A 56,541-nucleotide genomic window follows, 5' to 3' on the forward strand; every position below is an offset into this window, starting at 1 on the left:
GACCGGGTCGCGGCGACCACGATCAAAACCAAAGGCACGAACCGGGGAGCCACGGTGCATCTGTGGTACTCCGGCAAACACCGCAGCTTCGGCGGCAACGTGCAGTTCCTGGCCACCGCCGACGGGTTCCCGCTCTGGGTTTCTGAGGTGCTGCCCGGCTCCCGCAATGATCTCTCCGCCGCCCGCGACCTGGGCATCACCGGCGCGTTGACCGCCGCCGCAGCCGAGGGCCTGCCGACGCTGGCGGACAAGGCCTACCACGCAGCCGGGATCGGCATCCGGACCCCGGTCAAGAAAACCGCAGGTCAACCGCTTCTCGGCCCCCGTCAGCGGGTTTACAACCTGCTGCAATCCCGGGCACGGGCCCTCGGCGAACGCGCCATGGCCATCCTCAAAACCCGCTGGTCAGCCCTGCACCGCATCAGCCTCTGCCCGAAACGCATCGGCGCGATCGTCCAAGCAGCACTCGTTCTGACCCATCACGAACACCAGGGGCGCTACTGAGAAAACCTCAATGTGGCCTTCGGTGCGTGTGACGCACCCAATGTGGCCTTCGGTGCGTCAGACGCAACCAAGGCCACATTGGGGCGCTCGGGTCAAGGAATGAGCAGCAGCTTGCCCGTCGTCCGGCGCCCCTGCAGGTCCTCGTGCGCCTTGCGGGCGTCGGCCAGCGGGTACTTGCCGCCGATGCGGACGGTCAGGTCGCCCGCGAGGACCGCGTCGAACAGCTCCTTCGAGCGCCAGTCGATCTCCTCGTGCGTGCGCGTGTAGTGCACTGACGTCGGGCGGGTCAGGTACAGCGAACCGCCCGAGTTGAGGCGCTGCGGGTCGATCGGCGGCACCGGGCCGCTGGACGCGCCGAACAACGCCAGCAGGCCGCGGACCTTGAGGCTGGCCAGGCTGCCGTCGACGGTGTCCTTGCCGACGCCGTCGTACACCACGTCGACGCCCTCGCCGTTCGTCAGCTCGCGGGTCACCTTGGTGAAGTCGTCGCGGTCGTAGCGGATCACCTCGTCCGCGCCGGCTTCGCGGGCGAGCTTCTCCTTCTCTTCGGTCGACACCGTGCCGATCACGCGGGCGCCGCGGGCCTTGGCCAGCTGGACCAGCAGCAGGCCGACACCGCCCGCGGCCGCGTGCACCAGCACGTCGTGGCCCGGCTTGACCTCGAACGTCGACGCGACCAGGTAGTGCGCGGTCATGCCCTGCAGCATGGTCGCGGCGGCGGTCTCCAGCGAGACGCCCTCGGGGACCTTGACCGCCACCGACGCCGGGACCAGCTTGCGCGCCGCGTAACTGCCGAGCGACCCCTGCCAGGCGACGCGGTCACCGGGCGCGAAGCCGGTGCCCTCGCCCGCCTCGACGACCGTGCCCGCGCCCTCGAGGCCGAGGACGAACGGCAGGTCGATGGGGTAGATGCCCTGCCGCTGGTAGGTGTCGATGTAGTTGACGCCGGCCGCGGCGACGTCGACCAGCAGTTCGCCGGCCTGCGGGGCCGCGACGTCCACTTCGGCCGCTTCGAGCACTTCCGGGCCGCCGGTCTTCGTCACCTGCACTGCGGTGGGCATGCGTCCTCCTCGGGTCGGGTTCTCCCGGTAGCAACTATGGCCGACGCCACGCTGTTCCGCGTTCCGGCTCTCCCTTGGTTATGGTTCGGTACGTGTCTGATTCCGAAGAGACTGTCCCGCCGACCAGCGCGCAGCTGGGCGCGGCCCGCAAGTTCGTGAAGGCGCACGGCAAGCCGTCCCGCGCGGTGGTCGAGAACATCGGCCGCGCGGGCGCGCGCGTCGTGCTGGTCGGCGCCGACGGCGCGCTCGGCGACGTGGTGGTGCCTTCGGTGGCGACCGGCGAGGCGCTGATCGAGGCGGTCGAGGACCTCTCACCGGCTGAGTGGGACGCCGAGACGGTCAAGCAGACGAAGATCGGCCCGGAGCACCGTCGCAAGATGGCGGGCCGGTGAGCCCCAGCGCGATCCTGGTCGGCTGCGCGGAGCTCCCCACGGGCGACGGCGACGACGACGCCGTGGTGCCGGCGTTGACCTCGCTGGGCTTCTCGGTGTCGTGGGCGGCGTGGGACTCGGGCGCCGACTTCTCCTCGGCCGACGCCGTGATCCTGCGGGCGACCTGGGACTACGCCGAGCGCCGGGCGGAGTTCCTTTCGTGGTGCGAGTCGGTGCCTTCCCTGTTCAACTCCGCGCCCGTGCTCCGCTGGAACACGGACAAATCGTACCTGGTCGAGCTGCTCGACGCGGGTGTCGCGGTGGTGCCCACTTCGCTCGTCGAGCCGGGTGAGGCGGCCCGGTTCCCGTCGTCGGACTTCGTGGTGAAGCCCTCGGTGGGCGCGGGTTCCCGCGGCGCGGCCCGGTTCGCGGCGGGCGCCGACGCATCGGCGCACGTTTCGGCGTTGCACGCCGACGGTCACACCGCGCTGATCCAGCCCTACCAGTCCAGTGTGGACGAATCCGGCGAGCTGGCCCTGGTGTACCTGGGCGGGATCTACTCGCACGCGTTCTCGAAGGGCGCGATGCTGGGCTCCACAATGGACGCATCGGGCTTGTACCTGTCGGAGAAGCTGGGTCCGGCCACGCCGCCCGCGGACGCGGTGGCGCTGGCGGAGGACGTCCTGGACGCGGCATCGGCGTTGCTGGGCATCCTGCGCGCGGAGCTGCTGTACGCCCGGGTGGACCTGGTCCGCGGCGCGGACGGCAAGCCGTTGCTGCTGGAGCTGGAGCTGGCGGAGCCATCGCTGGGCTTCCGCCAGACGGACGCCTCGGCGGCGCTCCGCTTCGCGTCGGCGGTGCGGCAGCAGTTGGCGTAGTCACCGCACGGCCGCCAGCGCGAGGGCGACGATGGCCCCGATCGTGGTCACGGCGATCGAGCCGGTGAGCAGGTAGAGCCCGCCGACCCCGCTGAGGCCGACCTTGATCGAGTCCCGCGGGCCGCGGGACTGTTTGCTTGTCCTTTCGTCGTTCACTGTGCTACCCCTTTATCGGTGTACTAGTACTCCCAGGCAATGGTGGCCGGTGGTGCGCGTGGCCGGGAATGATCTTTTGTTTCCGGACCGGTTTTTTCGTTGCCGGGAATTGTCGATCTTCGTCGCGGGGTAGCGGAGGGCGTCATGACGATCGGGATGGGCGGCGAACCGGAAGACGACGCGGCTGCGCCCGCGGAGGTCGAAGCCGCGCTGCGCTGGCTGGCCAGACGCAAAGACGGCGAGCCACTGCACTTCTTCCTCGACGCGATCGAAAACCCGGCGGGCGAACCGGCGGCCGTGCTGCGCTGCCTGGTGTCGCCGACGGCCTCGTTGGCGCCCGAGTTGCGCGCATACGCGGTGTGGGGCCTGCTGGTCGACGAGATCGGCGTGGCCGCGAATTCCCGCCGTCGCCACACCTTGATGGCGGCGTTCCGGATCCCGCCGGCGCCGGGCGGTACCGCGTGGAAAGCGACGCTGGGCGACCGCTTCCGGCAGTTGATGCTGCTGCCGGGCGTCTTCGGCGATCCGCCGCCGACCACTCCCACGCCGATGCACCAAGCCTGGAAGTTGTCGCTCGCGCCGCTGGCGGCCTCGCTGGGGGAGAAGCTGGCGGCCGGTCCGGACTGGCCGGCGTACATCAGCATCGGCCGGGCGGCGGCGGAAGTCGCCACCTGGCGTGCCCGGGCGGCGTCGCAAGGGGCGCAACCGGTGTTCATCGAGCGCATGCTGATCACCGCGGTGATGCACCGCCGGACGATCCGGCGCCGCATCACCGAGCGCGACATCATCGCCTGCGAGGACGGCGTCGACGGCTACGACACGCACGCGGCGATCGGCTGGGAGCACGATCCGGAGGACCTGCCGGTGACGGCCCTGTGGGGGTGCCGGGTGGTCGCTTCGCCCTGGGTGAACCGGGGCGACCCGATCCAAGCGCGTCTGCGCTTTCGCCGGACGCTGCGCAAGGGCGAGCGCTACACGTTCGTTTCCGAGGCGCTCGACGGGCAGCTCGACGAGGAACGCCGGTGGCTCAACGTCGATATCGACCATCACGGCATCGAGCCCGGCGGGCTGACGATCCAGCTGAGCTTCGACGCGAAGCACCTGCCCGAGGCGTGCTGGTGGTACGCGGAACAGCTCGAATTCGAGCGGACCCGGAAACCGCCGGACGGTGATCCGCACCTGATTCCGGTCGGGGACGGTTTCGTCCGGCACACCTTTGCCGATGGCTGCCATCCGCGGGAAAGTTACGGTATTGCCTTCAGGTGGAAATCCTCGTGACCGACGTGAGTCGCATCGGTCACGAGAGATCATTCCCGTCTTGGTTTTCTAGTTACCGGTGTTGCCGCCACCGCCGCCGCCCGCGAGGACGGTCGTGGTGGTGTCAGCCGGCTCCTGGCCGCTCGACGTGGTGGCGAGCCCTCCGATCACGGCGATGGTCAGAGCGACGGCGGCGATGATCCGCCGGAGTTTGCTGTGCTGTTTCACGAGTCTCCTTCGGTGATGGGAAGTTGGCTCACCGTAGGAGTAACCGGGCGCCACGATCGAGCGAGTCATCTCTCTTTCGTGGCGTCACAGGCAGATTATGCTTGTTCGCTTACCCGCTTGGCGGCCATGCGATCAGCCCGCGGCCACCGAACGTCGGTCGCCCATCCGAGTTGCTCGAAGGTCCGGATCACCCGCGCCGACACGTCCACCTGGCCCCGCAGCACCCCGTGCCGCGCACACGTCGGATCGGCGTGGTGCGAGTTGTGCCACGACTCGCCCATCGACAACAACGCCAGCGGCCAGAAGTTCGCCGCCTTGTCGCGGGAAGCGAACGGCCTTTCCCCGATCAGGTGACAAATCGAATTCACCGACCAGGACACGTGGTGCAGGAATGCGATCCGCACCAGTCCCGCCCAGAAGAACGCCGTCACCACGCCCCACCACGACCACGACAGCAACCCGCCCAGTAGCGCCGGCAGGGCCAGGCTCAACGTGATCCACAGCCAGAAGTACCGGTTCACCACCCGCAGGTCGCGGTCGGCCACCAGATCGGGCGCGAAGCGGTCGGCGTTGGTCACCTCGCGGGAGAACATCCACCCCATGTGCGCGTGCCAGAACCCGCGCAGCAACGCCGACGGGGACGTCCCGAACAGCCACGGCGAGTGCGGGTCGCCCTCCCGGTCCGCGAACGCGTGGTGCCGGCGGTGGCTCGCCACCCAGAAGATCACCGAGCCCTGGACCGCCATGCTCCCCGCGATCGCCAACGCCACGCGCAACGGCCGGGACGCCTTGAACGCCCCGTGCGTGAAGTAGCGGTGGTAACCGACCGTCACGCCGAGCGTCGCGAACACGTAGAACGCCGCCGCCAGCGCCAGGTCGATCCAGGTCATTCCCCAGCCCCACACCAGCGGGACCGCGATCAGGAGCGCCGCGAACGGCACCAGCAGGAACGTCTTCAGCACCAGCATCTCGCCGGTGCCGCGGCGGTGGGAGATGAGCGGCTTGGGCGCGGAGCGCGTCGTCATGGGCGCACCGTAACCGCACCGAGTTACGGTGGTGTGTTCAGGCGGTGGCGAGTTCCTTAGGGGCCGCCGTCAGGGAAACCACCGGGCCGCGGTCGCGGCTGCCGACCCACAGCGATGCCGTCGCGATGATCACCGCCATCGCGCCCAGGACGTGGAACGACACCATCGCCTCCGGTACGCCCAGCGCGTACTGCAGCGAACCGAGCCCGCCCTGCGCCACCGCGACCACCCAGACCACGGTGTAGCGCTGCCAGAGGCCCTTCGGCGCGCCGATGCGCATCAGCTGGAGGCCGAACACCGCCAGCAGCAGCAAGTAGAGCACCAGGAGACCGCCGTGGACCTGGGCGAGGGACTCGACCGGGGCGTCGAGGCGGTGGGTGTTGATGTCGCCGCTGTGCGGGCCGGCGCCGGTCACCGTCGTGCCCGCCGCGAGCACCAGCCACATCACCGCGGCCAGCGCCACCAGGATGCCCCGGCCGGACGCGGGCACCAGCGAACGCGCGGGTTCGTCGCCCTCGCGGAACGCGCGCAGCAGCAGGACCGCGAGCCACACCAGGGGAGTGGTGGCGAGGAAGTGGATCGCGACGGTCCACCACTCGAGCTTCGCGAGCACGGTCATCCCGCCGACGACGGCCTGCAGCACGACGCCGCCGGGCATCGTCCAGGCCAGCTTCACCAGGCGCTTGCGGGACGGGTGGTCGATCTGCACGCGCCACGCCGTGATGACCGCGATGGCCGCGACGGCGATGACGACGCCGGTCAGCAGCCGGTTGCCGAACTCGATCCACTGGTTGAGCGCGTCGATGCCGGAGTCGTGCTTGGGCACCAGGCTGCCGGCGACGCACTGCGGCCAGGTCGGGCAGCCGAGCCCGGACCCGGTGACGCGCACGATCGAGCCGGTGACGCCGATCAGCGCCTGCGCGACGACGGCGGCGATCCCGACGGCCCGCTGCACGGCGGCGGACGGAAACGGCAGGCGGGCGACGAGGCTGGTGAACGGCACGTGCTCGATGGTAGAACCGCGCGGAAACCGGGCTTTCGGCAGGTCCCGGCGCCCAGAAGAGGGGCGTGGGGCGCAAGGGACCTAGGTCACGCGAAGGCCGGGACTCAGGTGAGTTTCGTGGTGCGCGAGGCCACCGCGCCCGCGACGACCGCCCACACCGCCAGGACCAGCATCGGCCCGGGCGCGAACGCCCCGTCCACCAACGCGGACCGCATCCCCTCCGCCAGCGCCCCCGACGGCAGCAGCTCCACCACACGAGCCAACCCGGACGGCAGCGACGACGGCGCCAGCAGGATCCCCCCGGCCAGCAGCAACACGAACCACACGATGTTGGCCAGCGCCAGCACGGCTTCCGCACGCAAAGCGCCGCCCAAAAGGACGCCGAGCGCACCGAAAGCAAGAGTTCCCAGCACCAGCAGCAGGACCGCCGAGAACAGGCCCGAAAGAGACGGCGACCAGCCCAGGAACGCCGCCACCACGCCGATGATCACCGACTGCAGGACGACCACCACCAGCGCGGCGATGAGCCGGCCGGCCACGAGCAGCCACCGGGGCAATGCCGTCGCCGACAGGCGCTTCAGCACTCCGTAGCGCCGGTCGAAGCCCAGCGCGATCGCCTGGCCCGTGAACGCCGACGACATCACCGCCAGCGCCAGGATCCTCGGCGTGATCCAGTCCACTCGCGAAACCGAACCCAGCGAAGACGCGGGCAGGATGTCCAGCAGCGACAACCCGATCAGCAACGCCAGCGGGATCAGCAGGGTGAGCAGCACCTGCTCGCCGTGGCGCAACGTCAAGCTCGCCTCGACCCGCGCGTGCGTCCGGAGCATCCGGCCGAGGGAGCCGCGCCCGGGGGCCGGGGTGAAAGTGCCAGGAGCAAAAGTCACGCCCGCAGCTCCCGTCCGGTCAGCTCGAGGAAGACTTCTTCGAGCGTGCGCTTGCCGACCTGCAGCTCTTCCGGCAGGACGCCCTGCTGCGCGCACCACGCCGTGACCGTCGACACGACCTGCGGGTCGACCGACCCCACCACGACGTACGTGCCCGGTGCCGACTCGCGCACCGCGTAGCCCTCCGGCAGCGCCGCCGTCAGCAACGCCGTGTCCAGCCGCGTGCGGGCCTTGAAGCGCAGGCCCGCGTTGCCGCTCTCGTCCACCGTCAGCGACTGCGGCGCACCCGAGACGACGACCTTGCCGTGGTCCGCGATCACCACCGTGTCGGCCAGCGCCTCGGCTTCCTCCATCAGGTGCGTCGTGAGCAGCACCGAAACGCCGTCGCGGCGCAACGCCGCGAGCAGGTCCCACACCAGCCGGCGGGCCTGCGGGTCCATGCCCGCCGTCGGCTCGTCGAGGAACACCAGTTCGGGGCGCCCGACCAGGGCGCACGCCAGCGAAAGCCGCTGCTGCTGACCGCCGGAGAGGCGCTTGAACGGCGTCCGCCGGACGCTCGAAAGACCGAGCACGTCCAGCAGCCACGCCGGGTCCAGCGGGGACGCCGCGCAGGAGGCGACCAGGTTGAGCATCTCGTCGGCGCGGACGCCGGGGTAGGCGCCGCCGCCCTGGGGCATGATCCCGACGCGGGGGCGCAGCGCCGCCGACTCGCGGACCGGGTCGAGGCCGAGCACGCGCACCGAACCGGCGTCAGGCTTGAGGAAGCCTTCGCAGATCTCGACGGTGGTGGTCTTGCCGGCCCCGTTCGGACCGAGCAGGGCGAGCAGGCTGCCGCGCTCCATCCGCAGGTCGAGACCGTCGACCGCGCGGGTGGAGCCGTAGCTTTTGACCAGCCCGGTGATCTCGACGGCGGGGGCACTCACATCGGGTCACGATACGGGCTCGGCCCGCGCGGGCAGCCGCGGGGACGGCCTGGAGAGCAAGACGGGAGCGAGGCGCCGCACGATGAGCATGCCGCCGCCGCACACGACGATCGCCGCGACGTAGGCGAACGGCAGCACGTACGGGCGGCCGTCGAAGGTGCTGCCGGTCGGGGGCAGCAGGAACGGCAGGGCGGCGGACAGCACCGCCGCGGCCACCCGGAAGCGGGACGTCCCGGCCGCCGCGGCCAGCGGGATCACCGCCCACAGGACGTACCAGGGCTGCAGGTTGATCTGCAGGATCATCACCGCGCCGAGGGAGACGCCGAGGCCGATGATCGGCCGGTAGCGCCACTTGAAGCTGTCCCAGAGGAACTTCGCGGTGATCGCGACGGCGACGAGGTAGCCGAGCGCGCCGAGGATCGGGACCAGGCCGTTGGTGTGGTTGCCGAGGCCGAGCGCGATGCCGAGGACGCCGGAGAGGTTGGCGAGCTCGGCGGTGGGGGAGATCCAGGAGCGGACCAGGCCGGGGGTGTTGAACGTCGCGCCGACCCAGCCGAAGCCGAGCCCGGTGCCGAAGCACACGGCGACGAGGACCACGCCGAACCACGCCGCCATCGGAGCGCCCGCGTAGAAGAGGTCCTTGAGGCGGCCGTGCCAGCGCCGCGCGACCATCACGGCGAAGAACGGCAGCGCGAACACCGCGGGCAGCTTCACCGCGACGCCGAGGGTGATGATCGCCACGCCCAGGCCGATGTACAGCAGTTCCCCGCGCGCGAGCGGTGGTGGTGTGTCGCCCTTCACCCGGATCGGCAGCTTGCGGATGCCGACCTCGAGGCCGGCGAGCATCAAGCCGACGGCGAGCGCGTCGTTGTGGGCGCCCGCGACGAAGTGGAAGATCAGCAGCGGGTTCAGCGCGCCGAGCCACAGCGCCGTCGCGGGCTGGACGCCGAAACGGCGGGCCAGCCGGGGCAGCGCCCAGACGATGAGGACGACGCCGGCGAGCGCGAGCAGCCGCTGCAGCAGCACGCCGACGGCGATGCTGTTGCCGGCCAGCGGCGCCAGCCAGCCGCCGAGGCGCAGCACCAGGGGCCCGTACGGCGCCGGCGTCTCGCGCCACATGTTCGACACGCCCGCGGTGAACGGGTCGGCGACGCCGAGGGCCTGCGCCGGGCCGAGCACGTACGGGTCCATCCCGCGGTGCACGATCTCGCTCTGCGCGAGGTAGCTGTAGACGTCGCGGGAGAACAGCGGCGGGATGACCAGCAGCGGCAGCACCCACAGCGCGATGGTCCGGGCGAGCTGGCCCTGGGAGGCGAGCCGGGTGCGGTCGGGGCGGGCGAACTTGCCGAGCATCAGCCAGCTCAGCACCAGGATGCCCATCCCGGAGATGGCGATGGCGAGCGACACCGTCGGGATCCGGGTGAACAGCCGCAGCACCGGGATCTCCTGCACCGGGTTGATGACCGGGGCGGCGCCGGCACCGAGGGACCCGAGGGCGAGGAAGAGCGACCCGACCGTGCCGAAGCGGCGGACGACGTTCAGCCCGCGGCGCTCGTCCGCCTCCAGGGGCAGCGGCTCCAGCGGGCGGACGGGCGAAAGCGTGACGGGGTGGGCACTCCCGGTGTCCAGCTCCGCCACTTGCCGTTCCTGCTGAGCAGGATGTTCGCCCACAGCCACGCGTGCAGGGTATCGGTCCGCCCCGGAGTGAGTCGGGTCACTGCCGGAGACCCCGCCTTTGCGGGTCATCCGGAAATAAGACACACTTGTGTTGTGAAAAAGACGGAGGCGGGTGACCAGGCGGGCGGCGACATGCCCCGCGCCGCACACCCGCACGTCCCGTCGCAGGTCAGCGCCGAGGGCAAGACCCGGCACGAGGTCGCCCGGCTGCTCCTGGAACAGGGTCCCATGACCGCCGTCGTGGTCGCCGAGCAGCTCGGGATCAGCCCGACGGCCGTCCGCCGGCACCTCGACGCGCTGCTCGCCGACGGCGAGGCCGAGACCCGGGACGCGCCGCGCCGCGGACCCCGGGGCCGGGGGCGTCCGGCCAAGCTCTTCCTGCTCACCGAGCCCGGCCGCGCGCGGTTCGGGCACGCCTACGACGACCTGGCCGTGTCGGCCATCCGCTTCCTCGCCGAGCACGCCGGTGAAGACGCCGTCCGCACCTTCGCCGAGCGCCGCATCGAGAAGCTGGTCGGGCCGCACCGCTCGGCGATCACTGGGTCGAGTGATCCCGCGGCACGCGCCGAGGCCCTGGCGACCGCGTTGACCAGGGAGGGCTACGCTGCGTCGACCCGTCAGGTCGGTGCCCCGGCACCCGGTCAGAACGTGGGCGCACAGCTTTGCCAGCACCACTGCCCGGTCGCCCACGTGGCCGCGGAGTTCCCGCAGCTCTGCGAGGCCGAGACCGAGGCGTTCGCGCAGCTGCTGGGCACCCACGTCCAGCGGCTGGCGACCATCGCGCGCGGTGACTCCGCGTGCACCACCCACGTTCCCGTTCCGGCGGGTAACAACCCGGCCCATCCCGAGCCGGGAAGCACGGTGCCCCCTGGGCGCACAGCACGGATCCCGAATGGAGGGAAACCCGCATGACTGCCGCTGCCGAGCAGCGCACTCCCACCACCGCGCCACTGAGCCAGGAAGAGACCATCGAGTCCCTTGGCAAGTACGCGTTCGGCTGGGCCGACTCCGACGAGGCGGGCGCCAGCGCCCGTCGCGGGCTGAACGAAGATGTCGTCACCGACATCTCCGGGAAGAAGTCCGAGCCGGAGTGGATGCGCGAAGCGCGACTGAAGGCGCTCAAGCTCTTCGAGAAGAAGCCCATGCCCAACTGGGGGGCCGACCTCTCCGGGATCGACTTCGAGAACATCAAGTACTTCGTGCGGTCCACGGAGAAGCAGGCCACCTCCTGGGAGGACCTGCCCGAGGACATCAAGAACACGTACGACAAGCTCGGCATCCCCGAGGCGGAGAAGCAGCGCCTCGTCGCCGGTGTCGCCGCGCAGTACGAGTCCGAGGTCGTCTACCACCAGATCCGCGAGGACCTGGAGGAGCAGGGCGTCCTGTTCCTGGACACCGACTCCGCGCTCAAGGAGCACCCGGAGCTGTTCCAGGAGTACTTCGGCTCGGTCATCCCGGCCGGCGACAACAAGTTCTCCGCGCTGAACACGGCGGTGTGGTCCGGCGGCTCGTTCATCTACGTGCCGAAGGGCGTGCACGTCGAGATCCCGCTGCAGGCCTACTTCCGGATCAACACGGAGAACATGGGCCAGTTCGAGCGCACCCTGATCATCGTCGACGAAGGTGCGTACGTGCACTACGTCGAGGGCTGCACGGCGCCGATCTACCAGTCCGACTCGCTGCACTCGGCGGTCGTGGAGATCATCGTCAAGAAGGGCGCCCGCTGCCGCTACACGACCATCCAGAACTGGTCGAACAACGTCTACAACCTGGTCACCAAGCGCGCCAAGTGCGAAGAGGGCGCGACCATGGAATGGATCGACGGCAACATCGGTTCCAAGGTGACGATGAAGTACCCGTCGGTGTTCCTCATGGGCGAGCACGCCAAGGGCGAGGTCCTGTCGGTCGCGTTCGCGGGCGAGGGCCAGCACCAGGACGCGGGCGCCAAGATGGAACACCTCGCGCCGCACACCTCCTCGACCATCGTGTCGAAGTCGGTGGCGCGCGGCGGCGGCCGCACCTCGTACCGCGGCCTGGTCCGCGTCGCGAAGCGCGCGCACCACTCGCGCTCCAGCGTCGTCTGCGACGCGCTGCTCGTCGACACCATCTCGCGCTCGGACACGTACCCGTACGTGGACATCCGCAACGACGAGGTGTCGATGGGCCACGAGGCCACGGTGTCCAAGGTCAGCGAAGACCAGCTGTTCTACCTGATGTCGCGCGGTCTCGACGAGGCCGAGGCGATGGCGATGATCGTGCGCGGCTTCGTGGAGCCGATCGCCCGTGAGCTGCCGATGGAGTACGCGCTCGAGCTGAACCGCCTGATCGAGCTCCAGATGGAAGGGTCCGTCGGCTAGTCATGTCGGTTACCGAGAACAACGTTTCCGAAGCTCTTCGCGAGGGGGCGGTCATCCCGGCCGCCTCCCGCGCGGAGCGCTTCACCTCCTACGACGTCGAGGCCTTCGAGGTCCCCGGCGGTCGTGAGGAGAACTGGCGCTTCACGCCGATGAAGCGCCTTCGCGGCCTGCACGACGGCAGCGCGACCGCCACCGGCGAGATCACGCTCGACGCCGAGGCCGCGCCCGAGCTGAAGATCGAGTCGGTCGGCCGGGACGACGAGCGGCTGGGTGCCGCCGGCGTGCCGAGCGACCGGATCGCCGCGCAGGCGTACTCGGCGTTCACCAAGGCCACCGTCGTGACGGTGCCCAAGGAGACGAAGGCGTCGAAGCCGTCCGTGCTGCGGATCCACGGCCCGGGCGAGGGCCAGGTCGCCTACGGGCACCTGCAGGTCCGCGCCGAGGCGTTCGCCGAAGCCGTGATCGTGCTCGACCACGTCGGCTCCGGCACCTACGCCGGCAACGTCGAGTTCGTCATCGGCGACGGCGCCAAGGTCACCGTGGTCAGCGTCCAGGACTGGGCCGACGACGCCGTGCACGTCTCCGAGCAGCACCTGAAGCTGGGCCGCGACGCCGCGCTGCGGCACACCGTGATCACCCTGGGCGGCGACCTGGTCCGCGTCTCGCCGACGGCGACCTTCGCCGACAAGGGCGGCGACGTCGAGATGCTCGGCGTCTACTTCGCGGACCAGGGCCAGCACCAGGAGCACCGCCTCTTCGTCGACCACGCGGTCCCGAACTGCAAGTCGCGCGTGATGTACAAGGGCGCGCTGCAGGGCGACGACGCCCACGCGGTCTGGATCGGCGACGTCCTGATCCGCGCCGCGGCCGAGGCCACCGACACCTACGAGCTCAACCGCAACCTGGTGCTGACGCCGGGTGCGCGCGCGGACTCGGTGCCGAACCTCGAGATCGAGACCGGCGAGATCGAAGGCGCCGGCCACGCGAGCGCGACGGGAAGGTTCGACGACGAGCAGTTGTTCTACCTCCAGTCGCGCGGGATCGCCGAAGAAGCCGCGCGGCGCCTGGTCGTGCGCGGGTTCTTCCACGAGATCCTGGTGAAGATCGACGTCCCCGAGGTGCGCGAGCGCCTCGAAGCCGCGATCGAGGCCGAACTCGAAGCCGTTGGCGCCTGACGCCGTCCACCACAGACTTTAGGAAACGAAGAATGGCTACCCTGGAAATCAAGGACCTCCACGCCTCGGTCACGACCGACGAAGGCGCCAAGGAGATCCTCAAGGGCGTCAACCTGACCATCAAGTCGGGCGAGACGCACGCGATCATGGGCCCGAACGGCTCGGGCAAGTCCACGCTGTCCTACGCGATCGCCGGGCACCCGAAGTACCAGGTGACCTCCGGAGAGGTGCTCCTCGACGGCGAGAACGTCCTCGAGATGAGCGTCGACGAGCGCGCCCGCGCGGGCCTGTTCCTCGCGATGCAGTACCCGGTCGAGGTCCCCGGCGTCTCCATGTCCAACTTCCTCCGCACCGCGGCCACCGCGGTCCGTGGCGAGGCCCCCAAGCTGCGCCACTGGGTCAAGGAGGTCAAGGAGGAGATGGGCAAGCTCGAGATCTCGCAGGAGTTCGCCGAGCGCTCGGTCAACGAGGGCTTCTCCGGCGGCGAGAAGAAGCGCCACGAGATCCTGCAGCTGGCGCTGCTCAAGCCGAAGTTCGCCATCCTCGACGAGACCGACTCCGGTCTGGACGTCGACGCCCTGCGCGTCGTGTCCGAGGGCGTCAACGCGTACAAGGCTTCGAGCGAGGTCGGCGTCATGCTGATCACGCACTACACCCGGATCCTGCGGCACATCACGCCGGACTTCGTGCACGTCTTCGCCGGCGGCAAGATCGTCGAGTCGGGCGGCAAGGAGCTGGCCGACGAGCTGGAAGAGAACGGGTACGTCAAGTACGTCGGCAAGCCCGAGCCGGCCGCGCTCTGACTTCCGCCAGTACACACCGAGAATGAGAGGAGTCGGCCCGATGACCACCACCTCGGCCAGCTCTTTGCCACTGGACGTGGCGGCCCTGAGGGCCGACTTCCCCATCCTGTCGCGCACCGTCCGCGACGGGAAACCCTTGGTGTACCTGGACTCCGGAGCGACGTCGCAACGGCCGCAACAGGTGTTCGACGCCGAACGCGACTACGTGTTCACCTCGAACGCCGCCGTGCACCGCGGCGCGCACCAGTTGTCGGAAGAGGCCACCGACGCTTACGAGTCGGCTCGGGCGAAGATCGCCGAGTTCGTCGGTGCCGACCCCGAAGAGCTGGTGTTCACCAAGAACGCGACCGAGGGCATCAACCTCGTCGCGTACTCGTTCAGCAACGCCGCCACCGCGGGCCCGGAAGCCGCGCGCTTCGTCGTGGGTCCGGGTGACGAGATCGTCATCACCGAGATGGAGCACCACGCGAACCTCGTGCCGTGGCAGCAGCTCTGCCAGCGCACCGGGGCGACGCTGAAGTGGTTCAAGGTGACTCCCGAGGGCCGCCTGGACCTGTCCGATGTGGACGAGCTGATCACCTCGAAGACCAAGGTCGTCGCGTTCGCGCACCAGTCGAACGTGCTCGGTACGGTCAACCCCGTCTCGCTGCTCGTCGAGAAGGCCCAGGCCGTCGGTGCGCTGACCGTGCTCGACGCCTGCCAGTCGGTGCCGCACTTCCCGGTGGACTTCCACGCCCTCGGTGTCGACTTCGCGGTGTTCTCCGGGCACAAGATGCTCGGCCCGTCCGGCATCGGTGTCCTCTACGGCCGCACCGAGCTGCTCGAAGCGATGCCGCCGTTCCTCACCGGCGGGTCGATGATCGAGATGGTCCGCATGGAGGGCTCGACCTTCGCGCCGCCGCCGCAGCGGTTCGAGGCCGGCGTCCCGATGACGTCGCAGGCCATCGGCCTCGGCGCGGCCGTCGACTACCTCTCGGCCATCGGCATGGACCGGATCGCGGCGCACGAGAAGGAACTCGCCGCCGCCGCGCTGGAAGGCATCGGCGCGATCCCGGGTGTCCGGATCATCGGTCCGACGGACCTGGCGGACCGCGGCGCGACCGTGTCGTTCGTGATCGACGGCGTGCACCCGCACGACGCCGGCCAGGTGCTCGACAGTCTCGGCATCGCCGTGCGCGTCGGCCACCACTGCGCGTGGCCGCTGCACCGGGCCTGCGACGCCCAGGCGACCGTGCGCGCGTCGTTCTACCTCTACAACACGCTGTCCGAAGTGGACGCCCTGGTGGCCGGGGTGCGCGAGGCGCAGAAGTTCTTCGGGGTGGCCCAGTGAACCTGGAGAGCATGTACCAGGAGATCATCCTGGACCACTACAAGAACCCGCACGGGCGCGGCCTGCGCGACCCGTTCGACGCCGAGTCGTTCCAGGTCAACCCGACCTGCGGCGACGAGGTGACGCTGCGGGTCAAGGTCGACGACGGCAAGGTCGCCGACGTCTCCTACGACGGCCAGGGCTGCTCGATCAGCCAGGCCTCGACGTCGGTCTTGACGGACCTCGTCGTCGGCCACACGATCGAGGAGGCGTTCACCACCATGGACGCCTTCGTGGAACTGATGCAGGGCAAGGGAAAGGTCGAGCCGGACGAGGACGTGCTGGAGGACGGGGTCGCCTTCGCGGGCGTCGCCAAGTACCCCGCCCGCGTGAAGTGCGCCCTCCTCGGCTGGATGGCTTTCAAGGACGCCGTCGCCCGGACGACCACTGGAGCTGAAAAGGCATGACCGAAGACACCGCGACCGACGCTCGCGAGGGCCGGACCGCCGCCGACCTCGACGCCGAGACCACCGCGAAGCAGGACCTCGACCTCGCCAAGATCGAAGACGTCGAGGAAGCCATGCGCGACGTCGTCGACCCCGAGCTCGGCATCAACGTCGTCGACCTCGGCCTCGTCTACGACATCCGCGTCGAGCCGGACAACACGGCGACCCTCGACATGACGCTGACGTCCGCGGCCTGCCCGCTGACCGACGTCATCGAGGACCAGACGAACGCCGCGCTGACGTCGGGCGGCCTGGTCAAGGACTTCCGGATCAACTGGGTCTGGATGCCGCCGTGGGGCCCGGAGAAGATCACCGAGGACGGCCGCGAGCAGCTGCGCGCCCTCGGCTTCACCGTCTGACCTTCCGCACGTCGAGCGGGCCACCTTCCGAGGTGGCCCGCTTTGTGTATCTGGGCTCAGAAGAACTGAGCCCAGATACCTGCCTCCGGATGCCATGCGGAGAATGACTCATCCAAGACGTTGGCGCGACAGCTGAGAATCAGATCCAGGTCCGGTTCGCCGGTACCGTCGTCGTTCGCGAACGTCATCGAGAACGAAGGACGCTGAACTCCGGCGGCAAGGTTGAGGATTGGCCCCGGGAAATCGAATGTTCCAGCTGGGCTGACATAGAACTCAAAGTAGTGTCGTCTCGTCCAGTACTCCTCGGAAACGTCCAGGGTTACCGTCCGTGCGCCGGATCGGGAAGGCGACTTGTTGTAGGTTTGCATTGCTTTGGGTGGGCGGCTGATGTGTAGTGAAATAAGTTTGAATGCCGAGATGGAGACGACGTTGCCGAAGTGGACGTCCTTGGTGATATGGTGCCCTTCTGGAATGGAGTTAATGTGCATCATTCCGGACTTGTGGTGAGATGCTTTCCAGTTCTGCAGAGGGAGCGATTCGAGATTTTCGGGTACGGTGATCTCGAATTTCGAGAAGTCAGTTGAACGGATCCAGTCTGTAGCGTGACCTGGAGAGCCGGGTCCCCAATAGAGATCAGAGTTTCGGACTGAGAACCAGGCGATCAAGCAAAGTTCACCCGTTCGAGTGTTGCGAAACAGAACCCTGATCTTACGCTCTTTGTTCACCCTCTCATTGTCGCTCTCTTCGCAAGTCGTTATGTGGTAAGGGTCGTCCAGTGACTTTCTGTGCGGCGTGCCAGGCCAGCGCGTACGCCACGAGTGCGGCCAGGAACCCGCTGCCGGCCCCGGTGACCGCCAGATAGGTCGCGTTGCCGACGACGCCCGCGCGGGTCATCGGGTCGTGGTGGGCCAGGAACGGCAGCACCTGCACCAGGACGCCGATCAGTGCGCCGGCCGCCAGGAACACCGCGACGGCCTTGCGGTGGCGGGCACCGGGCGGGACCTCCCGAACCGGCGCCGTGCGGTACCAGCGCACGAGCCACCACGTGAGGACCGCGGCGCCGGCGATCGTGCTGACCAGCTGGATCAGCCGGCCGACGTCGACCCCGGTGACCAGCGGAACCCGCAGGAACGGGAAGCCGCCGCTCTCGTGGGTGAACGCGTCCCAGCCGACGTGCGTGGCGGCACCGAGCACCAGGGACACGGCGATCCACTCCGGCCGCCGCCAGTTGAAGCCGCGGGGGAGCCGCGCGGCCAGCCGCGTCGGCGCCAGCGCCAGCAGCGGCCGCTTCAGCAGGACGTGGAACACCGCCAGCAGGACGAGCGCGAGCAGCGGGTCGAGCCACAGGACCGACGCGAATTCGTGCGTCTTCGTCAGGCCGATCCCCGGCAGCCGCGGCACGAACCAGAAGACGTCCGGCGCCACCGACCCGGCGACGAGTGCGGACGGCACCAGCGGGCGTCTCGCCAGCGGGAGCACGGCGGCCGGATGACTCAGCGTGAACGGCACGGAGCTAGTATCCCGGGGTGGTCGTGCGCTCGATCGTCCTGTTCCTCGCGGCGGCCGTGTGCGAAATCGGCGGCGCGTGGCTGGTCTGGCAGGGCGTCCGCGAACACCGCGGCTGGCTGTGGATCGGAGGCGGGATCCTGGCCCTGGGCGTCTACGGCTTCGTGGCCACGCTCCAGCCGGACGCCCACTTCGGCCGCATCCTCGCCGCGTACGGCGGGGTGTTCGTCGCCGGCTCGCTGGCCTGGGGGATGGTCGCGGACGGTTACCGCCCGGATCGCTACGACGTCCTCGGCGCGCTGCTGTGCCTCGCCGGGGTCGCGGTGATCATGTACGGACCGCGCACCGGCTGAGCTGTAACGTTCCCCGGCCGCCGCCGATAGACCGGTGCACTTCTCAGGGGGGAACGTATGCGCAGACTTGTCTTGCTTCCGGCTGTCCTCGTCGCCGGGTCCATCTCCGTCCTCACCGCTCCGGCGGCTTCGGCCGCGGACGGGTTCGTGCCGTCCGCCACCGTCGCACGGGCGTCGTGGGGGTACGTCGAAGCGTCGACGCCGACGGCCGCCCACGTGGGCGGCACCGGAACCGCGCCGGTCGGCACCACCCCGCGGGGCGCGAAGGGCGCCCGGTCGTTCTTCACCTTCGACGTCGCCCGGTTCAAGGGGACGCACGTCGTGTCGGCCGTCGTGGTCGCCAAGGAGACGCGCGCGGCCGACTGCGCGCACCGGTCGCTCGAGCTGTGGCGGACCGCGCCGTTCACCTCGCGCTCGTCGTGGGTGAAGCCGTCGACGGAGCTGGAACGCCTGGCCACGGCGGGAAAGCCGGCGTCGGGCTGCGTCGTCGCGGACACCCGCTTCGACGTCGGCGCGGCCCTCGGCGCGGCGGCCGCGCGGGGTGACTCGCAGCTGACGCTGGAGCTGCGCGTGCCGGCCGGGCAGGAGTTCGACCCGCGGTACGCCCGCGACTTCGCCGACGGCGTGGCGCTGCAGGTCGGCTACAACGGCGCGCCCGCCGCGCCCACGGCCCTCGAGAACAACGACGTCGCCTGCACGCCCGACGCACCGGGCCGCTACCTCAACCCGAACTACCGCGACTTCACCCCGTCCGTCGTCATGTCCGGGCACTTCACCGACCCCGACCAGGGCGACGAGCTGACCGCGCGCTACGAACTGTGGCCCGTGGACCGGCCCTCGGCGAAGCGGCAGCTCGACGGGCCCGTCTACGAAGGCGGGTCGGGTTCGGTGCTGGTGAAGAGCGAAGAGCTCACCGAAGGCACCACCTACGCCTGGCGCGTCCGGGGTGACGACGGCACGGACGTTTCGCCGTGGAGCACCACCTGCTACTTCACCGTCGACCGCGTCGTGCCGAACGCACCGACCGTCTCCTCGGACGTCTACCGGACCGACGTGAACGGCGAGCAGGGTGACGTCGGCGTGCCGGGGCACTTCACCTTCGGCGCAGGAGGTTCCGACGACGTCGTCGCCTACGAGTACGCGATCTCGCCCTACGGCTGGTCCGACCCGAAGACCGTCGCGCCGGAGCACCCGGGCGGCCCGGTGACGGTCACCTGGACGCCGACGGACTCGGGTCACACCTACGTCTACGCCTACGCGATCGACCGGGCGGGCAACCGCTCGTCGTCGCTCTCGGCCGGCTTCTACGTCCACGAGTCGCGGCCCGACATCTGGTCGGTGCAGTACCCGCAGGGGTGGACGAACCTCGAGGGCGGCGTCGGGATCCCGGGCGTCTTCAATTTTGCGCCGGTGCTGCTGGAGGACGTCGTCGAGTACCAGTACCGGCTCGACAACGGCCCGACCCTGAGCGCGCCCGCGGGTGCCGACCACAAGGGAGCCGCGACCATCACGCCGCAGAGCGGCGGCTTCCACGACGTGTACGTGCGGGCCAAGACCGCGTCCGGCTACGTCGGTGCGGAGCGGGGCTACCACTTCCAGGTCGACGACATGCCGACGGTCACCGGCACCGACGGCGTGATCCTGCTCGGCGCGCCGCACACGATGACCCTCGCGCCGCGCGCGGCCGGCGTCACGTCCTACGACTACGCCTTCGACATCAACGCGGGTTCGGCGGGGGAGTTCCGGTCGGTGCCCGCCGGTCCGGACGGCACGGCCACCATCACCTGGACGCCGGACCGCACCGACTACAACCGGATCCGGATCCGCAGCCACAGCGGCACGGCGCCGCCGACCCTCGAACGGTCGGTGTACCTGTACATCGACGGCGCGGCGCCCACGGTGACGGTCACCGGCGGCGCCCACCCGGGCGAGGTCGTCAACGCCACCTTCAGCACCCGGCTGCCCGGCGTCACGCAGTACCGGTACACGATCGACAACGAACCCACGCGCACCGTGCCCGCCCGCGCCGACGGCACCGCGGCGGTCAGCTGGACGCCGGTCACCGGCGGCTGGCAGTCGGTGTGGGTCCAGGCGATCACGGCGAGCGGGATCACCAGCCCGCAGGGCAGCGGCTCGGTCTACGTCCACGACGAGCCGTCGATCAGCTCGGCGGAGTTCCCGGAGAACGGCACCACGGCCGGACACCCGGGCCGCTTCACCCTGGTGGCCCACCAGCCGGGCGCCGTCGAGTTCGGGTACACATTGGACGGCGGCGAAGTGACGCTGCCGATCGGCCCGGACGGCCGCGCCTCGTTCGACTGGACCCCGCCGGGCTACGACGACTACCGGCTCACCGCCTGGACGCGCGACGCCGCCGGGACGAGGTCGACGCAGGAGACGTACGACTTCGACGTGTTCACCCAGCCGGTGATCGCCTCCGACGACTACCCCGAGGGGAAGTTCGGCGGCGGACCGGGCGTGCCCGGGACGTTCCGCTTCTCGACGGCGTCGGACTCGGCGACGAGCTACGACTACACGTTCTCGGGCCCGTCGGAGGACGAGAGCGGCACGGTCGCGGCGGGCCCGGACGGCAAGGCGACGCTGACGTGGACGCCGAAGGAGGCCGGGTACTACTCGCTGACGGTTTCGCACCGCTACCGCGACGGCGGGTACCGGACCGAGCGCTACTACTCGTTCTTCGTCCGGGATGGTGCCTCTTCGTGACCGAGCTTTCGGCCGGCTGATGGTGGGGTACCAGGCTTACACGATCCCGGGTGCGCCCATGAGTCCCACGCTGGAGCCGGGCGATCGGATCGTGGTGCGCCGGGCGGACGGTGCCGAGGTGCACCGGGGCGACCTCGTCATCGTGGACTCCGGCGCGTTCGACCAGCCGAGCCACGAAGGGATCAGCGTCTTCCGGGTGGGCGCGGTCGCCGGGGACACGGTCGCCTGCCGCACCGGCGCGATCTTCGTCGGCGGCGACAACCGGGGCAACTCCGACGACTCGCGGTTCCAGGGCCCGGCGCGGCTTTCCGGGGTCACCGGTTTCGTGGTCGCCACCGGCACGGTCGTCACGCCGAAGCCGCTGCCCGCGGTCACGGCGTTCACCGACGCGGGCCTGCCGGGCGCACCACTGACCGACTCGACGCTGGGCACGTTGAAGTGGTGGATCCTCGGCGGGTTCGTGCTGTTCGCCGCCGGCCTCATCGGGCTGATCGTGACCGTCGTCCGGAACGCCGGAAGACGACGAAGAGCAGCCGCGATCCCACCAGTGCACTGATCACCAGCAGGTTGTAGCCGAACACCTGGTGCAGCGTCAGGTCGGCGACGACGCGCGGGCCGCCGTCGCCGGCCAGCAGCAGGACCGCCATCAGCCCCGTCGCCGCGCCGACGAAGGCCAGCAGGACCTCGTGCACGAGGGTGGTGACTACGTCGCGGTCGCGCTCGTCGGAGAACAGCCGGACGTTCACCGACAGCCGGCCCTCCTCCAGCGCGGCGCCGATGCGGTCGACGCGGCGGGGGAGGCGGCGCAGGACCGGCAGCAGCGCCATGGCCTCGGTGAGCGCGGTGTGGCGCAGCGAGTCCGGCCGCAGCCGGGCGCCGACCTGCTCGGCGGCGAACGCGCGGGACTCGGCGAGGACGTCGAACGCGGGGTCCAGCGCCGACAGCGTCCCTTCGACGGTCGCGAGCGCCCGGAACACCGCGGCGACCGGCGGCGGCACGCTCAGCCGGAAGTCCGCCACGACCCGGAACAGGCTGGTGAACAGGTCGAGGCCGGGGGAGCGGCCGGGCCCGAAGTGGCGGGCGACGAGGGCGCCGAGCGCGCGGTCGAGGCGCTGGGTGTCGATGTCGCCGGTGCGGTCGACGATCTCCAGCAGCCCGTCGCGCAGGGCCGCCGGGTCGCCGCGGTCGAGGGCCAGCACCAGGTTCTGCAGGCCGCCGCGCAGCCCGGCGTCGAGGCGGCCGACCGAGCCGAAGTCGAGCAGGCCCAGACGTCCGTCGGAGAGCAGCATGAGGTTGCCCGGGTGTGGGTCGGCGTGGAAGACACCGCCGATCATCACCTGGTCGAGCAGGCACCGCAGCAGCGACCGTGCGAGCCGTTTGCGGTCGGCTTCCGGTGCCTTATCCAGCGGCTGTCCGTCCAAACGGGACATCACGAGGACGCGCTCGGTGGACAGTGCTTTGTGGACGGACGGCAGTGCGACGTCCGGGCACGAAGTGGCGGCCACGGCGGCGATGTTGCGGGCCTCGATGGTGAAGTCGAGCTCTTCGGTGAGCGCCTCGGCGAACCCGTCGGCGAGTTCGGCGACGCCGAGCGACCGTGCCCAATCCGCGCGTTCCTCGAGGGCCGCGGCGACACGGCGGAGGATGTCGATGTCGCGTTCGGCCTGCTCCCGCGCCCCCGGGCGCTGCACCTTGACCACGACGTCCTCGCCACCGCGCAGCCGGGCCCGGTAGACCTGCGCGACCGACGCGGCGGCCAGCGGTTCCGGGTCGAACTCGGCGAAGACGTCGTCGGGCGAGCCGCCGAGCTCTTCGGTGAGCACGGCCCAGACGGCGTCGGCCTTCGCGGGCGCGACCCGGTCCTGCAGCTTCGCGAGCTCGTCGACGAACACGGGCGGCAGCAGGTCCGCGCGCGTCGACAGCAGCTGGCCGAGCTTCACGAACGTCACGCCGCCTTCCTCCAGCGTGAGGCGCAGGGACCGGGCGAGCTTGGCGTGCCGGACCCCGGGTTCGCGGCGGCCGGCGAGGGAGCGGCCGAGGCCGTGCTTGAGCGCGATCCGGCTGATCCGCGAGTACCGGCGGGCGCGCCGGACCTTGGCGCGCAGCGACCGCGGCCGGAACCCGCCCGGCAGGGCCAGCTCGGCGACGAAGAGGAAGATCAGCGTCGCCAGGAAAGCACTGCCCGCCAACGGGATCAGCAGGCCGATGGCCGCGCCGCCGTTGTGCAGCAGGGAAACCGGGAAGGTCTGCCCGATGCCGCCCGCGACGAGCCAGCCGAACGCGGCGCCGCACAACGCGCGGACGGCGCCGATCCGCACCCCGAGCACGCGCCGGGAGGCGACCACCAGCGGCCACAGCACCAGCGCGTAGAGGGGGAGGGTCAGCAGGCCCAGCAGGATGTCCATGGGGCGAGCAGACCACGGCGGCCCGGCCGCGCGGCTCACGCGGCGGCGGGAGCGGGCTCCCTCCGGCGAGGGAGCTACTTTCGGCCGTGGCCGCGAAGTCCGTGGACTTCTAACCTGATCGCGCGAACCACGGTTGGGTGTTCTCTAAACGGACATAAGGAGACACGATGAACGGACGCGTGATCGGCCGGATCGCGGCCTTGGCCCTGGTGGCCCCGCTGGGTTTCGGCTTCGCGCCGACCGCTTCGGCGGCCGCCGTCACGACGCTCTACTACAGCTCATCGGGCGCACCGGACTACCTCGCCCAGATCGACCAGGGCGCGGCCAACTGGAACGCCGCGGTCACCGACGTGAAGCTGGTGAAGCGCACCACGGGCGCGACGATCAAGTTCCACGAGATCCACAGCGGCGGTTCGTACACGAACACCAACGGCCACGGCCGAGGTGACATCTACCTGGACACGAGCCAGGTGGCGGAGGGCTTCGACCCGACCCGCATCGCGGCGCACGAGCTGGGCCACAACTTGGGCTTGCCGGACCACTACACGGGGCCGTGCACGGAGCTGATGTCCGGGCACGGTCCGGGGACGGCGTGCAAGAACGCGAAGCCGTCGGCCGCGGAGGCGGCGAAGGTGCAGTCCTTGTGGGTGAACGGGTTGGTGGGGGCTGAGACTGCTCCGCTCAAGGTCGCTCACTAGGTCCGGTCCCGAGCGCCCCAATGTGGCCTTCGGTGCGTCAGACGCAACCAAGGCCACATTGGGGCGCTTGCCCTCCACCGCGAGAGGGAGGCGCGCACCACCGCCACCTGCGAAGATCGGCTCGTGCGCATTCTCCGCCCCCTGACGAGCAAAGCGACCTACCGCCGCTGGGTCTACCTCGTCCTCGGCGGGGCCATCAGCGTCCCCTACCTCCTCTTCTCCGCCGTCGCCGTGCCGTCCGTCCTGCCGTTCGTCACCACCGCCGACCAGGCCGTCGTCGTCGGGGGCGTCATCACCCTGCTCGTCCTCGGCGGGACCGCCTTCCTGCCCGCCGTGCACGTCCTGGAATCCACCGCCGTCCGGGAGCTGCTCGACGACCCCGTCCCCGACGCGCCCGCGAAACCCCGTAGCCGGTCCGGTCGGCGGCGCGCCGCCGCCATGTTCGTGCTGCACGTCGTCGCCGGGTTCGTCGTCAGCTTCTTCAGCCTGGCCGCGCCCGTGGCCATCGGGGTCTCCGTCAGCGCCGTCTTCACCGGGCACCTCTTCCAGACCGACGGCGGTGGCGAGGTCACCGTGCCGCCCGGCTGGGCGTCGGTGTGGCTGCCCGTCGCCTTCACCCTCGCCGCGGTGCTGCTCGTCTACGCCGTCTGGCTGGTCGGTGGCGTGCTGCGCCGGGTCGCGGCGCGGCTGCTCGGGATGACCGCCGCCGACCGGATCGCGCAGCTGGAACGGTGGACCGGCCAGCTCGCCGAACGCAACCGCCTGGCCCGCGAACTGCACGACTCGGTCGGACACGCGCTGAGCGTCGTCACCGTCCAGGCGGGCGCGGCCCGGCGGACGCTGCGCACCGACCCGGACTTCACCGAGCGCGCGCTCGGCGCCATCGAGGAGTCCGCCCGCACCGCCCTCGACGACCTCGACCACGTCCTCGGGCTGCTGCGCGACGAGGCTTCGGCCCGGACGCCGCAGCCGGCGCTGACCGAGCTGCCGGCCCTCCTGGACACGACCCGGCTCGCCGGCACCGACGTCACCGCGTCGATCGACGGCGACCTGGCCGCCGTGCCCGCGGTGGTGTCCCGCGAGGTGTACCGGATCCTGCAGGAATGCCTGACCAACGCCGTCCGGCACGCCGGTAGGGTCCCGGTGGCGGTGGTGCTCGCGGTGACCGCGCACGGCTTGGTCGCCCGGGTCGCCAACCCGCTGGGGAGTGGCACCGGGAGATCGAGCGGCGGCCGCGGGGTGCGCGGGATGGCCGAGCGGGTCGCGGTGCTCGGCGGCGAGCTGTCGGCCGGACGGGTGAACGAGCGGTGGGAGGTCGAGGTGCGGGTGCCGTGGGGGAGCTGAGCGTGCGCGTGCTGCTGGTGGACGACGAGCCGCTGATCCGCGCCGGGCTGAAGGCGATCGTCGACAGCGAAGCGGGCCTGTCCGTGGTCGGCGAAGCGGCCGACGGCGCCGAGGTGCCCGGCCTGGTGGCGCGGCTGCGTCCGGACGTCGTGCTGATGGACGTGCGGATGCCCGCGGTGGACGGGATCCGGGCCACCACGCACCTGATGTCCACTGTGGACAACCCGCCGAAGGTGATCGTGGTGACGACGTTCGAGAACGACGACTACGTGTACGACGCACTCCTCGCGGGCGCGAGCGGGTTCCTGCTCAAGCGGGCGCGGCCGGAGGAGATCGTCGCGGCGATCCGCACGGTGGTGACGGGCGAGTCGCTGCTGTTCCCGGCGGCGATCCGCCGGCTGGCCGCGCACCACGGCCCGACCGGCGACGGCTTGGCGGGCGCGGGCCTGACCGAGCGCGAGCGCGAAGTGCTGCGGTTGATGGCAGGTGGACTGTCCAATGTGGAGATAGCGGGAGAGTTGTACCTGGGGATCCAGACGGTCAAGACCCACGTGGGCAACGTGCTGGCCAAACTGGGGGCGCGCGACCGGACCCAGGCGGTGATCCGGGCGTACGACTCGGGCTTCGTGACGCCTGGCGGCTGACGAAGGGCCGCCGACAGCGTAACGAACGCGCCGAAGAAACAGACTTGATCGAAGAGGCGAACGAACCTGGCGGGAGCGAGATGACGACATCCGATGGAGAGCCCGACTGCGATCTGCCTGAAGTGGCCGGCATCATCACCGGTGCCGAGTTCGCAGGCGATCTCCTGCTGGCCGAGTATCGGACGCTTCGTGACGAAATCCTCAAGAAGATGGACCACAGGACAAGCTTGGTCGTTTGCTCGGTTACGGTGAGCTCGGCTGTACTGGGCTTCGGGATCGAGCGCAGAAGTGCCTCGCTGCTTCTGGTGTCCCCGTTGGTGTCGCTCCTGCTTGGCATCCTGATTGTCTTCTACAACATGCAGATCGGCGTCGCCTCGGAGTACCTGCGCAAGCGGTACGAGCAACCGTTGTCCCGTCGATTCAAGGGGTTCATTGGGTGGCACGAGGGTATGGGTGACCCGAACATCAGGTTGTTTCAGAGACTCGTTCCCTATCACCTGCCGTTGATCTTGATAGCGATCGCCCCGGTCATCGTCGCAGTCCCGCTGGCTGCGGCTCTGGGAAGCGCCTTCGTCGCCGGACTCCCGGTCCTCGTAGTCGTTGTCTGCCTCTTCGCCGTCTACCTGTTCGAGCTGGTGAAGAATCGAAAACTGCTCTGAGGGGACCGAGACCGGCGCGACGCCCGGTGGTGGGGGCACTATGGGCCGCATGACTCCGGTTGCCGCGTACGACGAGTTCGCCGATGCCTACACGGCCGAAAATGAAACCAGCCTGATGAACGCCTACTACGAACGGCCCGCGACCCTGGCCCTCGCCGGGGACGTCGCCGGGCGGCGGATCCTCGACGCCGGCTGCGGCTCGGGCCCGCTGTTCGCCGCGCTGCGCGAGCGGGGTGCCGTCGTGACCGGCTTCGACCAGAGCGCCGCGATGGTCGAGCACGCCCGGCGGCGGCTCGGCGCCGACGCGGACCTGCGGGTCGCCGACCTGGCCGACCCGCTGCCCTTCGCCGATGACGCGTTCGACGACGTCGTCGCGTCCCTGGTGCTGCACTACCTGCGGGATTGGGAGCCGACGCTCGCCGAGTTCCGGCGGGTGCTCAAGACCGGCGGCCGGCTCATCGCGTCGGTCAACCACCCCTTCATGAACAACCTGATCCACCGCCGGACCGGGCCCCGCCCCGACTACTTCGAGTCCTACACCTGGACCGACGAGTTCGAGCTGCACGGCCAAACCGCGCGGATGACGTTCTGGCACAAGCCGCTGCACGCGATGACCGACGCCTTCACCGCGGCCGGGTTCAGGATCTCCGTGATCAGCGAACCGCACCCGATGCCGGAAGCGCGCGAGCTGTTCCCGGACGACTTCCACCTGCTCGACACCTTCCCGAGCTTCCTGTTCTTCGCCCTCGAGGCCGGCTAGCGGTTCACTGCTGGTGCGGCCCGCGCGGCGGCTGGTAGCCCGGCGGCAGTTGCTGCGGAAATCCCTGCTGCGGCGGAAACCCCTGCTGCGGCTGGGGGAATCCCAGCTGTCGGAAGTCCTGCCGCGCGGGAAAACCCTGCGGCGCGTAACCCGGCGGCGGAGCGAAGCCGGGCACGGCCTGGGCGACCGGGCCGGAACCCTGGCCGGCCCGGCGCCGGACGGCGACGACCAGCCGCCAGCCGCACGCGGCCGCGATCGCCGTGCCGATACCGAAGGTGACCCACCGGCCGCCGCCCTTGAACGTCGCCGCGTCGTCGATCGCTTCCTGGCGCTTCTCTTCGTAGGTCTCGCTGGTCGTCAAGCCGTACTGCGTCCGGTCGCAGGTCTGCCCCGGCCGCATCTCCTCACTGCCGCACAGCACCTTGCCGCTCGGCTCCCCGGAACCGAACAGGCCGAGCGCCGTCAACCCCAGGCCGAACAACAGCCCGACCGACCACCAAACCACGCTTTTCACCGCGTTTCCCCTCTGTGCCACCGGCAGTGCACAGGCAAAGTAACCCGTGCTCGGGGAGAGGGTGCCGAATCCGCCGGATTGGCCGCTTCAGGACACGTTCCGGTCGAGGTCGTCGAGGACGGCCTGGATCGCCGCCGCCATCGTGGCCGGGTCGCCGTCGCCCGGGCGCAGCACCAAATCCGGCGACGAAGGGCGCTCGTAAGGCGCGTCGATCCCCGTGAAGCCCTTGATCTCTCCCGCCCGCGCCTTCGCGTACATCCCCTTCGGGTCGCGGGCCTCGCACACCTCCAACGGCGTGTCCACGAACACCTCCACGAACGGCAGCTCCCCCGAAACCTCCCGCGCGCGGGCCCGGTCCGACGCGTACGGGCTGATCAGCGACGCGATCGCCACCACTCCCGCGTCCGCGAACAGCCGGGCCACCTCCGCCACCCGCCGCACGTTCTCCGCGCGGTCCGCCGGGCTGAACCCCAACCCGGCATTCAGCCCGTGGCGCAGGTTGTCGCCGTCCAGGAGGTACGCCGGGCGGCCCGCCGCCACCAGCCGGCGCTCCAGTTCCACCGCCACCGACGACTTGCCCGACGCCGACAACCCCGTCAGCCACACCGTCGCGCCGCGGGTCGGGCGGTCCTCGCGGCGGACCGCCGCCGTGTGCCAGACGACCGGGGACGCGACCGCGCCCGTGATCATGCCCGCCGCGACCGTGTCGCCCGTGTGCTCGTCGACCAGCAGGAACCCGCCCGTCGCGCGGTTGCGGCGGTACGGGTCGAACAGCAACGGCGCCCGCGTGCGCAGGCGGATCCGGCCGATGTCGTTCAACGACAACGAATCCGCCTCGGAACGGTGCAGCGTCGTCACGTCGAGGCGGTACTCCAGCCGCTCCACCGAACCGCGCGTCTCGGTCGTCGTGTGCCGGACCGCGTAAGAAGCTCCGGGAGTCAGTGAGGAACGAGACGAGAACCAGCACACCATCGCGTCGACTTCGCGGGCGGACTCCGCGCGGTTGCCCGGGCGGCACAGCATCGCGCCGCGGCCCAGGTCGAGGTCGTCGGCCAGCTCGACCGCGACCGTCTGCCCGGTGAAGGCCTCGGAAAGCGGTTTCCCGCCCGGGCCCCACACCGCGCGCACCCGGGAGGTGAACCCCGACGGCAGCGCCACGACCTCGTCGCCCGGCTTGAACACCCCGCCGGCGATGGTGCCCGCGTAGCCGCGGAAGTCGGACCGGCGGATCACGTACTGCACCGGGAACCGCGCGTCGATCAGGTTGCGGTCGGACGCGACGTGCACCTCCTCCAGCTGGTGCAGCAGCGAAGTTCCTTCGTACCAAGGCATACTGGCGCTGCGGTGGACGACGTTGTCGCCGTGCAGCGCCGAAACGGGCACGAACGTCAGGTCGGCGACGTCCAGTTTCATCGCGAACCGCCGGAACTCCTCGCGGATCTCCTCGAACCGATCGCGCGACCAGCCGACCAGGTCCATCTTGTTCACGCACACCACGAGGTGCCCGATGCCCAGCAGCGACGCCAGGAACGCGTGCCGCCGCGACTGCTCCAGCACGCCCTTGCGCGCGTCCACCAGGACCAGCGCCAGGTCGGCCGTCGACGCGCCGGTCACCATGTTCCGCGTGTACTGCAGGTGCCCCGGCGTATCCGCGATGATGAACTTGCGCTTGGGCGTCGCGAAGTAACGGTGGGCGACGTCGATGGTGATGCCCTGCTCGCGTTCGGCGCGCAGGCCGTCGGTGAGCAGCGCCAGGTCCGGGTAGTCCTCGCCGCGGTCGCGGCTGGCGCGTTCGACGGCGGCGAGCTGGTCGGTGAAGATCGCCTTCGAGTCGAACAGCAGCCGGCCGATCAAAGTGGACTTGCCGTCGTCCACGCTGCCCGCCGTGGCGATCCGCAGCAGCTGCATCAGAAGTAGCCCTCCCGCTTGCGGTCTTCCATGCCTGCCTCGGAAATCCGGTCGTCCGCGCGCGTCGCGCCGCGTTCGGTGACCCGGGTGGCGGCCACCTCGGCGACCACTTCGGACGGTGTCGCCGCCGACGACTCGACGCAGCCGGTGCAGGTCGCGTCGCCGACGGTCCGGAAACGCACGGTCGCCTCGTACGGCGTCTCACCGTCCACAAGGGACAAGAAACGCGTGGCCGCCAGCAGCATGCCGTCGCGCTGGATCACGGGACGGCGGTGCGCGTAGTACAACGGCGGCAGCGCGATCCGCTCGTCGCGGACGTACTGCCAGATGTCCAGCTCGGTCCAGTTCGACAGCGGGAAGACGCGGATGTGCTCACCACGCCGGTGCCGTCCGTTGTAGAGGTTCCACAGCTCCGGGCGCTGGCCGCGCGGGTCCCACTGGCCGTGCTCGTCGCGGAAGCTGAACACGCGCTCCTTGGCACGTGCCTTCTCCTCGTCGCGGCGGGCGCCGCCGAACACGGCGTCGAACCCGCCCTCGCGGATCGCGCGCAGCAGCGTGACCGTCTGCAGCCGGTTGCGGCTGGCCCCCGGCCCGGTCTCCTCGACGACGCGGCCGGCGTCGATGTCGTCCTGCACGCTTGCGACCTCGAGCCGCAGGTTCAAGGAGGCGACGGTCTCGTCGCGGAACCGGATGACCTCGTCGAAGTTGTGGCCGGTGTCGACGTGCAGCACCGGGAACGGCAGTGGCGCCGGCCAGAACGCCTTCGCGGCGGCGTGCAGCATCACCACCGAGTCCTTGCCGCCGGAGAAGAGCAGCACCGGACGTTCGAAGGTCGCCGCGACTTCGCGGAAGACGTGCACGGCCTCCGCTTCGAGCGCGGCCAGGTGGGACAGCTCATAGGCCACGGACACCGGAAAAAAGTAGAACATGTTCTTGTCATCGGTCAAGCGGTGCGCGATCCTGGGACGATGGACCTGGTCGTACTCGAAGAGATCCGCCGGCTGAAGTACCGCTACCTCCGCGCGGTCGACCTGAAGCAGTGGGACGAGGTGGCCGACACGTTCACCGTCGACGCCACGGCCGACTACGGGACCCGCGCCACCGGCGAGGACGGGAAGCACTTCGAGGGGCGCGACGCCATCGTCGAGTTCCTCACCAAGAGCCTCGGCAACGGCATCATCACCGTGCACCACGCAGGTCAGCCCGAGATCGAGGTCGACGGCGACACCGCGACCGGGCGGTGGTCGTTCACCGACAAGGTCATCGTCCCCGACCACAAGGTGATCATCGAGGGTGCCGCCTTCTACGAGGACACCTACCGCCGGGAGGCCGACGGCGCCTGGCGGATGACGCACATCGGGTACGTCCGGACCTACGAGTCGATGCAGTCCTGGGCGAACGACCCCGGCTTCCGGCTGCTGGCCAACCGCTGGGCCGTGCCGGCATGATCGAGAACGAGTTCTCGTTGACCCGGCCGTTCGCCGACGCGATCGCCGAGGCCGAAAAGCTGATCGCCGAAGCCCCGCCGGCGCAGACCGAGCAGGGCCTGCTGGAGGGGTACGACTACCTCGCCGGGAGCATCCGCGCGTCGTTGCAGATGGCTTGGGCCTACCAGCGCGACTTCCCGTACTTCACCGCGTCCACCGGGCCGTACACGAAGATGGGGCTGGACAACCCGGACACGTTGTACTTCAACGCGAACATCCGCGCCGACCGCGAGTACCTCGTCACCGGCGTCCGCGGGACCACCGCCGACCTGAGCTTCCAGATCCTCAACGGCGACTACTCGCCGGTCGTGGTGCCCGACAGCCTCGCCGCGTTCGACGACCGGGCCATCGAAATCGGCGACGACGGCCGGTTCGAGTTGCGCTTCGGCCCCGCCCGCGAGAACCCGGGTCCGAACTACTTCGTTCTCGGCGAGGGCTCGTCGATGCTCGTCGTCCGCGAGGTCCACAGCGACTGGGCGACCGAGAAGCGCGGGGAGATCCGCATCCAGTGCGTCGACACCGCCGGCCAGGCGCCGCCGGTGCCGGACCGCTCGGCGCTGGCGAAGCGCTACGGCGTCACCGGCAAGATCCTGCTGAGCCGGCTCAGGACGTTCCTGGCGTTCCCGAAGTGGTTCTACGACAACCTACCGGTGAACACGATGACCGAGCCGCGGTCGACGCCGGGCGGGCTGACCACGCAGTTCTCCTCCGCCGGGCACTACGAGCTGGACGACGAAGAGGCGATGATCGTCACCGTGCCGCGGTGCGCGGACGCGCCGTACCAGGGCATCCAGCTCGGCAGCCTCTGGTACGTCTCGCTCGACTACATCAACCACCAGACGAGCCTCACCGCCGACCAGGCCCGCGTCGACCCGGACGGCAGGATCCGGTTCGTGATCAGCGAGCGCGATCCCGGCCTGGCCAACTGGCTGGAGCGCACGGGTCATGAGCGCGGGTACGTGCAGATCCGCTGGCAGCGGCTCGCCCGGGACCTCGGTCCGGACGACGGCCCGGTCGTCGAGGTCGTCAAGGTGGACGAGCTGCCGGACCGGCTGCCCTACCACGAGGAAGCACGCGTGACGCCGGCCGAGTGGTCGGCGCGGATCGCGGCCCGGCAGGACGCCGTCGCCGCCCGGATGCTGGGGTGAGCGTGGCGGATCTGTTGCAGGGCAAGGTGGTCGTCGTCTCCGGGATCGGCCCGGGGCTCGGCCGGTCGATCGCCGTGCGGAGCGCCGAGGCGGGCGCGGACGTCGTGCTCGCGGCGCGCACCGAGTCGCGGCTGACCGAGGTCGCCAAGGAGGTGACCGACCTCGGCCGCCGCGCCGTCGCGGTCCGGACCGACATCGACGACGCGGACTCGGCGCAGAACCTGGTGAACGAGGCGCTCGAAGCGTTCGGCCGGGTGGACGCGGTGGTGCACAACGCCTTCGCCGTCCCGCCGTTGACCGATCTGGCCACTGTGGACCTCGACGCCGTCCGCGCCGGGTTCGAGACGGCCGGGATTTCGGTGCTGCGGCTGACCCGGCTGTTCCTGCCCGCGCTCAAGGAGAGCAAGGGCTCGCTGGTGATGATCAATTCCGCGGTGCTGCGGCATTCCCGGCGCACGTTCGGCGCGTACAAGATGGCGAAGTCGGCGCTGCTGTCGCTGTCGCAGAGCCTGGCGAGTGAACTCGGGCCGGACGGCGTGCGCGTCAACACCGTCGCACCCGGCTACATCTGGGCGCCGAACCTCAAGTGGTACTTCAACTACCTGGCCAAGGAACGCGGCATCACGCCCGAAGAGGTGTACGCCGAAACCGCGTCCACAATAGACCTGCGCAAGCTGCCGGAGCCGGACGAAATCGCCGACGCGGTGGTGTTCCTCGCCTCGCCGATGGCGCGCGCGATCACCGGGCAGTGCCTCGACGTCAACGGCGGCGAGTACCACCACTAGGAGGGTTCATGCGTCCCGGCCGGGAAGACGTCGGCACCGTCGAGGACCTGCACGCGTCGGCCACCAAGCTCACCGGGCTCGACGACTTCGGGGGCGACGAGTACGTCGAGGGCCTGCGTGTGCTGCTGGAGTCGTACGAGGCGGACGAGGACCTCACGCCGTACGGCAACAAGGTGCACCGCGCGATGCTGCGCGGCGCGCTGGTGGCGCGGCTGCTCAGCGAAGCGGGCTGGAGGCAGCATCCGGCTTCGGCGGAAGTGGCGATCGAACGGCCGATCTTCGTGACCGGCCTGCCACGCACGGGCACGACCGCGCTGCACCGGCTGCTCGCCGAGGATCCCGGCCACCAGGGCCTCGAGGTGTGGCTCGCGGAGGTCCCGCAGCCGCGGCCGCCGCGGGCGACGTGGCCGGACAACCCGGTGTACCAAGGGATTCAGGCCGGCTACGAGCGCCACCACGTCGAGCACCCGGAGTTCATGGGCGTGCACCACATGTCCGCGGACCAGGTGGAGGAGTGCTGGCAGCTGCTGCGCCAGTCGATGCGGTCGATCTCCTTCGAGTGCCTGGCGAACGTGCCGCGGTACTCGCGCTGGCTCGCGAAGCAGGACTGGACGGACGCCTACGCCCGGCACCGGCGGAACCTGCAGCTCATCGGCCTGCCGGACGCCGGCCAGCGGTGGGTGCTCAAGAACCCGAGCCACCTGTTCGCCCTGGACGCGCTGATGGCGGCGTACCCGGACGCGCTGGTGATCCAGACCCACCGCGCGCCGCGCACGATCATGGGCTCGATGTGCAGCCTGGCCGAGAAAGCGGCCGACGGCTGGTCCACGAAGTTCCGGGGCGAGATCATCGGCCGCTCCCAGCTGGAGCTTTGGGCCCGCGGCGCGGAGGACTTCCGCGCGGCGCGGGCGAAGTACGACGCGGCCCAGTTCTGCGACGTGGCGTACGAGGACTTCGTCGCCGACCCGATCGGCACGGTGTCCACTGTGTACGACCACTTCGGACTGCCGCTCACCGACGACGCGCGGTCGGCGATGACCGCGCTACACGAGGAAAGCCGTTCGGGAGACCGGAAACCGGTGCACCGCTACAGCCTGGCGGACTTCGGGTTGACGGCGGAGGAGGTCGACGAGCGGTTCGCGGGTCACTGACCGTCAGGGATCGGCTCGGCCAGCGCCGCTCGCGAGGGTGCGGCCGGGAACGGGTCGGCGAAGTACTGCGTTTCGTGCGTGACGAGCCCGTCGGCGAACTCCATGATGCTCACCGTGCGGGTCGGCGTGCCGTCGTAGGTGATCACGCACTCGCTGACCCAGAGGTCGCCGCGGCCCTGGATGCGGCGGATCGTGAAGTGCCGCTCGGCCGGGTGGCCGCCGCGCTGCGCCTGGATGGTCTCGCGGCCGCGGAAGCGCTCTCCGGACTGAGGGTAGTCCAGGATCGCGTCGGCGGCGTAGATCGCGTGCTCCCGCTCGACGTCTCCGTCTTCCGAAGCCGTCCAGTGCGCTTCGATGGCGGCGTGGATCTCGGCGTCCATGCCCGGGACCTTACGCCGTGATCAGCTCGACCACCTCGGCCATCGACGGCCCGGCCGCCATCTCGGCGGCCAGTTCCTTCGCCCGGTCGCGGTAGCGCGGCTCGTCGAGGACGGCGCGGACGTCCCGTCGCAGTGTCCTGGGCGAGGCCGACGCGCGGGCGCGGCCGATCCCGGCACCCGACCAGGTGACGCGGGCGGCGACCTCGCGCTTGTCCTCGCTGGCGCCGACCACGACCAGCGGCACGCCGTACCGGAGGGCGTGGTTGACGCCGCCGTACCCGCCGTTGGTGACCACGGCGGCGCAGCGGGGGAGCAGGTCGTCGTAGGGCAGGAACCCGGCGACGCGCACGTTGTCCGGCAGCGGGCCGGGCCGCAGCGTCCCACCGCACGTCGTCACGACGACCAGCACGTTTTCGCCGGCGAGGGCGTCGATCGCGGGTTCGACGAGCCGGCTCAGGTCGTCGTTGGCCACCGTCCCCTGGGTCACGTGCACGATCGGCCGCGAGCCGTTGAGGTCGGCCCACCACGGGGGCAGTGGGTGCTCGTTCGCCGCGCTGACCGTCGTCGGGCCGATGAAGTGCAGGGGCGCGTTCGGGCGCGGGTATTCGAAGCCCGGGCAGGTCATCTGCAGGACGCCGTCGCTGCGCAGGGGCCAGTCCGCGAACAGCAGGCCGGGGTCTTCGCCCAGCACTTCGCGGGCTCGTCGCTGCGCCGGGCCGAGCACCCAGGGCGCGAGCACCTTCAGGAACGCGCTGTTCGGGCCGCTCGGGACCGGCGGCATGAACGGCAGGAACCCGAGCACCAGCACGCGTGGCCGGTGCTCGCGGCGCACGAGCGCGAGGCCGGCCATGAAGAGCGGGTCGCAGAGGACGACGTCGACGTCGAGGTCCAGGACGCTCAGCTGGGCGGGCAGCGCGCCCACGAAGTTCGCGAGTTCGAACCGGGCGAGCTTCAGCCCGCGTTTCCCGGCGCGGCCGGGGATGGAGCCGTCGAGGTCGGTTTCGTCGAAGTCGGCTTCCGGCGGCAGGAGTTTCACGGTGGCTTCGCCGAAGGCGTCCCGGTAGCGCGCGCCGGTGACGACGGTGACGTCGTGCCCGGCGACCAGCAGGGCCTCGACGATCGGCTTGGTCGGGCCGACGTGACCGCGGGCGGGCTGGACGCAGACGAGTACGCGGGCCATGGTTCCCCCTCGATTGACCGATACGCTGTACTATCCAATTGATGATGGTACGCCGTTACGAGTCCCCGGTGCGCGCGGAACGAGCCCGGCGGACCCGCGCGCACGTGGTGGCGACGGCCGGGCGCCTGTTCGCCGAGCGCGGCTACGCGGGCACGAGCGTGCGGCAGATCGCGGCCGCCGCGGAGGTGAGCCTGGAGACGGTCACCCAGACCGGGCGCAAGGCGGACCTGCTGCTGGCCGCGTTCCGCGACGGCTTCGCGGGCAATCCGGACGCGGTGAACCTGGACGCGCTGGTGGGGCGCGGTCAGCTGGCGGACCTGCCGGAGATGGTCGCGCGGCTGGCGTCGGGCGTGCGCCGGTCGCTGCCGATCTGGCGCGCGTTCACGACGGCTGCGATGGCCGACCCGGCGGTGGCGGCGGTCCGCGCGGAGCTGGCGGTGGCCCGCCGCGCGGAGATCAAGGAGCGGTTGACGGAGGCGGGGGTGCCGGCTTCGGACCGGCTGGCCGACGCGATCGGGTTGCTGACCTCGCACGAGGCTTACGACCACTTGACCGGCGTGTGCGGCTGGCCGCACGAGGACTACGTGGCGTGGACTGTGGAGGCGATCCGAGCTCAACTGGCTGGCTCGGGACCGTCCTAACCCGCCGCTGCCTGCAGACCGCGGGTTCCTATTCCCCGCAGCACTTCCACGCGGTCCGAGCCCGGCCGGCTCAGCACCCAGCTCGACCCCGGCACCGTCTTCGCGCGCTTCTTCAACGGCGCCAGCAGCCGCGAAACCTCCTGGTACGACCGGATCGACCCGCTCGCGCACACCAGCGTCGCCAGGGACACCGTCACCGGCAGCCCGTCCGCCGTCCAGTGGCGGTCCAGCAGGGCTCCCGCCACCGTCGCGATCTCGTCGACGTCGCAGACCACCAGGAAGTCGTCGCCGCCCACGTGGCTCACCCGCATCCGCCGCAGCTGCCCGCCCAGCGACGTCAGCGCGCCGCCCAGTTCGCGGATCAGGTCGTCGCCCGCCGCGAAGCCCGCCGTGTCGTTGACCGCCTTGAACGCGTCGATGTCCAGCCACGCCGCCACGAACGGCTCGCCGATGGTGATGCGGCGGGCGACGTCGCGGGCCACCGTGTCGCTGCCCGGCAGCCGGGTCAGCGGGTTCAGCGCCGCCGCGGCCTCGACCTTCGCCTCGGCCACCCCGCGCACCACCTCGGTCACCAGCACGACGCCGAGGCAGCGGCCGACCTCGTCGACCACCACGACGTCGTCTCCGGTGCGGCCCCAGTCGGCGTCGGTGACCAGTTCGAGGAACTCCATCGCGCCGGCGCGGGCCTCGATCGTGTGCGGGGTGTCCGCGAGCCGCGCCGCCGGGCGCTTCGCGTGCAGCGCGTGCCCGTACGGGCCGGTGACCGCGACCAGGAACCGCGTCCGGTCGACCGACCAGCGCGGCCGGTTCAGTTCGTCGACCCCGACGACGCCCGAGGGCGCGTCGGCCGCCGCGAGCACCTCGCGGACCTCGTCGCACGTCGCGGATTCCGGCAGCGTCGTGGCCGGCCGGAGGAAGTCGCCGACGCACTGCGCCGGACCCGGTGCGCGCGTGGTCTGCTGGGGCCGCGTGAGCAGCGCCGGGGCGGGCCCGGCGGCGGTCGGCGGGGCCAGCAGGTTCCCCTGCGCGATCCGGACGCCGAGGCCGCGGACGGCGTCGAGCTGCGCGTCGGTCTCCACGCCGGTCGCGACCAGCCGCGTGCCGGTGCGGTTGGTGTAGTGCAGCAGCGCCTCGACGACGGCGACCGACGCCTGGTCGTCCGGCAGCCCGCGCAGCACCGTGCGGTCGAGCTTCACCAGGTCGACGGGCGCGTCGACGAGCAGGCCGAGCGGCAGGTCGCCGCGGCCGAGGCCGTCGAGCGCGAGCCGGAAGCCGAGCTCGGTGAGCGTCCGCATCCCGGCCAGCGCGCGGTCGGCGGGCAGCGGCGCGAACGGCGGCCCGATCTCGAGGACGACGTCGCGGGTGCGGCGCCCGGCGTCGCCGAGCTCGGCTAGGAGGTCGTCGTACATCGCCGCGGGCGCCGCGAGGGTGCGCGCGGAGAGGTTGAGGTGCAGGGGGAGCGCCGTCTCGTCCTGCCGGACGGCGGCGATCGCGAGGCCGAGGTCGACCTCGGCGAGGCGGCCTTCGCGGCGCGCCTCGGTGAGCAGCTCGGGGACGGTGCCCTGGCCCGGCCTGGCCAGCGCTTCGTGAGCCACGACGCCCCCGGTGTGGAGGCTGTACAGCGGCTGGAAGGCGAAGCGGACCGCGCGTGGCGACTTCACGCCCCGATCGTCGCGGGTCCGGCGGCGAAACGAAACGGATGTCGACTGATGTTCATCCCCGTTACCCACATCGGAGTAACGCAGAGTGACGTCGGCCACTCTTTCAACCTTGACTTATATAAGCCGCTGCTTGTAACTTGACGTCGTGCACGCGTTCGACGTCCTCGGCGACCCGGTCCGCCGCCGGATCCTCGAGCTGCTGGCCGACGGCGAACGGGCCGCCGGCGCGGTGACCGAGGTGATCCGGGCCGAGTTCGGCATCTCGCAGCCGGCGGTGTCGCAGCACCTGAAGGTGTTGCGGGACAACGGCTTCGCGATCGTCCGCCAGGACGGCACGCGGCGGCTCTACGCGGTCGGGCACGACCCGCTGCGTGACGTCGACGCCTGGTTGGACCGGTTTCGCCGGTTCTGGACGCCGCCGCTCGACGCACTGGCCACCGAAATCGCCCGCGGCAAGCGCGCGCGGCGGAACACCGAAGAAGGAGAAGGTTCGTGATCGAGGTCAGCCACCAGATCAGCGCCGTCCGCCGGACGGTCGGCCGCCGCGCGCTCGAAGCGGGGGAGGCGCGCGTGATGACCATCAGCCAGGTCTACGACACCGACGTCGACGACATGTGGGACGCCTGCACGAACGCCGAGCGCATCCCGCGTTGGTTCCTGCCGGTCAGCGGCGAGCTGAAGGTCGGCGGGAAGTACCAGCTGGAGGGCAACGCGGGCGGCACGGTCGAGCGCTGCGACCCACCGAAGAGCTTCACCGCGACCTGGGAGATGAACGGCGGGGTCAGCTGGATCGAGGTCCGGCTCACCCCCGAAGGCCCGGGCACGCGCTTCGAACTGGAGCACACGGCGCACGTCGACGACCACTGGGACCAGTTCGGCCCGGGCGCGGTCGGCGTCGGCTGGGACATGGCGCTGACGGCGCTGGTCCGGCACCTGGCCGCCGACCCGGGGTACGTGGTCGACCCGGCCGAGGCGATGGCGTGGATGGCGTCGCCCGAGGGGATCGGGTTCGTGATGGCGGCGAACGAAGCCTGGTACGAGGCCCACGTCGCGGGCGGCGAGGACCAGGCGACCGCCCGCGCCCAGGCGGACCGCTGCCTGGCCGCCTACACGACCCCGCCGGAGGCCTAGCGTTCGCCGGCCTTGACCGCGGTCAGGGTGATCACCGCGTCGGCCGGCACTTCGGTGCCCGCCGCCGGGTCCTGGCCCGTCTGGACCCAGTTGCGGTCGATCACCAGCGCGCGGCCCTGGCCGGTGCCGTCGACCTCGCGCAGGTTGTAGAGCCCTGCCTTCTGCATCGCGTCCTGGGCGTCCTGGTGGTTCATGCCGGAGACGTCCGGGACCTTGATCAGCGCCGCCGAGGTCGACGACGGCGCCGGCTCCGAAGTCGCGCCGGGCGCCACCGGTGAGCCGCCGCAGGCGACCAGGGCGAACGAAACAACTGCCAGGGTGGTGACGATCGCTCGGGACATGCCGGTGGGGTACCCACGCGCCTGCCCGCCGTTCGGGTGAAGCCGGATAAGGTCGGGCGCATGGATCAGGAGATCGACCCGCGGCGGCTCCGGCGCGACCCGGCGGCCGGCGCCGGCGGGTTCACCGACCTGGCGACCAGCCCGTTCCGGATCGACCGCGACCGCATCGCCGCCTCGCCGTTCTTCGCCCGGCTGGGCGGGGTGACGCAGGTGGTGAGCGCCGGCGGGGCCGGGCTGCTGCACAACCGGCTGACCCACAGCCTGAAGGTCGCGCAGGTCGCGCGCGCCGTCGCCGAGCGGATCAGCACCGGGCCCGACGCCGGCCTGGCCGACAAGCTGGGCGGTTGCGACCCCGACGTCGCCGAGGCCGCCGCGCTCGCCCACGACCTCGGGCACCCGCCGTTCGGGCACCTCGGCGAGCAGACGCTCGACCGCATCGCCCGGCACCGCTTCGGCCTGGCCGACGGCTTCGAGGGCAACGCGCAGTCGTTCCGCATCATCACCACGACCGACGTGCGCGGCCCGTCGGCGATCGGGCTCGACCTCACCACGGCGGTGCGCGCCGCCGTCCTCAAGTACCCGTGGCTGCGGCTGCACCACCCGGCGCCGCACCCGTCCGCGATGGCCGTGCCGCCGCGCGGGGCCGGCGAGCCCGAGGGAGCACCCGGCACCGGCGCGGCCAAGTTCTCCGCCTACGCCACCGAACTCGACGACTTCGAGCAGGCGCGCGCGGCGTTCGCGGGGCGCGTCGAAGGCTGGCAGCAGACGGTCGAGGCGTCCGTGATGGACACCGCCGACGACATCGCCTACGCCATCCACGACCTGCAGGACTTCCACCGCATCGGCGTCCTGCAGCACGCGCCGGTGGCGGCGGAACTGGGGGAGTGGCTCGAGCACGCGGGCGAACTGGCCGCGCTCGACGACGAAACACTGCACGCGGAACTGCGGCGCCCGGGGCGTTCGCTCGAGCGCGTCCGCCGCCGCATGCACGTCAAGGACGCCTGGATCGTCGACGACGACGCGTTCGCCGCCGCCGTCGCGCGGGTGCGCGCGGAACTGGTCGACGGGTTGCTCGCCGGGGAGTTCGACGGCTCGATCGAGGCCGAGCAGGCGACGGCGGCGTTCTCCGCGAACTGGACCGCCCGCCTGGTCGACGGCGTGTTCGTGCTGGCGGACCCGTCGACCCGCGCCGGTCACGTCTCGCTGCGGCCCGCGCAGTGGCACGAGGTCCAGGTGCTCAAGTTCGTGCACCGCCGGTTCGTGCTGCTGCGCCCGGACCTCGCGCTGCACCAGCGCGGCCAGGCCGGGCTGGTGACCAGCCTGGTCGACGCGCTCGACGCGTGGCTCTCGGACCGCGACGAGGTTTCCCGGCTGCCGCGGCGGTTGCACGACCTGGTCGAGCTGGCGCACGCGGAGTACACCGGGCTGGCGCGCACGGCACCGGAGCTGCTGGTCGGGGCGACGGGGGAGCCGGTGTCCGGTCCGGACGCCGTGCGCGGCCTGGCGCGCGGGCGCGCGGTCGTGGACTTCGTGGCTTCGCTGACCGACAAGCAGGCGGTGACCCTGCTGGACGCGTTGTCGGGCCGGGCCTCGCAGCCATGGTCGGACTCCTTTGTGCTCTGACCCGGCCGCGTAACGGGTGCCGGTGCGACGGACGCCGCTTGCACGTGGCGATCCCGTTGTCCCGCCATTGTCCGGTGGGAAATTCACGGTTGCGCCGACCGGCCTACGACCTGCGGCCGGTTCGGGAAATTATCCGTCCTTTGTCACTCCAACGGCCGCTTTTTACGATGAACGCACCGTACTTAGCTTGATCCAGCCGGTGATCACCGGCGTCGGTCAGCGTGAGTCGGGGCACGCGCCTTGGAGATTCGGAGGGCGCCCGTGCGTCGTACCCGTTCCACGAGATCGAGATCCACTGTGCTCACCGCCGGGGCCGCGGCACTGCTCGCCGCCCTCGGCCTCGTGTCGCCGCCCGCCGCGGGCGCCGCCACCGCGTCCACACCGGACGCCTTCACCGAAACCGCCCAGCAGCAGATCGCCGCGCTGCAGGCGGTCAAGACCGGCCGCTCCGCCGCCGAGTCCAAAGTGGACAGCAAGCTGCTCGTCGCCGAAAAGGGCGTCGCCAAGCAGCTGACCGCGCTGCAGTCGGGGGCTGCCGTGTCTTCGGCCGGGACCGTCCTGGTCGACATCCGCGCGAGCAAGGTCTCCCCGGACCTCATCGCCTCGCTGACCAAGGCCGGGGCGGGCATCCGCGCGGTGTCCGACCGCTACGCCAGCGTCCGCGCCGAGGTCCCGCTGAACCAGGTGACCGCGATCGCCGCGCGCGGCGACGTCAAGCGCGTCGAGCAGGCCGACCAGGCCATGACCGCCCGCGAGCTGGCCACCCCGGCGACGACGCCGGCCAAGACGGAAACCAAGCAGCAGAAGGCCGACCGCATCGCGGGTGAGCTGCAGAAGGCGGTCTCCGCCAAGTCGCAGCGCAGCGCCGCCGCGGCCGCGACCCTGACCAGCGAGGGCGACCGCGCCCACAACGCCGACCTCGCCCGCCAGCAGTTCGGCGTCACCGGCGTCGGCGTCAAGGCGTGCGCGCTGTCCGACGGCGTCGACTCCCTGGCCTCCTCGGTGGCCAAGGGCGAACTGCCGCCCGACGTCGACGTCATCGCCGGGCAGGAGGGCGACGGCGACGAGGGCACCGCGATGCTCGAGATCATCCACGACCTCGCGCCCAACGCGAAGCTCGGCTTCGCCTCGGCGTTCAACTCCGACGCCAGCTTCGCGGACAACATCCGCAAGCTGCGCTTCGAGTCGCACTGCGACGTCATCGTCGACGACGTCATCTACTTCAAGGAATCCCCGTTCCAGGACTGGATCATCGCCCAGGCCGTGAACGACGTGACCGCGAACGGCGCGCTGTACTTCTCCTCGGCGGGCAACGAAGGCAACGTGGCCGACGGCACCGCCGGGCACTGGGAGGGCGACTTCGTCGACTCCGGCAAGTCGGTCGGCAAGTTCGCCGGTGTCGCGCACAACTTCGCCGGCGCCGCGGGCAACCAGATCTACGAGCCCATCTCGGACGCCTCGTCGGCTCAGGTCCCGGTGACGCTGCACTGGTCCGACCCGCTCGGCGCGTCGGCCAACGACTACGACCTCTACCTGCTCAACTCCGCGGGGGCCGTGGTCAGCTTCAGCCAGAACGTCCAGGACGGCACCCAGGACCCGTACGAGATCCTGCAGACGCCGGCCTTCGGCGGCACCGGGCTGCGCCTGGCCGTCGTGAAGTTCTCGGGTGCGAACCGCTACCTGTCGCTGTCCGCGCTGCGCGGCCGGTTCAAGGACTCGGCGGACGGCCTGAAGGCCTACAACACCCCGGGTGTCACGGTCGGCCACTCGGCCGCGCGGGACGCCTTCAGCGTCGCGGCCACTCCGGCGGCGGCGGCGTTCGGCCGGCCGCTCGAGCCGGGTGACCCGGCCAACCCGACCGGCCCGTACCCGGCCGCCTTCAGCGGCGCGTCGAAGGCCGAGCGGTTCACCTCCGACGGTCCGCGGCGCGTGTTCTACGAAGCCGACGGCACGCCGATCACCCCGGGCAACGTCTCCTCGACCGGTGGCGAGGTCCGGAACAAGCCGGAGATCACCGCGGCCGACGGCGTCAAGACCAGCGTGACCGGGTTCAGCCCGTTCTTCGGCACCTCCGCCGCCGCTCCGCACGCCGGGGCCATCGCGGCGCTCGTGCTCTCGGGCAACCCCGGCCTGCCGCCGTCCGAGGTGCGGGAAGCGCTGATCAACACCGCGATCGACATCGAAACCCCGGGCCGGGACAACTTCACCGGCGCCGGCGTCATCCTCGCGGACAAGGTGCTCGCCTACACCGGCGCCAGCCCGCAGCCCCTCGCGGTGGCGAAGCAGCCGACGGTCACCCCGGCCGACGGCGGCTCCGCGCTCGACCCGGGCGACACCGCCAAGGTGACCCTGCCGGTGACCAACGAAGGCGACGGCACCGCGGTGTCCACCAGCGTCGTGCTCACCAGCCCGACCCCGGGCGTCACGGTGGCGCCGCGGTCCAAGTCCTACGGCACCATCAGCCCGGGGCAGACCGGCGTCAACGACTTCACCATCACCGTCCCGGCGACGCAGCAGCTCGGCGCGCCGGTCGTCCTGAACGCCCGCGTCAGCTTCGCCGGGGCGCACTCGCCGACGACGTCGACGTTCTCGCTCCCGGTCGGCACCCCGTCGCCGGTCGCGCAGGACTTCGCCTACACCGGCGCGCCGGTGGCGATCCCGGACAACAGCCCGGTCGGGGCGTCGGTGACCATCCCGGTCACCGGGGTCGGCCGCGCGTCCAAGGTGGCGTTCTCGGTGGACGGCGCCACCTGCAGCACCGACCCGGCCTCGACGACGGTGGGCCTGAACCACTCGTACGTCGGTGACCTGGTCGGCACGCTGACGGCGCCTTCGGGTGCGAAGGCGACGGTGTTCCAGCGCAACGGCGGCTCCGGCAAGAACCTGTGCCAGGTCGTCTTCGCGGACACCGCCGCGGCCGCGTTCAGCACGGTGACCTCGGCCAACGCGCCGTTCACCGGCACCTGGCGGCCGACCCAGGCGCTGACCGGCAACCTGACCGGCGCGGCGGTCGACGGCACGTGGACGTTCGCCGTGGTCGACGCGGCGGGCGGCGACGTCGGCTCGATCCGCTCGGTCGCCCTGCACATCAACGGGTTCGTCCAGCCCCCGGCGGCCGGCGCGCCGTCGAACGTGCGGGGCTACACGAACAACGGCCCGGTGCACCCGCTGTAAGCAGTTGCCGGTGCGGGGCCGTCGCGGAGTTCGCGGCGGCCCCGCACCGTTTTCGTCTTGCGTGCTCTACCTCTGATCGTTTTGACGGTCAGGAAAGACGCCCAGGGGCCACTTCTTGGTTGTCACACGACGCGCGCGGCGCTCGCAGCGCACTTGGGCCAGCCACTGGCGACGAGCTGCTTTTGCCTCGGCTCGCTGCTTCCAGAACGCCTTCCACCACGCCAATCGATCCTCTGTTGTGCTCGGGAAGACCCGGTTGACCACGCGGACGGTGAGGAGGGCCAGCGTCGGGAGCGCAACAACCAGCAGGACCGCCGCAACAGTCCAGGTCGGCATGCCTGGTGGCAGTTCGATCCGCACGTTCAGCTCCAATGAGGTTCACCCAGGTCGGGCTCACCTCTTCGGAGCCCTCGACGCCGGCGAGACAGGCCTCAGCTCACCTATCGGGGCTCAGTGAGGCATCCGTCTGACTACCAGGCTCTAGGATGGTCGAGAATTCGTCAAGAGCATGAAGAAATTGCTATTTTGAGGAATCCGCGTATAGTGCAGGTGTGGAGAAGGTCAAGCAGGTGGAGGCCCTCGGGCCTGTCGGAGAGAGGTTGGCGGAGCGTCTTACTGCGCTCCGCCGAGCGGCGGGCCTCACTCAAGCGGACCTCGCTGCCAAGCTCAAGGCGCTCGAGCGCCCCGTGTTGATCTCTGCTTTGTCGAGGATCGAGAAAGGGCAGCGTCGCGTCGACGTTGATGACCTCGTTGCGCTCGCGCTTGCCTTGGGCGTTTCGCCCAACCATCTGCTGCTGCCGGCCCAGCCGGGACAAGATCTCGTGAAGCTGGCGCCCGATGTCACGATGACAGCCGGATCGGCCTGGCGCTGGGCCACTCGGGATGCTCCCGTGCCGCCGGCCGACTCCTTCTTCATCTCTTATTCTCACGAGGACGGGACTGAGCATGCCCGCTGGATCGCGAACCTGCTGCGGGAAGCAGGCTTCGCAGTGTGGTTCGACGAATGGAAGATCTCGCCCGGGGCAAGCATCCCCGCGCTCGTCCGTGAGGGGGTCGAGAGCAGCGTTGCCTCGTTCGTGATCGTGACGCCTGCCTACGCCGAATCCACGGGCAGGTGGTCGAGCCGGGAGTTGGACATGATGCTTCGGCAGCCTGGCCACGGCCTGGTACCGGTCTACTTCTCAAAAGATGCCGTTCCTGCCGTTGTCGGCAACTACCTTGGCCTCGACCTTGTGGGGAAGGCTTCGGAAGATGCGCGAACGCTGGTACTCGAGGCCGCAGCACAGTTGGCTCCACAGGTGTCCACAGATCGCTAGCGTCTTCGGCTCGGCATCGAGGTAGTGCGTGACATTCCCGGCGCGAGGAGTTTCCCCATGGCGAAAGCACGGCAGATCTCCGGGGGTGGACGCGCCGTCGAAGTCCCGCCGGAGCGGCTCGCCGGCTGGTTCGAGCGCTTCGCCGCCTCGCACGGCGGGAACGTCGCCACCGACGCCGGGCCGGATCAGGTGAGCGTGACCGCCGCCGATGGCTCTACCGCGACGGCGACCGTCCCTTTCGGACCCCTCGAAGAACCCTCCGTCGACGCGCTCGTCGCGCACGCACTCCACCCGCGGACGATCGCGCTCCTGCTGGTGCGGCTCGGCGGCCACAGCGTCGGGATCGCCCGGGACGGCCGGGTCGAGGTCTCGCGTACCGACCGGCACCTCGTCCAGGGCCGCTCCGCCGCGGGTGGCTGGTCGCAGCAGCGCTTCGCCCGCCGTCGCGCGGGACAAGCACGGCACGCGCTCCGAGACGCGGCGAAGGACGCCTTCGAAGTCCTGGTCCCCAGACTGTCCGAAGTGGACGCCGTCGTGCTCGGCGGCGACCGGCGCGCACTCGACGAGCTGCGCGAGGACCGCCGGCTCGCGCCGCTGTTCGCCCGCGCCGAACCGCGCGTGCTGGACGTCGGCGAGCCGAGCTACGCCGTTCTCGAGGAGGCCGCCGGGCGGGCGCTGTCGGTGCTGGTCACGCTGCGCGACGGGTGAGACCGCACACGTCCGGAAAACCCTTCGGCACCGACCCGTACACTGGGTTCCGTGGATATCCAGCTGGAGTGACGCCGCGGCCCTCGCGGCCGCCTGATGCTGTCCTCCGTACGCCCCCTTTCCACGGGAGTTCCCCTTGATCACGGCCACCGGCCTTGAGCTGCGCGCCGGCTCGCGCATCCTGCTCAACGGCGTCACCGTCCGCATCCAGTCCGGCGACCGCATCGGCCTCGTCGGCCGCAACGGCGCGGGCAAGACCACCTCGCTGAAGGTCCTCGCCGGCGAAGGCGAGCCGCACGCCGGCGAGGTCCGCCGCAGCGGCGAGCTCGGCTACCTGCCGCAAGACCCGCGCGAAGGTGATCTTTCGGTCACCGCGAAGGACCGCGTGCTCTCCGCGCGCGGCCTCGACAAGCTGATGCGCGACATGGAAAAGGCGCAGGCCTCGATGGCCGAGCTCGTCGACGAAGCCGCGCGCGACAAGGCCATCAACCGCTACGCCCGGCTCGAAGAGCGCTTCGCGTCGCTCGGCGGGTACGCCGCCGAGAGCGAAGCCGCGCGGATCTGCTCGAACCTCGGCCTGGCCGACCGCATCCTCGCCCAGACGCTGCAGACGCTCTCCGGCGGTCAGCGGCGCCGCGTCGAGCTGGCCCGGATCCTGTTCGCCGCCGCCGAAGCGGGCGCCGGCGGCAAGTCCGAGACGATCCTGCTGCTCGACGAGCCGACCAACCACCTCGACGCCGACTCCATCAACTGGCTGCGCGGGTTCCTCAAGCAGCACGACGGCGGCCTGGTCGTGATCAGCCACGACGTCGAGCTGCTGGGCGACGTCGTCAACAAGGTCTGGTTCCTCGACGCCACCCGCGCCGAGCTCGACCTGTACAACATGGGTTGGCAGCGCTATCTCGACGCGCGCGCCACCGACGAGAAGCGCCGCCGCCGCGAGCGCGCCAACGCCGAGAAGAAGGCGTCGGCCCTGCAGCAGCAGGCGGCGAAACTGGGCGCGAAGGCGACGAAGGCCGTGGCGGCCAAGAACATGGCGCGCCGCGCCGAGCAGATGCTGTCCTCGCTCGACGAGACCCGGGTGGCCGACAAGGTCGCCCGGATCAAGTTCCCGGACCCGGCGCCCTGCGGCCGCACGCCGCTCACCGCCGAGGGCCTCTCGAAGTCCTACGGCTCGCTGGAAATCTTCACCGGCGTCGACCTCGCGATCGACCGCGGTTCGAAGGTCGTCGTACTCGGGCTGAACGGCGCGGGAAAGACGACTTTGCTCCGGCTCCTCGGCGGAATGGAAACCCCGGACACCGGCGAGATCGTGCCGGGTCACGGAATGCGTTTGGGCTATTACGCTCAGGAACACGAAACTCTTGATCATGATGCGTCGGTGTGGGAAAACATCCGACATCTATCCCCGGACACCGGCGCGCAGGAGTTGCGGAACCTGCTCGGCTCCTTCCTCTTCACCGGCGAACAACTCGACCAGCCCGCCGGCACGCTTTCCGGCGGCGAGAAGACCCGGCTCGCGCTGGCCGGCCTGGTCTCCAGTGCTGCCAACGTGTTGCTGCTCGACGAGCCGACGAACAACCTCGACCCGGCCAGCCGTGCGCAGGTCCTGGACGCTTTGCGCAGCTTCGCGGGCGCCGTCGTGCTGGTCACGCACGACCCGGGCGCGGTCGAGGCGCTCGAGCCGGAGCGGGTCATCCTGCTCCCCGACGGCACCGAGGACCACTGGTCGGCGGACTACCTGGAACTTGTCCAGCTCGCGTGATCGATGCGTCCATTCGGGTGCAAGATCACTCCCGCCCGGCACTGGAATGGCCCAATGTGATCGCAATTTCGGCTGTTTTGCGGCTGTCGTCTGGCAATCCGGCGCTCAGTGTTCGATCATTGCCCCGGCAGGGGCCGATATGTGGCCCAGAACACTCTCGGCGGGAAGGCGATCGACGTGGCTGATCTCAAGAAAGGCGCGCGGATCACCGGCAACACGCGCGACAAGCTGGCCGCTGACCTGAAGAAGAAATACGAGAAGGGCTCGAGCATCCGGGCCCTCGCGGAGTCGACGGGCCGGTCCTACGGGTTCGTGCACCGGGTGCTGTCGGAGTCCGGAGTCCAGCTGCGGGGGCGCGGCGGGGCCACCCGGGTCAAGAAGAAGTAGACACGGGCTGCTGCGCGGGGGGCGCAGCGGGATCTTCGGCCACGCGGAACGTCAGGTGGGCCCCGAGCAGGACCAGCGGGTACACCAGGTAACCGTAGCGGGTGGCCGGGGTGAGCAGGATCAACGCGCCGAGTCCGACGGCGATGCGCAGGACTGCGCCGGAGCCGTTCGCGGGGGGCCGGCGCACCAGCCAGACGAGCATCGCCACGGCCGCGGCGCCGACGAGCACGAACGCCGTCACCTGGCCGGCCCCGCCGAGCCCGGCGATCAGGTGGCCCGGCAGCGGGCTCGCCGCGGGCGACCGCACGGCGCCCATCCCCAGCGGGAACCGGAAGACGTGCTCGACGAACGCCGCCGGATCCACCAGGTAGACGGGCAGGTGCAGCGCGGCCGTCGTCGCCACCAGCGCTGAGGCGAACCGCCCCACCGCGGGCCAGTCGAGGCCTTTCCCGCGGCGTACCAGCACGAACACCACCAGCACCGCGGCCGCGGGCGCGACGATGAGCTTCGCGCTGACGACCAGCGCCAGCACCAGGCCCGACCACGCGGCCCGCCCGGTGGCGGCGAGCGCGCAGGCCAGCACCAGCAACCCGACGATCGCCAGGTCCGGCCCGGCGACGGCCCAGGTGAGCGCGGTCAGCGGGCACGCGAGCGCGAGCTGCGCGGCGCCGACCGGCACCTTCGGCCACTTCAGCAGCTTCAGCGTGCCCAGCACGCAAGCGCAGGCGGCGAGGGCGAACATCCAGCGGGCGTCGGTGAGCGCGTCGCCCAGCGGGGTGCCGCCGAACAGCGCCCGCGGCAGGCCGAAGAGCGCCATGACCGGGCCGTAGGGCGTGTAGTCGTTGACTTCCGGCGGCCGGTTGAGCGCGGTGACGTCGATGTACGGGGTTCCGTGGTGCAGCAGCAGATCCGCGGACCGCTCGATCACCCAGACCTCGGGCTGCGCGGCCCACGAGAACGGCGTGATCAGCCAGTCCACTCCGGTCAGTCGGCGGATCACCAGGAGCAGCAACGGAAGGATCATTGCCAACAAGGCGACGGCGGCGATGCCGCACCAGCGCGAACCGAGTACTCCGGGTGGCGTACGGCCGGTGCGCGCGGAGAGCAGCAGCCACCCGCTGTGCAGTGCGCCGAGGCCGTACGCGACGGTCGCGAAGTTGCCCCAGACGCGGTAGCCGTAGAACTCGGCGACGAGCGCGGTCGGCAGCGCGAAGGCCAGGCAGGCGAGGTAAAACCCCAGGTCCCAGCGCAACGCGGCGACACCGGAGTCGCGGGCGGGTGCCGTGAAGAGCCGTGCCGCGCGCCGCCATGCGGGCGCCCGGCCCACCTCCGTTTCCACCTCTTGAGGCTACCGAGCACCCCGCTGCCCGCTTCAGCCGACGTCGCGCAGGCGGGGGAGCAGGTCCGCCGCCGCTTCGGCCGCCTTGACGACGTTGTCGTGCCCGGTCGGCATCAGCACCAGTTCGGTGAAGCCGGCCTCGACGTAGCTCTGCGCGAGCCGCAGCGCACTGTCCGCATCGGACGGCAGCCGGAACTGCACCGCCCGGCGGATGGTCGCCGGATCGCGTCCCACGGCCGCGCAGTGCTCGTCCAGTACGCGCGAAAGCCGTTGCAGCTCGGCGATTTCCGTGCCGGGCAAAGCCGCGTTGAGCCAAACGTCGGCGTGCTCGGCCACGACCCGCAGGCCGAGCCTCTCGCCGCTGCTGCCCAGCCACAGCGGCGGCTTCGGCTGCACCGGCTTCGGGTCGCTGACCGCGCCCGTCAGCGTGTAGTGGCGGCCGGCGTGGTCGGTTTCCGGCCGGGTCCACAACAGACCGAGGATTTCGCAGGCCTCGGCGAGCTTTTCGACGCGTTCGACCGCCGGCGGGGTCGGTGTGCCCAGCATCGCGTCCGTGAGCGCGTCGCCGCCCGCGCCGAGGCCGACGTCGAGCCGGCCGCCGGAGAGGTGGTCGACGGTCGCCGCGATCTTCGCCAGCGTGCCCGGGTGGCGGTTGGTGTTGCCCGAAACCAGACATCCGATGCGCACCCGTTCCGTCGCTTCGGCCATCGCGGCGAGGAGCGTCCAGCCGTCGAAGACGTCTCCGGTGCGGTCGCGGCCCATCGGGGCGAGGTGGTCGAACACCCAGCAGCCGTCGAACCCGGCGTCGTCGGCGACGGCCCAGGTCTCGCGGAGCGCGGCGATGCCGATGTGCTGCTGGGGTGGCTTGAGCCCGACGGTGGTCATGGCGATCTCCTGATTATCAGCGTCACAAATCATCAGTAAGTCTGACGATCAGCGTAGGGGTAGAGTTCTCGCGTGTCCAGCGACCTCGAAGCGCCGCCCGCCGTCACCCGGCGGCTCGGCTACCTGCTCAAGCACGCCCAGCTGCGGCTCGCCGAGCTGGCCGAGCCGCGGTACGCCCCGTTGGGGATCACCGGCCGCCAGCTCGCGCTGCTCACGCTGTTCGGCGACGGCCCGGCGCTGTCCCAGCAGGACGGTGCCGCGCGCCTGGGCATCGACCGGACGACGATGGTGGCGCTCGTCGACGAGCTGGAAGCCGGGGGACTGGTCCGGCGCGAGGTCGCGCCGGGCGACCGCCGCAAGCGCCTGGTGGCGCTGACCGCCGAAGGCGAGCGGGTCCGCGCGGCGGGCGAAGAGGTCACCCGGCAGGCTGAGGCACAGTTGCTGGAGCCCCTGGCGGATGCGGAGCAGTTCCGGGACGCGTTGGGGCGCGTTGTTCGCGGGGAGTGAACGGCGGCGGGAAGCAAACGGGCAACGAGGGCGTTGTCCAGGTCATATCCGGAGAAAACCTCAGCTATAGTAGAGGTTTTGAGACTGGGGGTTCCCCATGGACAACACCTGGGCGCTGCTGAGCTCGGCGATGCGCGCCAACGACGTGCCGAAGGGGCTGAGCCGCGGCACGCTGAAACGGGTCGCGCGGTTCGCCCGGCCGCACTGGCGGCGGCTGCTGGCCTTCCTCGTGCTGACGGTGATCTCGGCGGTCCTCGCGGTGACGACGCCGGTGCTGGCGGGCAAGGTGGTCGACGCGATCGTCGGCGGGCGTGACCTGCCCCTGGTCGTCTGGCTGGCCGTCGTCATCGCGGCGCTGGCGATCGCCGACGCCGGGTTCGGCCTGGTCGAGCGCTGGCAGTCCGCGCGCATCGGCGAAGGCATCATCTTCGACCTGCGCCGCGCGGTGTTCGAGCACGTGCAGCGGATGCCGATCGCGTTCTTCACCCGCACCCGCACCGGCGCGCTGGTCTCCCGGCTGAACAACGACGTCATCGGCGCGCAGCGGACGTTCACCGCGACGCTGTCCGGCCTGGTCACCAACACGATCCAGCTGGCGCTGTCGCTCGCGGTCATGCTGACGCTGTCGTGGCAGGTCACGGTGCTCGCGTTGGTGCTGCTGCCGATCTTCGTGCTGCCGGCGCGCCGGCTCGGCCGCCGGATGGCCGGGCTGCAGCGCGAGGCCGCGAACCTCAACGCGGGCATGACGACGCAGATGACCGAGCGGTTCTCCGCGCCGGGCGCGACCCTGGTGAAGCTGTTCGGCCGGCCGGTGCAGGAGGCGGACGACTTCGCGCTGCGGGCCGGGCGCGTGCGGGACATCGGCGTGCGGACCGCGATGCTGACCCGCTGGTTCATGACCAGCCTGACCCTGGTTTCCGCGCTGGCGCAGGCGCTCGTCTACGGCCTCGGCGGGTACCTCGCGCTGACCGGCAAGCTCGCGCCGGGCACGGTCGTCGCGCTGGCGCTGCTGCTGACCCGGCTCTACGCGCCGCTGACCGCGCTGGCGAACGTCCGCGTCGACGTCATGACGGCGCTGGTGTCCTTCGAGCGCGTCTTCGAGGTCCTGGACCTGGAACCGATGATCAAGGAGAAGCCGGGCGCGCGGGCGCTGTCCGCGTCGGACGGCGTTTCGGTGGAGTTCTCCGACGTCCGGTTCGGCTACCCGGCGGCGGACCGGTACTCGCTGGCGTCGCTGGAAGACGTCGCCACGCTCGACCACCGCGGCGGCGACGAAGTGCTGCACGGCATCTCGTTCCGCGCCGAGCCGGGGGAGATGGTCGCGCTGGTCGGGTCGTCGGGCGCGGGGAAGTCGACGATCGCGTCGCTGCTGCCCCGGCTGTACGACGTCGACTCCGGCTCGGTGCGGCTGTCCGATGTGGACGTCCGGGAGCTGAGTTTCGCTTCGCTGCGGGAAACCGTCGGCGTCGTGACGCAGGACGGCCACCTCTTCCACGACACGATCCGCGCCAACCTCGCCTACGCGCGTCCGGGTGCCACGGACGACGAGATCTGGGAGGCGCTGGAGCGGGCGCGGCTCGGCGAGCTGGCGCGGTCGCTGCCCGACGGCCTCGACACGACGGTGGGGGAGCGCGGCTACCGCCTGTCGGGCGGCGAACGCCAGCGGCTGACGATCGCGCGGCTGCTGCTGGCGCAGCCGAAGGTGGTCATCCTGGACGAGGCGACGGCCCACCTGGACTCGGAGTCCGAGGCGGCGGTGGGTGAAGCGTTGACCCACGCGCTGGCGGGCCGGACGGCGCTAGTCATCGCGCACCGGTTGTCGACGGTGCGGGCGGCGGACCGGATCCTGGTGCTGGAGCACGGGGAGATCGTCGAGAGCGGAACGCACGACGAGCTGCTGGCCGCCGGTGGCCGGTACGCGACCTTGCACGCGACGCAGTTCGCGGAGGAGGAGCCCGCGGTGGCATGACCGGGCTGAAGGGCACCTTCGGCACGTGTGGTGCGCTGAAGGGCACCTTCGGCGCATCACATGCACTGAAGGTGCCCTTCAGCCCGTCGGTCACCGGGTCTGGGTGTCCAGGCTTTCGTAGACCGCGTTGACCAGCGCCATCTTGCGCGGGTCGTCGCGGATCAGCGGGCCCAGCTGGTTGAGCGTGTAGCCGAACGAAATGCCGTTCTCCGGGTCCGCGCCGCCGGTCGAGCCGCCCAGGCCGTCGTGGCCGAAGGCCGCCGGGTTCGGGCCGAAACCGCGGGCATCGCTGCCCAGGTAGAACCCCAGGCCCCACTCGTTCGGCAGGCCGAGCACCGCGTCGATCTCCTTGCCCTGGCTCTCCCGCGCCTTCGCGAGAGTCGGCGCGGACAGGAGACCGCCGGTCGCCAGTGCCCCGTAGATCGTGGCGATCGCGCGGGCCGTGCCGTGGCCGTTCAACGCCGGCATCACCGCGCGGCGGAACGCCGGCTCGTTCGCGTGGTGGCCCGCCAGCTGCGGGTTGGTCAGCGCGGCCTGGGCGACCGGGCCCGCCGCGGCGAACGCCGTGGCCAGCGCGTTCGCCATCTCCTCGGTCATGACCGGGTCGACGAGCGTCGCGCAGCGGTCCAGGTCGGCGTCCGACGCCAGGCCGATCGAGAAGTCCGCGCCCAGCGGCCCGGCGACCTGTTCGGCGAAGAACTCGCGGATGCTCTGCCCGGCGATCCGCCGGACGACCTCGCCGACGAGCCAGCCGTAGGCCAGCGCGTGGTAGCCGCCCGCGGAACCGGGCACGTACAACGGTTCCTGCGCCGCCAGCAGCGACGTCATGAGGTCCCAGTCGTAGAGCTCCTCGACCCGCACGGGCCGGTCCAGGCCGATCCCGGGCACGCCGGAGCGGTGCGTCAGCAGCCACCGCACGGGCACGTCCGCCTTGCCCGCCGCGGCGAACTCCGGCCAGTACTTCGCGACCGGCGTGTCGACGTCCAGCTCGCCGGCGTCGACCAGCTTGTGCGCGCAGATCGCGGTCATGCCCTTGGTCGTCGACCAGACGTTGGCGAGCGTGTCCGGCCGCCACTGCGCGGCCCGGTCGGGGCCGGACCAGCCACCCCACAGGTCCACCACGACTTCGCCGTCGCGGAGGGCGGTGAACGCCGCGCCCAGCTCACCGCGTTCGCGGAAGTTCGCTTCGAAGGCTTCGCGCACCGGCTCGAACCCGGGAGCGCACTCGCCCTGCACCGTCGCCGTGGCACCGTCCACCGGACCTCCTCGGGGAGCGACCGGTCCACACCGACCAGTCGGTATGGGGACGCTAAAGCGGGCCGGGCACGCCCGTCAAGGCGTGCCCGGCCGGTGCTTTTTCACGAGATGGGGCTAGCGCAGCCGCGGCACGATCGCGCCGTACTTCTCGAGCAGCGCCGCGTTGGCCTCGTCGCCACCCTCCACATTGGAGCTGCGCCACAGCGGGACGTCGAGCCCCTCGGCCGTGCCGCGGTCGTAGACCTGCGCGAGCACGAGGTTCCAGAGGAACGCGTTGACCACAGTGGACAGCGGCGCGGTGCGCGGCGCGTCCGGCGGGTAACTGGCGTCACCGGGGATAACCAGCGAGTCCAGCACCACGGTGCCCTGCTCCACCAGGTTGCTCGACGACCGCTTCGGCGCCGCCGCCACGCACGCCCGCGACGTGATCGCGATGACCGCCGCCCCGCGCTCGCGGGCCTCGATGCACAGCTCCACCGGGTACGGGTTCGACCCGGACGTCGAGAAGACCACCAGCACGTCGTCCGGCCCCGGGGCGCGCTCGGCCAGCACCTCGGCGGCCAGTCCGGTGCGCCGCTCGGTCTTCGTGCTGCTCACCGCGCCGTGCAGCGGGAGCAGGTCCGGGTGGTACAGCGGGTAGACGCACGCCAGGCCGCCGGCCCGGTAGAACGTCTCGGCGACGGCCGCCAGCGAGTGCCCGGCCCCGGCGGTATAGACCAGTGCGTCGGCCCGGATCACCCCCAGCACCAGGTCCGCCGCTTCGCGCACCGCCTCGGCGTTGGCCTGCTCGACGTCCGCCAGTTGCTTCGCGACGCTGCCCGAGATGTCCGTGGCGCTCACCACACCCACCCTTCCGTAGGGGACCGGGCGCCGAATCTACCGTGAAGATGGTGGTGCGCGGTGGAATAGCCCGGTGGGCGGGCGGGGTTGACCCGGATGCGGGCGACGAGGAGGACGCGGGTGAGCGAAGCGGAACCGGCGGTGTCGGTGTGGCCGGCGCGCGGGCGGACCGAAGCGGTCGTGCTCGTGCTGCACGGCGGCGCCGAACGCGGCACCGGTAGCGTGCCGCCCTGGAAGCTCGCCTTCCTGCGGATGGTGCCCATCGCGCGCGCCCTGCACCGGGCCGGGCGCGGGCACGGCGTCGAGGTGCGGCTGCTGCGCAACCGCCGCTACGGCTGGAACGCCCCCGCGATGGACCCCCTCGACGACGCCCGCTGGGCCCTCGAGCGCATCCACGCCGACCACCCCGGCCTGCCGGTCGTGCTGGTCGGCCACTCCATGGGCGCCCGGGTGGCGCTGCGCGTGGCCGGCGACAGTGCCGTGCGCGGGGTCTGCGCGCTGGCGCCGTGGACGCCGCGGGGCGAGCCGGTCGACGGGGTCGCCGGTCGGGCGGTGCTCATCGTGCACGGCACCCGCGACCGGATGACCAGCCCGGTGGAGTCGCACGCCTTCGCGGAACGCGCAGAGGGCGTCGCCGCTCGCGTCGCCCGGTTCGAGATCGCGAACGAAGGCCACGCGATGCTCCGCCGGTCGTCCGTCTGGACCCGGCTCACGATTGCTTTCACACTGGAAGTGCTCGCCGGGAACGCCGGTGCGGAGCTCCGCGGCGCGTGGGCCGCGCCGGGGCCCGAGCGCCTGCGGATACCCGTGTGAAAAGGCCCCGAACAGGGCATTCGGCGAAGCGCGCCGCGGGGGTGCGGCGATTAGGATCG

58 protein-coding genes are annotated in these 56,541 nt (G+C 70.8%); 35 read left to right on the plus strand and 23 right to left on the minus strand.

What is annotated here, in order from left to right; translation table 11 throughout:
- A partial coding sequence (locus BLV96_RS44590) for a transposase family protein (RefSeq protein ID WP_143051132.1) occupies positions 1–504 on the plus strand: 504 nt, incomplete at its 5' end.
- A gap of 92 nt (positions 505–596) precedes the next feature.
- Here the strand turns inward: BLV96_RS44590 and BLV96_RS44595 are convergent.
- The gene (locus BLV96_RS44595; RefSeq protein WP_086678010.1) at positions 597–1,565 is read right to left on the minus strand and encodes a quinone oxidoreductase family protein; all 969 of its coding nucleotides are present in this window, start codon (positions 1,563–1,565) and stop codon (positions 597–599) included.
- 92 nt (positions 1,566–1,657) lie between these two features.
- Between BLV96_RS44595 and BLV96_RS44600 the strand changes: the two genes are divergently transcribed.
- Together BLV96_RS44600 and BLV96_RS44605 are read left to right on the plus strand one after the other, a co-directional pair.
- On the plus strand, positions 1,658–1,957 hold the full coding sequence (locus BLV96_RS44600; RefSeq protein WP_244180951.1) for a hypothetical protein: 300 nt from the start codon (positions 1,658–1,660) through the stop codon (positions 1,955–1,957).
- Complete coding sequence (locus tag BLV96_RS44605) at positions 1,954–2,814, plus strand: ATP-grasp domain-containing protein (RefSeq protein ID WP_086678008.1); 861 nt, start codon at positions 1,954–1,956, stop codon at positions 2,812–2,814. Before BLV96_RS44600 ends, BLV96_RS44605 begins: the two co-directional genes overlap by 4 nt.
- Here BLV96_RS44605 and BLV96_RS50155 read toward each other — a convergent pair whose 3' ends face one another.
- The gene (locus tag BLV96_RS50155) at positions 2,815–2,970 is read right to left on the minus strand and encodes a hypothetical protein (protein WP_158104165.1); all 156 of its coding nucleotides are present in this window, start codon (positions 2,968–2,970) and stop codon (positions 2,815–2,817) included. It lies immediately after the preceding gene.
- A gap of 144 nt (positions 2,971–3,114) precedes the next feature.
- Here BLV96_RS50155 and BLV96_RS44610 point away from each other — a divergent pair, with 144 nt between their 5' ends.
- Positions 3,115–4,248 (plus strand): hypothetical protein, encoded by a 1,134-nt coding sequence (locus BLV96_RS44610; RefSeq protein WP_208608503.1) that lies wholly within the window; start codon positions 3,115–3,117, stop codon positions 4,246–4,248.
- Positions 4,249–4,296: 48 nt separating this feature from the next.
- Here BLV96_RS44610 and BLV96_RS50160 read toward each other — a convergent pair whose 3' ends face one another.
- The 6 genes from BLV96_RS50160 to mptB form a co-directional block, all read right to left on the minus strand.
- Positions 4,297–4,455 carry a hypothetical protein gene (locus BLV96_RS50160; protein ID WP_158104164.1) on the minus strand — a complete coding sequence of 53 codons (159 nt, stop codon included), beginning with the start codon at positions 4,453–4,455 and terminating at the stop codon, positions 4,297–4,299.
- Positions 4,456–4,550: 95 nt separating this feature from the next.
- Positions 4,551–5,480 carry an acyl-CoA desaturase gene (locus BLV96_RS44615; protein ID WP_086678007.1) on the minus strand — a complete coding sequence of 310 codons (930 nt, stop codon included), beginning with the start codon at positions 5,478–5,480 and terminating at the stop codon, positions 4,551–4,553.
- A 37-nt stretch (positions 5,481–5,517) separates the two neighbouring features.
- Complete coding sequence (locus BLV96_RS44620) at positions 5,518–6,483, minus strand: COX15/CtaA family protein (protein ID WP_086678006.1); 966 nt, start codon at positions 6,481–6,483, stop codon at positions 5,518–5,520.
- 104 nt (positions 6,484–6,587) lie between these two features.
- Positions 6,588–7,313 (minus strand): ABC transporter permease, encoded by a 726-nt coding sequence (locus tag BLV96_RS44625; RefSeq protein WP_086678005.1) that lies wholly within the window; start codon positions 7,311–7,313, stop codon positions 6,588–6,590.
- 53 nt (positions 7,314–7,366) lie between these two features.
- On the minus strand, positions 7,367–8,293 hold the full coding sequence (locus tag BLV96_RS44630; protein ID WP_086678004.1) for an ABC transporter ATP-binding protein: 927 nt from the start codon (positions 8,291–8,293) through the stop codon (positions 7,367–7,369).
- Between the two features lie 6 nt (positions 8,294–8,299).
- The gene (mptB, locus tag BLV96_RS44635) at positions 8,300–9,931 is read right to left on the minus strand and encodes a polyprenol phosphomannose-dependent alpha 1,6 mannosyltransferase MptB (RefSeq protein WP_086678003.1); all 1,632 of its coding nucleotides are present in this window, start codon (positions 9,929–9,931) and stop codon (positions 8,300–8,302) included.
- A 171-nt stretch (positions 9,932–10,102) separates the two neighbouring features.
- On the opposite strand from mptB, the gene BLV96_RS44640 reads away from it, so the two are divergent.
- The 7 genes from BLV96_RS44640 to BLV96_RS44670 are packed head-to-tail and all read left to right on the plus strand — an operon-like array spanning position 10,103 to position 16,479.
- Entirely contained in the window at positions 10,103–10,882 is a 780-nt protein-coding gene (locus BLV96_RS44640) for a helix-turn-helix transcriptional regulator (protein WP_208608509.1), read from the plus strand.
- Positions 10,879–12,327 carry a Fe-S cluster assembly protein SufB gene (gene sufB, locus BLV96_RS44645; protein WP_086678002.1) on the plus strand — a complete coding sequence of 483 codons (1,449 nt, stop codon included), beginning with the start codon at positions 10,879–10,881 and terminating at the stop codon, positions 12,325–12,327. The genes BLV96_RS44640 and sufB overlap by 4 nt, the downstream gene beginning before the upstream one ends.
- 2 nt (positions 12,328–12,329) lie before the next feature.
- On the plus strand, positions 12,330–13,502 hold the full coding sequence (gene sufD, locus BLV96_RS44650) for a Fe-S cluster assembly protein SufD (protein WP_086678001.1): 1,173 nt from the start codon (positions 12,330–12,332) through the stop codon (positions 13,500–13,502).
- A gap of 32 nt (positions 13,503–13,534) precedes the next feature.
- Positions 13,535–14,305 (plus strand): Fe-S cluster assembly ATPase SufC, encoded by a 771-nt coding sequence (gene sufC, locus BLV96_RS44655; RefSeq protein ID WP_086678000.1) that lies wholly within the window; start codon positions 13,535–13,537, stop codon positions 14,303–14,305.
- A gap of 40 nt (positions 14,306–14,345) precedes the next feature.
- Complete coding sequence (locus tag BLV96_RS44660) at positions 14,346–15,635, plus strand: cysteine desulfurase (protein ID WP_086677999.1); 1,290 nt, start codon at positions 14,346–14,348, stop codon at positions 15,633–15,635.
- On the plus strand, positions 15,632–16,081 hold the full coding sequence (sufU, locus tag BLV96_RS44665; protein ID WP_086677998.1) for a Fe-S cluster assembly sulfur transfer protein SufU: 450 nt from the start codon (positions 15,632–15,634) through the stop codon (positions 16,079–16,081). Before BLV96_RS44660 ends, sufU begins: the two co-directional genes overlap by 4 nt.
- On the plus strand, positions 16,078–16,479 hold the full coding sequence (locus BLV96_RS44670) for a metal-sulfur cluster assembly factor (RefSeq protein ID WP_086677997.1): 402 nt from the start codon (positions 16,078–16,080) through the stop codon (positions 16,477–16,479). Before sufU ends, BLV96_RS44670 begins: the two co-directional genes overlap by 4 nt.
- A 56-nt stretch (positions 16,480–16,535) precedes the next feature.
- On the opposite strand, the gene BLV96_RS49485 is transcribed toward BLV96_RS44670, so the two are convergent.
- A complete protein-coding gene (locus BLV96_RS49485; RefSeq protein ID WP_143051133.1) occupies positions 16,536–17,204 on the minus strand; it encodes a hypothetical protein in 669 nt (222 codons plus the stop codon).
- 4 nt (positions 17,205–17,208) lie between these two features.
- Positions 17,209–17,988 carry a DUF4184 family protein gene (locus BLV96_RS44675; protein ID WP_167379933.1) on the minus strand — a complete coding sequence of 260 codons (780 nt, stop codon included), beginning with the start codon at positions 17,986–17,988 and terminating at the stop codon, positions 17,209–17,211.
- A 17-nt stretch (positions 17,989–18,005) separates the two neighbouring features.
- On the opposite strand from BLV96_RS44675, the gene BLV96_RS44680 reads away from it, so the two are divergent.
- From BLV96_RS44680 to BLV96_RS44690, 3 genes are read left to right on the plus strand one after another with little or no spacing between them, the layout of a single operon-like run.
- Complete coding sequence (locus tag BLV96_RS44680) at positions 18,006–18,338, plus strand: YnfA family protein (protein ID WP_086677996.1); 333 nt, start codon at positions 18,006–18,008, stop codon at positions 18,336–18,338.
- A gap of 57 nt (positions 18,339–18,395) precedes the next feature.
- Positions 18,396–21,062 (plus strand): hypothetical protein, encoded by a 2,667-nt coding sequence (locus BLV96_RS44685; RefSeq protein ID WP_143051134.1) that lies wholly within the window; start codon positions 18,396–18,398, stop codon positions 21,060–21,062.
- Positions 21,063–21,120: 58 nt separating this feature from the next.
- On the plus strand, positions 21,121–21,618 hold the full coding sequence (locus BLV96_RS44690; protein WP_244180952.1) for a S26 family signal peptidase: 498 nt from the start codon (positions 21,121–21,123) through the stop codon (positions 21,616–21,618).
- Here BLV96_RS44690 and BLV96_RS44695 read toward each other — a convergent pair.
- Entirely contained in the window at positions 21,542–23,467 is a 1,926-nt protein-coding gene (locus BLV96_RS44695) for an ABC1 kinase family protein (RefSeq protein ID WP_086685234.1), read from the minus strand. The genes BLV96_RS44690 and BLV96_RS44695 overlap by 77 nt on opposite strands.
- A 167-nt stretch (positions 23,468–23,634) precedes the next feature.
- Between BLV96_RS44695 and BLV96_RS44700 the strand changes: the two genes are divergently transcribed.
- From BLV96_RS44700 to BLV96_RS44720, 5 genes are all read left to right on the plus strand, one after another.
- Positions 23,635–24,165 carry a snapalysin family zinc-dependent metalloprotease gene (locus BLV96_RS44700; protein ID WP_086685231.1) on the plus strand — a complete coding sequence of 177 codons (531 nt, stop codon included), beginning with the start codon at positions 23,635–23,637 and terminating at the stop codon, positions 24,163–24,165.
- A 123-nt stretch (positions 24,166–24,288) separates the two neighbouring features.
- On the plus strand, positions 24,289–25,509 hold the full coding sequence (locus tag BLV96_RS44705; protein ID WP_086681752.1) for a sensor histidine kinase: 1,221 nt from the start codon (positions 24,289–24,291) through the stop codon (positions 25,507–25,509).
- Complete coding sequence (locus BLV96_RS44710; protein ID WP_086681757.1) at positions 25,506–26,153, plus strand: response regulator; 648 nt, start codon at positions 25,506–25,508, stop codon at positions 26,151–26,153. The genes BLV96_RS44705 and BLV96_RS44710 overlap by 4 nt, the downstream gene beginning before the upstream one ends.
- Positions 26,154–26,197: 44 nt before the next feature.
- Positions 26,198–26,812 (plus strand): hypothetical protein, encoded by a 615-nt coding sequence (locus BLV96_RS44715; RefSeq protein ID WP_143051135.1) that lies wholly within the window; start codon positions 26,198–26,200, stop codon positions 26,810–26,812.
- A 49-nt stretch (positions 26,813–26,861) separates the two neighbouring features.
- Positions 26,862–27,572 carry a class I SAM-dependent methyltransferase gene (locus tag BLV96_RS44720; protein WP_086681754.1) on the plus strand — a complete coding sequence of 237 codons (711 nt, stop codon included), beginning with the start codon at positions 26,862–26,864 and terminating at the stop codon, positions 27,570–27,572.
- Between the two features lie 4 nt (positions 27,573–27,576).
- On the opposite strand, the gene BLV96_RS44725 is transcribed toward BLV96_RS44720, so the two are convergent.
- The 3 genes from BLV96_RS44725 to cysD form a co-directional block, all read right to left on the minus strand.
- A complete protein-coding gene (locus BLV96_RS44725) occupies positions 27,577–28,086 on the minus strand; it encodes a hypothetical protein (protein ID WP_086681746.1) in 510 nt (169 codons plus the stop codon).
- An 87-nt stretch (positions 28,087–28,173) separates the two neighbouring features.
- Positions 28,174–29,994: an adenylyl-sulfate kinase gene (cysC, locus tag BLV96_RS44730; RefSeq protein ID WP_091390373.1), complete on the minus strand. Its 1,821-nt coding sequence runs from the start codon at positions 29,992–29,994 to the stop codon at positions 28,174–28,176.
- Positions 29,994–30,923: a sulfate adenylyltransferase subunit CysD gene (gene cysD, locus BLV96_RS44735; RefSeq protein ID WP_167379934.1), complete on the minus strand. Its 930-nt coding sequence runs from the start codon at positions 30,921–30,923 to the stop codon at positions 29,994–29,996. Before cysD ends, cysC begins: the two co-directional genes overlap by 1 nt.
- 39 nt (positions 30,924–30,962) lie before the next feature.
- Between cysD and BLV96_RS44740 the strand changes: the two genes are divergently transcribed.
- The 4 genes from BLV96_RS44740 to BLV96_RS44755 are packed head-to-tail and all read left to right on the plus strand — an operon-like array spanning position 30,963 to position 34,565.
- Positions 30,963–31,442, plus strand: a complete 480-nt coding sequence (locus BLV96_RS44740) for a nuclear transport factor 2 family protein (RefSeq protein ID WP_086674122.1) — start codon at positions 30,963–30,965, stop codon at positions 31,440–31,442.
- Entirely contained in the window at positions 31,439–32,629 is a 1,191-nt protein-coding gene (locus tag BLV96_RS44745) for a hypothetical protein (protein ID WP_086674121.1), read from the plus strand. Before BLV96_RS44740 ends, BLV96_RS44745 begins: the two co-directional genes overlap by 4 nt.
- Positions 32,626–33,414, plus strand: coding sequence for an SDR family oxidoreductase (locus tag BLV96_RS44750; protein ID WP_086674120.1), 789 nt, complete (start codon positions 32,626–32,628; stop codon positions 33,412–33,414). Before BLV96_RS44745 ends, BLV96_RS44750 begins: the two co-directional genes overlap by 4 nt.
- A gap of 8 nt (positions 33,415–33,422) precedes the next feature.
- The gene (locus BLV96_RS44755) at positions 33,423–34,565 is read left to right on the plus strand and encodes a sulfotransferase family protein (protein WP_086674119.1); all 1,143 of its coding nucleotides are present in this window, start codon (positions 33,423–33,425) and stop codon (positions 34,563–34,565) included.
- Here BLV96_RS44755 and BLV96_RS44760 read toward each other — a convergent pair.
- Together BLV96_RS44760 and BLV96_RS44765 are read right to left on the minus strand one after the other, a co-directional pair.
- Complete coding sequence (locus tag BLV96_RS44760; RefSeq protein WP_086674118.1) at positions 34,559–34,945, minus strand: nuclear transport factor 2 family protein; 387 nt, start codon at positions 34,943–34,945, stop codon at positions 34,559–34,561. The genes BLV96_RS44755 and BLV96_RS44760 overlap by 7 nt on opposite strands.
- Before the next feature lie 10 nt (positions 34,946–34,955).
- Entirely contained in the window at positions 34,956–36,125 is a 1,170-nt protein-coding gene (locus BLV96_RS44765; RefSeq protein WP_086674117.1) for a glycosyltransferase, read from the minus strand.
- A gap of 41 nt (positions 36,126–36,166) precedes the next feature.
- Between BLV96_RS44765 and BLV96_RS44770 the strand changes: the two genes are divergently transcribed.
- Positions 36,167–36,766: a TetR/AcrR family transcriptional regulator gene (locus tag BLV96_RS44770; protein ID WP_086674116.1), complete on the plus strand. Its 600-nt coding sequence runs from the start codon at positions 36,167–36,169 to the stop codon at positions 36,764–36,766.
- Here BLV96_RS44770 and BLV96_RS44775 read toward each other — a convergent pair.
- Positions 36,763–38,427, minus strand: coding sequence for a GGDEF domain-containing protein (locus BLV96_RS44775; protein ID WP_091390376.1), 1,665 nt, complete (start codon positions 38,425–38,427; stop codon positions 36,763–36,765). The genes BLV96_RS44770 and BLV96_RS44775 overlap by 4 nt on opposite strands.
- Positions 38,428–38,572: 145 nt before the next feature.
- On the opposite strand from BLV96_RS44775, the gene BLV96_RS44780 reads away from it, so the two are divergent.
- Complete coding sequence (locus BLV96_RS44780) at positions 38,573–38,923, plus strand: ArsR/SmtB family transcription factor (RefSeq protein WP_086672489.1); 351 nt, start codon at positions 38,573–38,575, stop codon at positions 38,921–38,923.
- Positions 38,920–39,558, plus strand: coding sequence for an SRPBCC family protein (locus BLV96_RS44785; RefSeq protein ID WP_086672487.1), 639 nt, complete (start codon positions 38,920–38,922; stop codon positions 39,556–39,558). The genes BLV96_RS44780 and BLV96_RS44785 overlap by 4 nt, the downstream gene beginning before the upstream one ends.
- On the opposite strand, the gene BLV96_RS44790 is transcribed toward BLV96_RS44785, so the two are convergent.
- The gene (locus BLV96_RS44790; RefSeq protein WP_086672485.1) at positions 39,555–39,899 is read right to left on the minus strand and encodes a PASTA domain-containing protein; all 345 of its coding nucleotides are present in this window, start codon (positions 39,897–39,899) and stop codon (positions 39,555–39,557) included. The two genes, BLV96_RS44785 and BLV96_RS44790, sit on opposite strands and share 4 nt — an antisense overlap.
- Before the next feature lie 60 nt (positions 39,900–39,959).
- Between BLV96_RS44790 and BLV96_RS44795 the strand changes: the two genes are divergently transcribed.
- Together BLV96_RS44795 and BLV96_RS44800 are read left to right on the plus strand one after the other, a co-directional pair.
- A complete protein-coding gene (locus tag BLV96_RS44795) occupies positions 39,960–41,522 on the plus strand; it encodes a deoxyguanosinetriphosphate triphosphohydrolase family protein (protein WP_086672482.1) in 1,563 nt (520 codons plus the stop codon).
- Between the two features lie 297 nt (positions 41,523–41,819).
- A complete protein-coding gene (locus BLV96_RS44800) occupies positions 41,820–44,696 on the plus strand; it encodes a S8 family serine peptidase (RefSeq protein ID WP_086672480.1) in 2,877 nt (958 codons plus the stop codon).
- 66 nt (positions 44,697–44,762) lie between these two features.
- Here BLV96_RS44800 and BLV96_RS49490 read toward each other — a convergent pair whose 3' ends face one another.
- Entirely contained in the window at positions 44,763–45,056 is a 294-nt protein-coding gene (locus BLV96_RS49490; RefSeq protein WP_143051136.1) for a hypothetical protein, read from the minus strand.
- Between the two features lie 191 nt (positions 45,057–45,247).
- Here BLV96_RS49490 and BLV96_RS44805 point away from each other — a divergent pair, with 191 nt between their 5' ends.
- From BLV96_RS44805 to BLV96_RS44820, 4 genes are all read left to right on the plus strand, one after another.
- Entirely contained in the window at positions 45,248–46,012 is a 765-nt protein-coding gene (locus BLV96_RS44805) for a TIR domain-containing protein (RefSeq protein ID WP_086672478.1), read from the plus strand.
- A gap of 57 nt (positions 46,013–46,069) precedes the next feature.
- Positions 46,070–46,720 (plus strand): acVLRF1 family peptidyl-tRNA hydrolase, encoded by a 651-nt coding sequence (locus BLV96_RS44810; RefSeq protein ID WP_086672476.1) that lies wholly within the window; start codon positions 46,070–46,072, stop codon positions 46,718–46,720.
- Positions 46,721–46,856: 136 nt separating this feature from the next.
- Positions 46,857–48,485, plus strand: coding sequence for an ABC-F family ATP-binding cassette domain-containing protein (locus tag BLV96_RS44815; RefSeq protein ID WP_086672474.1), 1,629 nt, complete (start codon positions 46,857–46,859; stop codon positions 48,483–48,485).
- A gap of 177 nt (positions 48,486–48,662) precedes the next feature.
- The gene (locus tag BLV96_RS44820; RefSeq protein ID WP_003071237.1) at positions 48,663–48,872 is read left to right on the plus strand and encodes a helix-turn-helix domain-containing protein; all 210 of its coding nucleotides are present in this window, start codon (positions 48,663–48,665) and stop codon (positions 48,870–48,872) included.
- Here BLV96_RS44820 and BLV96_RS44825 read toward each other — a convergent pair.
- The gene (locus BLV96_RS44825; protein ID WP_086672472.1) at positions 48,859–50,211 is read right to left on the minus strand and encodes a glycosyltransferase 87 family protein; all 1,353 of its coding nucleotides are present in this window, start codon (positions 50,209–50,211) and stop codon (positions 48,859–48,861) included. The genes BLV96_RS44820 and BLV96_RS44825 overlap by 14 nt on opposite strands.
- A 33-nt stretch (positions 50,212–50,244) precedes the next feature.
- On the minus strand, positions 50,245–51,096 hold the full coding sequence (locus tag BLV96_RS44830; protein ID WP_086672470.1) for an LLM class flavin-dependent oxidoreductase: 852 nt from the start codon (positions 51,094–51,096) through the stop codon (positions 50,245–50,247).
- A gap of 72 nt (positions 51,097–51,168) precedes the next feature.
- Between BLV96_RS44830 and BLV96_RS44835 the strand changes: the two genes are divergently transcribed.
- Together BLV96_RS44835 and BLV96_RS44840 are read left to right on the plus strand one after the other, a co-directional pair.
- Positions 51,169–51,603 carry a MarR family winged helix-turn-helix transcriptional regulator gene (locus BLV96_RS44835; RefSeq protein WP_086672468.1) on the plus strand — a complete coding sequence of 145 codons (435 nt, stop codon included), beginning with the start codon at positions 51,169–51,171 and terminating at the stop codon, positions 51,601–51,603.
- Between the two features lie 97 nt (positions 51,604–51,700).
- Complete coding sequence (locus BLV96_RS44840) at positions 51,701–53,572, plus strand: ABC transporter ATP-binding protein (RefSeq protein ID WP_086672466.1); 1,872 nt, start codon at positions 51,701–51,703, stop codon at positions 53,570–53,572.
- A 90-nt stretch (positions 53,573–53,662) separates the two neighbouring features.
- On the opposite strand, the gene BLV96_RS44845 is transcribed toward BLV96_RS44840, so the two are convergent.
- On the minus strand, positions 53,663–54,829 hold the full coding sequence (locus BLV96_RS44845) for a serine hydrolase domain-containing protein (RefSeq protein ID WP_086672464.1): 1,167 nt from the start codon (positions 54,827–54,829) through the stop codon (positions 53,663–53,665).
- A gap of 114 nt (positions 54,830–54,943) precedes the next feature.
- Entirely contained in the window at positions 54,944–55,672 is a 729-nt protein-coding gene (locus tag BLV96_RS44850) for an SIS domain-containing protein (RefSeq protein ID WP_167379935.1), read from the minus strand.
- 117 nt (positions 55,673–55,789) lie between these two features.
- Between BLV96_RS44850 and BLV96_RS44855 the strand changes: the two genes are divergently transcribed.
- A complete protein-coding gene (locus BLV96_RS44855; protein ID WP_086672460.1) occupies positions 55,790–56,482 on the plus strand; it encodes an alpha/beta hydrolase in 693 nt (230 codons plus the stop codon).
- The last annotated feature ends 59 nt before the right edge of the window (positions 56,483–56,541 follow it).

The organism is Amycolatopsis pretoriensis (assembly GCF_900107925.1).
In the GTDB taxonomy this organism is placed as follows: domain Bacteria; phylum Actinomycetota; class Actinomycetes; order Mycobacteriales; family Pseudonocardiaceae; genus Amycolatopsis; species Amycolatopsis pretoriensis.

What these genes read in the sequence shown, in the direction of transcription:
- BLV96_RS44595 (WP_086678010.1), bottom strand. Translation starts at nt 1,565, where the DNA reads ATGCCCACCGCAGTGCAGGTGACGAAGACCGGCGGCCCGGAAGTGCTC.
- BLV96_RS44610 (WP_208608503.1), top strand. Translation starts at nt 3,115, where the DNA reads ATGACGATCGGGATGGGCGGCGAACCGGAAGACGACGCGGCTGCGCCC.
- BLV96_RS44615 (WP_086678007.1), bottom strand. Translation starts at nt 5,480, where the DNA reads ATGACGACGCGCTCCGCGCCCAAGCCGCTCATCTCCCACCGCCGCGGC.
- BLV96_RS44625 (WP_086678005.1), bottom strand. Translation starts at nt 7,313, where the DNA reads ATGCTCCGGACGCACGCGCGGGTCGAGGCGAGCTTGACGTTGCGCCAC.
- BLV96_RS44640 (WP_208608509.1), top strand. Translation starts at nt 10,103, where the DNA reads ATGCCCCGCGCCGCACACCCGCACGTCCCGTCGCAGGTCAGCGCCGAG.
- sufB (WP_086678002.1), top strand. Translation starts at nt 10,879, where the DNA reads ATGACTGCCGCTGCCGAGCAGCGCACTCCCACCACCGCGCCACTGAGC.
- sufD (WP_086678001.1), top strand. Translation starts at nt 12,330, where the DNA reads ATGTCGGTTACCGAGAACAACGTTTCCGAAGCTCTTCGCGAGGGGGCG.
- sufC (WP_086678000.1), top strand. Translation starts at nt 13,535, where the DNA reads ATGGCTACCCTGGAAATCAAGGACCTCCACGCCTCGGTCACGACCGAC.
- BLV96_RS44660 (WP_086677999.1), top strand. Translation starts at nt 14,346, where the DNA reads ATGACCACCACCTCGGCCAGCTCTTTGCCACTGGACGTGGCGGCCCTG.
- BLV96_RS44670 (WP_086677997.1), top strand. Translation starts at nt 16,078, where the DNA reads ATGACCGAAGACACCGCGACCGACGCTCGCGAGGGCCGGACCGCCGCC.
- BLV96_RS44685 (WP_143051134.1), top strand. Translation starts at nt 18,396, where the DNA reads ATGCGCAGACTTGTCTTGCTTCCGGCTGTCCTCGTCGCCGGGTCCATC.
- BLV96_RS44690 (WP_244180952.1), top strand. Translation starts at nt 21,121, where the DNA reads ATGAGTCCCACGCTGGAGCCGGGCGATCGGATCGTGGTGCGCCGGGCG.
- BLV96_RS44695 (WP_086685234.1), bottom strand. Translation starts at nt 23,467, where the DNA reads ATGGACATCCTGCTGGGCCTGCTGACCCTCCCCCTCTACGCGCTGGTG.
- BLV96_RS44700 (WP_086685231.1), top strand. Translation starts at nt 23,635, where the DNA reads ATGAACGGACGCGTGATCGGCCGGATCGCGGCCTTGGCCCTGGTGGCC.
- BLV96_RS44720 (WP_086681754.1), top strand. Translation starts at nt 26,862, where the DNA reads ATGACTCCGGTTGCCGCGTACGACGAGTTCGCCGATGCCTACACGGCC.
- cysC (WP_091390373.1), bottom strand. Translation starts at nt 29,994, where the DNA reads ATGCAGCTGCTGCGGATCGCCACGGCGGGCAGCGTGGACGACGGCAAG.
- cysD (WP_167379934.1), bottom strand. Translation starts at nt 30,923, where the DNA reads ATGTTCTACTTTTTTCCGGTGTCCGTGGCCTATGAGCTGTCCCACCTG.
- BLV96_RS44740 (WP_086674122.1), top strand. Translation starts at nt 30,963, where the DNA reads ATGGACCTGGTCGTACTCGAAGAGATCCGCCGGCTGAAGTACCGCTAC.
- BLV96_RS44745 (WP_086674121.1), top strand. Translation starts at nt 31,439, where the DNA reads ATGATCGAGAACGAGTTCTCGTTGACCCGGCCGTTCGCCGACGCGATC.
- BLV96_RS44755 (WP_086674119.1), top strand. Translation starts at nt 33,423, where the DNA reads ATGCGTCCCGGCCGGGAAGACGTCGGCACCGTCGAGGACCTGCACGCG.
- BLV96_RS44760 (WP_086674118.1), bottom strand. Translation starts at nt 34,945, where the DNA reads ATGGACGCCGAGATCCACGCCGCCATCGAAGCGCACTGGACGGCTTCG.
- BLV96_RS44765 (WP_086674117.1), bottom strand. Translation starts at nt 36,125, where the DNA reads ATGGCCCGCGTACTCGTCTGCGTCCAGCCCGCCCGCGGTCACGTCGGC.
- BLV96_RS44770 (WP_086674116.1), top strand. Translation starts at nt 36,167, where the DNA reads ATGATGGTACGCCGTTACGAGTCCCCGGTGCGCGCGGAACGAGCCCGG.
- BLV96_RS44790 (WP_086672485.1), bottom strand. Translation starts at nt 39,899, where the DNA reads ATGTCCCGAGCGATCGTCACCACCCTGGCAGTTGTTTCGTTCGCCCTG.
- BLV96_RS44795 (WP_086672482.1), top strand. Translation starts at nt 39,960, where the DNA reads ATGGATCAGGAGATCGACCCGCGGCGGCTCCGGCGCGACCCGGCGGCC.
- BLV96_RS44810 (WP_086672476.1), top strand. Translation starts at nt 46,070, where the DNA reads ATGGCGAAAGCACGGCAGATCTCCGGGGGTGGACGCGCCGTCGAAGTC.
- BLV96_RS44830 (WP_086672470.1), bottom strand. Translation starts at nt 51,096, where the DNA reads ATGACCACCGTCGGGCTCAAGCCACCCCAGCAGCACATCGGCATCGCC.
- BLV96_RS44840 (WP_086672466.1), top strand. Translation starts at nt 51,701, where the DNA reads ATGGACAACACCTGGGCGCTGCTGAGCTCGGCGATGCGCGCCAACGAC.